Here is a 55,362-nt window from a genome sequence, read left to right on the forward strand (position 1 = left end):
ACGAGCCCGGAATATTCACACTCGCCCAGAAACGGACCTAATCCTCCGAACCATCCTCTGATAGCTGGTGGGTCTCATGGTCCTACGATTGCGATCCAGTACTGTCAAGCCACGTGTTTGCTTCGGCAGGACCAATCGGCCAATCGTGACCTCATTCCGAGGAGAGCGTGCCATGCCGCGACAGCTCGTTGTCGTCGATCCGGCCTTCGGGCCGCGCTTGAGGTCGCTACGCGAGGAGCGAGGCCTGTCGCTTCGCCGGCTCGGACATCTGGTCCACTGCTCGCACGGATACCTCTGGGATCTCGAGGCCGGCGGCAAGCGGCCCAGCGCGTCCGTGGTGGCGCTGCTCGACACGGCGCTCGGTGCCAACGGCGAGTTGTCCGCCCTGGTGAGGGAAGTGTCGGCTGACAGCGGCGAACTGGTCCCCGGTCCCGCTGAGCCGGGCCCCGACGCGGCGGTGGGATTAGACTTCCCGCAGGACTGGCGACACGGCGCGGAGGTCGCGGCAGAGCTGTGGCGGGGAGATATGCAACGGCGAGATCTCCTGATGGGTGCGGGATTCAACGCGGCGGCGTTCCTGACGCCGGCGCTCCGCTGGCTGACCGCTCGACTCGAAGAGGAGCCTGTCGGCCACGGTGACAGCCTCGTTGGTGAACCTCACGTCGAGACGATTCGGCATATCTCCGGCGTCTACCGGTCGCTCGACAACCGTTATGGTGGCGGCCACGTCCGTGACGGGTTGGTCCGGTTCCTTGATACCGAGGTGGCTCCGCTCCTGCGTGGTCGGTACGACGCCCGCACCGGTATCGCGCTGTACTCGGCGGCGGCCGAGGCCACCCAGCTCGCGGGCTGGGCCTCGTACGATGCTGGGCTGAACGGCTTGGCGCAGCGGTACATGGTCCAGGCGCTACGGCTCGCCACAGCCGCAGGCGATCGCCCGCTGGGCGCTGAGATCCTGGCGGCGATGAGTCACCAGGCGGCCTACTTGGGGGCGTCGGCAGAGGCGGTCGATTTGGCGCGTGCCGCAGGTCGCACGGCGGCCGAGTCCGGGATGGCTGCGATCCAGGCGGAATCCGCAGTGCTGGAGGCGCAGGGCCACGCCGTGGGCGGTGACGAGGCGGCGTGTACGGCAGCGCTCGACCGCGCTGAACGCGCCTTCGACCGCGCGGAGAACACGAGCAACCCACAGTGGATCGGCTACTTCGACGAAGCGTATCTCTCGGCCAAGTTCGGCCACTGCTTCGCCGCGCTCGGCCAAGGCAAGCTCGCGGCCCGGTTCGCGGTGCGGTCGTTGGAGATGGACGGCAGCGCCTATGCCCGCGGCAAGCAGTTCAACCTGGCATTGTTGGCGCTTGCGCACGTGCAGTCCGGTGAGCCGGAGCAAGCCGGCGCGGTGGGGGTGCAGGCAGCACAAGCCGCTGAGAGTCTGAGCTCCGAACGGGCGCACGCATACCTCGCCACTCTCGCGGACCGCCTCACGCCGTACGCCGGGCTGCCGATGGTGCAGGAGTTCTCCGCGCGCGTACGGCCGATACTCCAAGCTGCCTAGATTCGCCCTGTCGCTTTGGCCAGCAGCACGGCGAGCAGGCCGGCGACAGACCCCGCACCGACGATCTCCCCGGCGTGGATTCGTCGCTCTACTTCGGCCAGCGGGACCCAGCCGATTCGCGCGGTCTCGTTGATGTCAGGCACGGTGCCCGTGGGGTCGGCCCCTCGGGACAGGTAGATGATGTTCTGCTGGTCGATGGTGCCGACCATGGGCTGGAAGCCCAGCAGCGGCTCCATGGTCCTGGGCCGCCAGCCGGTCTCCTCCTCGACCTCCCGCGCCGCACAGACGACTGGGTCCTCGTCGTGGTCAAGGTAGCCGCCCGGCAGCTCCCAGACCCACCGGTCGATGATGAACCGGTGCCGCCACATCATCAGCACGCGGTCGGCCTCGTCCAGCACGATCACCATCGCGGCGGACGGCACCCTGAGTACGTACTGCTCGAACCGGACGCCGTCGGGTAGTTCGACATCGGCGACGCTCAGCACGGCACGCCTAGTGTCGTCGATGACCCGCTCGTCGTGGATGGTCCACTCACTTGCCTGCCGAGCACCGGTACTCATATGCCGCACCCTATCGCCGCTTCGCTGGCCCCCGCGCGCCATGGGTGCCCGGTGTCGGCTGACACCGGCTGACGGAGAACCACTTCAGCTGATCTATCGGCGCGACCAACCTGTTCATCGAGGGATGCGAACGGCGAGCCGTTGAGTCCCGGTGACGGCGACGGCAGGCGACGTCGATGGAAGCGACGCGCACGACGTGCCCGCCACACCACCCATTGAACAAATGACCTTGGAGGAACCGTGGCGACGTATCTCGGCGGCGGGCAGCTGGAGGAGGCGCAGGCCGTCCTGACGCAGCATGTGGTGTCGTGCGCCGATGGGAGGTGTCTGGCCTGCGGAACGCTCGGACCGTGCGCGGCGCACGAACGGGCGGCGTGGGTGTTCAGCCTGTCTGCACACCTGCCTCGGCGTACGCCTGGAGCGTCTCGTCCTGAGCTGTCCGGTGCCCGCACGGCTGGCTCGACGCGCTCGTGGTGGACCAAATGAGCGCCCCGTCTCTTGCCGCGCCGTCTGACAGATGGTCCGCCGATCAGCTGCACGCGTTTCTTCGGGACGAATCACCATCGGCGAACGTGCAATGGCGGCGGTGGTGCGCCGACCTGCTCCGCGCCGACCGCCTCGGCCCGGCGGAGCTGTCCGAGTGGTGGACGGTGATCACGCAGTTCGACCCAGCGCTCGCCAACTACGCCAGCCGGCCGGTCGACGTGCCCGAGGGCACTGTCGTCGTTGCCGGCAGCGGAAAGGAGCAGTACAAGACCTTCAACGTCAGCACTGCGGCCGGGATCCTCGCCGCCGCTGCCGGGACCCGCGTCGTCAAGGGAATCTCGCGATCGGTATCCGCAGTCTCCGGAGCCGCCGACGTCCTGGATCTCCTCGGCATAAGACCGGTCGGCCAGCCAACGGACATTCCTGAAGTGCTGGAGCGTTACGGCATCGCTTACGTCGGCTACCCGGTCTTTTGCCCGCGCTACGCAGATCGGTACGACGACGTCTTCGACACCCTGAATCCGGCAAGTTTCTTCATGCCAGTCGCCGCTCTCTGCGTCCGCGCGAGCAGCTACCTACTCGGCCTGGCGCACCGCGACGTCACGCTCGCGGCCGCAGCGCTACAGAGGATCAGGCCAGAGCTCGCCCTCGGCGTCGTCACCTGCACGGAGCTGTCCCCCGGCGAGACCGTCGACGAGTACGCCGGCGTCGGTCAGGCGCGGCTGGCCCGTCTCACCGACGGGCTCATCACCTGCGGCATCCACCAGGGCGCTGAGCCGACGTCCTCATGGCGTCAGGCCGTCGCGCACCAACCCACACACGCCGGGAACGCCGCGCTCGTCACCGCTGCGCTCGCCCCTGGAGACGACACGGCCGCGACCATGCTGGTCGAGCTGAACGCCGCGCTCGTCGTGGGAGCGAGCGGAGTCGACATCGACGAAGCGAGCGCCCGGGTTCGTCACGCTCGCCGCTCCGGCAACGCCATGCGGCTGCTGACCATGCTCACCGATCTCAGGTAGGAAACCAGACATGCCACCAGCGTCAATAGATTCGCGATCGGCCGAGGTCTTGGCCGAACAACTCGGACCAACCGCAGCCCGATTCGCCCACGCCGACAACGCGCTCACGGTCCTGGACCCCTACAAGCGCCAGTCGATGTCTGTCGTGACCGGCTTCGGCCCCACGAACGCACCGACCGCCGGCACCCTGTCGGTCATGCTCGGCATCATCGAGCTGCAACGCCGACTCGGCGCGCCGATGACAGTCGTCATCTCGGACCTCGGCGCATGGAACTCCCGCAACGTGCCATGGCAGACGCTGGTCCAGGTCAGGGATCAGATGTTCGCGTTCCTCGTCGCGATCGGCCTGAATCCGGACGCGGCCGAACTGCGGTCTCACCTCGACCACGCCAACCTGGTCCGCGCCGGGCGGGTGGCCCGCTACCTCTCTCGGGCCGACTTCCAGGAACACCGGGAAAGCCTGTTGGAGCTGTACGCCGACCACGGGCTGCTCGGCAGTGAGACTGGAGTGGTCGTCGACTCGCTGTACACGGTCGCCGACATTCTCGGCCCTTTCGAGGGCGGCGCAGGTGACGTCCTCATGGTCTCCGGCGTGGAGGAGTCCTACTTCACCGACCTGGCCCGGCTGGTGCTGCGCCGGCAGGCCGGCGCCGGCGATTTGAGTCTCGGTTGGCAGGGCCGGATCGGCGCCCTGTACTTCCGGGTCCTTGAAGGACTGGCCGGCTACCCGAAGATGTCGAAGAGCATCCCGGCGTCGAGCATCCATCTGAACATGACTCCGGCCGAGATCACCGACCGGGTGATGCGCGACGACGAGGCCAGCCAGGCGCCGCTGCTGTCGGCCATCGAGCTGAGCAGCGGCTGGGACGCTACGGACATCACCCGCGCCCGTGAGGCGTTCGCCGATCGGCTTCTCCGGCCAGGCCCCTGGCGCCAGGCACGCCGAGAGTACTGCCGCTCCTTCACCCAGTTCGCCGAGACCTGGCAGTGGTGCACTCGATGAGCCCACTCCTCGTCCTGCTCGGTGCGTCCGGACGCCTTGGTCGTGCCATTGCGCCGCTGGCCGTCGCAGCCGGTTTCACCGTCGTCGCCGTCGCGCGAAGCCGCCCAGCGGACCAGGCATCCGCCGACGCGCGAAGCCGCCCAGCGGACCAGGCATCCGCCGACGCGCATTGGATCATCGCGGATCTGACGGTTGCCGAGCACCGCGCCCGCGTTGCCGTCACGACGGCCATCCTTGCCGCCTCTCGTGGTCGGGTCTGCGTCGTAGACAGCGTTCTCGACCGCAGCGGGGTGCAGTCGATGCGACGCAGCGTGCACGGCGCGACCGAAACCGTGTTGCACCTGCGCGATCAACTTCTCGCCAGCGGTCGGGAGATCACGCTGATCGCCGCGAGCACGACGGCGGTGCTGGCACCTGGTCTGTACCAGACGCCGTACGGGCTCGCGAAACGCCGACAGGTCGTCAGATACGCCCGATCCGGCATCCCCGGCATGGCGTTGCTGCTACCACAACTGACGCCACAGCCGGTGGACGAACCGACGCCTCCACCGGTCTGGCCCTTCGACCAGGCAGCCCAAAAGATCGTCGCAGCAGCGGCGACGACACCGGTCCGACCTGACCTCGCCATGCTGGTGCCGGTCGTCCCAGACCCAGCGATCAATGCCGAAGCCAGCCTCATCTCCGTCGCTGGCTCGACGATCCTGGCCCATCTGCGCAGCCTTCTGCTGGACCGCGACTCGATGCAGGCCCACCGGGCTGCGGCCCGCGGCCGGCTGCGCCTCTGGCCCCGACGCATCCGACTCCGCGTCGACCACCATGTCGCACCGCGTGAGCTGGTACGCCGATTCGCCGACCGCCATCGCATCGCCGTCATCGATGAACGGTCCGAGGCAACTGCATCAAAGGGGAACGAGGCGGCGCGTGTCAGATGACACCCTTGACGCTCTCATCGTCGGATCAGGACTCTGCGGTCTGGCCATCGCCGCAACGGCGGCACGTCGTGGTCTGCGGGTGCGGTGCGTCGGCGACGGGCAGGCTGGGGCGTCGCTCGCAAACCTCGGACAGTTGCATTCGGGTGCCGTCTACGCCCCGGTGCTGCCCTCGCTCAGCGAGGCCTGCTGGCGGGAGCGGAGCCGCTGGTACGACCTGACCCGGCCCGTACGGATCGGAGCCGCCACCGGACTGGCACTGTTCCACTCGGCCGACGCCGTCGACCGGTATCTGAAGGCCTGGAACCGAATCGGCATCACCGCCTCGGAAGCGGCTCCCGTGGCCAGCGGCTCTCTTCCCCCACCGGCCGCAGCCTTCCGCATCCCGGATTACAGCGTGAACCTGCCCGCACTGCACACCAGCCTCGTCGCGTTGGCTCACACCGCAGGCGTACCGCCGGTACTGCGACGGGAGGTCACCCTACGTCGAGATCCGGCCAGTTGCCTCGTCTCCATCGCACAGAACGCACCGCGTGCCGCCCCACGGGCACGCATGCTGGTCCTGGCAGCCGGCGCCGGTACACCGCGACTGTTGGCCCGAGCCGGGATCCGGCACACGCTCCGCACCCGGCGTATCGCCTGGGGACGGCAGGCCGGCACCCGCGTACCGAGCTTGACCTACTGGCTGGACGGCGACCTCCTCGCCCTCAGTCCAGATCTCGGGGGCACCCGTGTTGGCCTGCCCGCAGTCGACGGCCAGTATGGACCGGCCGAGGAAGAACATGCCCGGCTACAGACCGCCCTCCACCTGCGCGGAGTTCAACGGCCCGACCGTGACCTCAGCCTGCTGTGGGGCACCGTGTGCGAGCCGGCCAGCCCGCAGGCCGACCCATCGAGCCTGGTCGTCGATCTCAGGAAACCACCAACCGGCTGGACCCCAGCGGCCAACCTGCTGGTCGCGCTGCCCGGCAAATGGACGACCACCTGGCACTGCGCCGATCAGGTAGTCGACGCACTCGTTTGACGGCGAGGCACGCTGTCAGCGCCTACCCGATGCCGACGGCGTCGCGCACCCGCTCCAGCAACGGTCGGGTCTGCTTACGTGCCTTGTCCGCGCCGTGCGCGAGGAGGTCGTCCAGTTCGCTGCCAGGTGCCATCAGCGCCTCGTAGCGCTCCCGCAGCGGCGCGAACTGGGCATTCAACGCGTCGGTGAGCTGGGCCTTCACCTCGCCCCAACCCATCCCACCGGCCATCAGCCGGGCTCGGGTCTCGGCAACGACGTCCGCCTCGCCGAACCGCTCCAGCAGCGTGAAGACCGCAGCCGAGTCGGGATCCTTCGGCTCCTCGAGCGGCACGCTGTCAGTCGGGATCCGCCGGATCATCTTGCGCAGACCGGCTTCGGACTCGAACAGCGGGATCGTGTTGCCGTAGGACTTGCTCATCTTCCGTCCGTCGACGCCGGGCAGGGTCTGCGCCGAGCCCTCATCCGGTATGACGGCAGCTGGGATCTTCAGCCTGAATCGATCGCCGTAGACGGCGTTGAAGGCACCGGCGATGTCAGCTGCGTACTCGACGTGCTGGACCTGGTCACGGCCAACCGGCACCACATCGGCGTCCATGATGAGAATGTCGACCGCCATCAGCATCGGGTAGTTGAACAGGCCCATGTTCACACCCGCGTCCAGATCCTCCTTGCCGGCCGCACGGTTACGGTCGCGCGCCGCCTTGTACGCGTGCGCCCGGTTCATCAGCCCCTTACCGGTCAGGCAGGACAGCACCCAGGTCAGCTCAGGGATCTCCCGGATGTCCGACTGGCGATAGAAGGTGGTGCGGTCCGGATCGAGTCCGGCCGCGAGCCACGTCGCGGCCACCGAACGGGTGTAGCGCCGCAACAGATCACGGTCACGGATCGTCGTCAGCGCGTGTAGGTCCGCGATGAAGTACAGAGACTCATAGTCATCGACCAACTTCAGTGCGGGAAGGATCGCGCCAATGTAGTTGCCCAGATGCGGTTCACCGGTCGGCTTGATACCAGTCAGCGAAACCTTACGCGCCGTCGACCCCATAGGTAGGACATTACCGCGCGGCCACGTCGATCTTCTGACCGCACCCGGCGCTCGGAACACATCTGGAATCGGTCAGCCGCCGGTCACCAGCCCAAGCAACGGCGGAAGGTCATCCATTTTGTGGAACACCTCGGTGGAGCCCGTCCGAGATCCGTCCGGGGCGTACCGCAGAACCTGCATCCCTGCAGCGAGGCCGGCTGCAACGCCGGCCTCGCTGTCCTCGACCACCACGCACCGTTCAGGCTGTACACCCATCCGGGACGCCGCCAGCAGAAACAGATCAGGGGCCGGCTTGCCTCGGGCGACCTGCGAGGCAGTAAAGATCCGCCCGTCGAAGTATCTCGCCAGGCCACTCGCACTCAGCGTCAAGTCGACCTTGGCTGGCCGGCCGTTCGACGCCACGCAGAACGGGACCCTGAGCCGTTCAAGCAGCTGAGCGACGCCCGGCACCGGCCGGACCTGGGCCCGCAACGCGGCATCAACCGCAGCGGTGAGCCCGTCGAACCAGCCCGTTGGCACCTCGCCATCGAGACGGTCCGCGATTCGCTGCGCCGCCACCTCCTGCGCCAGCCCCACGAACTCCCGAGCGCACTCCTCATCGGTGATCCGGACACCGAGGTCTCGCATCCACTCGGTGAGCACCCGGGCAACGATCGGCTCGCTGTCCACCAGCACCCCGTCGCAGTCGAAGATGACGAGCTCGGGCGATGCGGCGATTCCAGGGCTCACCTTCATCACTATCCCAGCCCGGCATCCGCCCGTTCGACGAGCCCGGCGGCGGGTCGGGATGGAACGTCCCGTCAATGCCGCTGCTGTCCCGCCAGCGGTCGACCGGTCCAACGGCTCCCGATCGCCCGGCGAGCACCGAGCCAGCGGTACGGTGTACGACAAAGGCCCCAACCGGGCGGGAAACGCCTGGTCGGGGCCTTGGTGTCTGGTACGCCGCGTAGGACTTGAACCTACAACCCGCGGATTAAGAGTCGGCTATCGGATGTGCCGGACGGTGCCGAGTGATCCCGGTCGTGACTGTTCTGGCTGCTCGTACGCGGGGTGCTGTGCCGGCCCGTACCGGCCTGAATGTGATCACTTCGGCGCGTCCGTGCTCACTTTGTGACCAGTCAGGGCCGCTACTCCCCCGGTTCGATCCCGGCCGCCCGGCAGATGCGGCGTACCTGCTCGCGGGTGTAGCCGGTCACCTTGACGATCTCGGCCTGGCGCGTGCCATCGCGGGCGGCCTCCACGATCGCGTCAGCCAATTCGGGCCGAGCTTTGTCGAGCGCGTCCTTTGCTCGGCGGTACGCCTTGGCGGCCTGCTCCAGTCTCGTCACGGGGCGATGGTCGCACACATGACGTTGCCAATCAACGTGGCCACCATGGTTGACGTACGCCACATACGTAGGCCACACTCAGTGGCGTAGTACCGGCATCAACAAGCCGGCCCCCGGCAGCGTTCGCAGCGCTAACCGAGGGCCTTGATCGCCCCAGGAGGCGACCCATGGCTATTTCAGCACACGCACCCGTACCGTCGGAGCGGCGTCTCCACGACGCCCCCACCGCCGACCTGACCGCCATCCCCCGGCCCCGCCCGGCTGACGCCCGGTTCCCGGTCCTCAACTCCGGCGGCACGCAGCTGCTCGACGGCACCGAGGACCGGGCCCTGTGGGCGGCCGTGCCCGCCGCCAACCTGCACGCCAACTGCCCGGCCTGGTGCCCGCGTGACTGCACGCCGCTCGTCACCGCGCTGCTCCCGGTAGGGGTCGACCCGAACACGCTGGACGCCGACGAGTACTTCGACCGGTGCCGGATGCACGAACGTTTCGTCGGCAAGACCGCCGCCGTTGACTACGAGCTCGGCGACAAGGCGATGCTCGCCGCGGTGGAGATGCAGCGCTTCGACGACCCCGATGGGAAGGTCATCGAGGTCGCGTCGGTGTCGTTGGCGGTGATGGCACAGAAGCCGACGTACGGCGACGTGCACACGCGGGTCCGGCTGACGCCGGAGCAGGCCGAGGAGCTCGGTAAGGCTCTGCTGTCGGCGGCTCTGCTGGCCCAGGCCGACCGCTGATGGCCGGCTTCATCAACCGCCTGGTGGCGCGCACCGTGCTGGTGTGCGCCGCCCTGGCGGCCCTCGCCGCCATGCAGAACCACCACAACGAGCCGTGCACCGGTGAGCAGGTCGGCGCGGCCGGCATGTGCGTGTCGACGACCTGGGCCGGGGGTGCCCGCTGATGGCCCGCTACTGCCCGCCGTGGTGCGTGCCCACCCACCACGACCACACCCTCAACGTGCACCAGTCCGCACCGGTCGAGATCTCCACCCCGGCCGAGCGGTTCTTCCTGCACTTGCAGGCGTCCGACGGGCGCCTGCCGGTGCTGCTGCTCACGCACTTCGCCGAGCCGATGGACGCCTCTGATGTGCCCACCTTCGACCCCGACAACCTGCTGCTGCTGCGGCTGCCGGTGGCCGCCGAGCTGGCCGTCGCGATCGTCGCCCTGATCGCCCGTGACCTGCCCGGAGGTGCCCAGTGAAGTACGTACTGCTGATCCTCGCCGGTGGCACCGGAACGCCCCTGGCCGCCCTCGCCGTCGCCCGCCGCCTGGTGGAGGGCCACGCCGACGCCACCGCCGCGACCATCCGCCGGCAGCACGCCCGGCCGGCCCCGACCGTCGACCGTCCGAGGGAGTTGACCCGGTGAGCGCCGCGCGGCTCAAGTTCGCCATCGACGACATGGCCGGCCGGTACGCCGAAGCGTGCGTGGTCCGCGCGCGCGTCCAGCCCGGTACCGACGCCCACGCGGCGGCGTGCCGCCGGACCCGCCGCCAGTACCGGGCGCTGATGCGCCTCACCAGCGCCCTCGCCGAGCTAGCCGTTGGAGGTACCCGATGACCGCCCCGACGATCAACAACGTGAAGTACCCGCAGCCCGTCGACGAGCTGCTGCCGGCCGCCCGCAAGCTGGCCGAAGACCTGGGCGAGGTGCCCAGCCGGAACCGGCTGATGCGGCAGTTCCGGATCGGTGCCCCGAAGGCCGAGGAACTGCGTTCGCTGCTGGCCCAGCAGGCCGATGCGCCGCCGGTCGAGCCGGTGACGGACCCGTGGCAGTACGCCCAGCCGATCGGCCCGGTGCCGGCCGGCAGCGACCCGGAGCCCGGTCCTGAGTCCGGCGACGACGCCCGGCCGGACCCGGGTACGGACGAGTCCGACGAGCAGCCGAAGCGGTCCCGGCGGTGGTTCCGCCGCCGCCAGCGGCCCGAACGGTCGCCGCAGGCCACCGATGCCGGTCACCCGGGTACGCCGATCCCGGCCGAGCCGGTCCCGACGGTCACCCCGGCGCGCGTCGAGCAGCCCCCGCCGGACCGGGCCGAGCTGCGCTCACTCAAGCGGGTGCGGTGGGCGGTGCGGGGCGTGCTCGCCCTCGGTGTGGCCGCATCCATCGCGGGCAACGTGCTCCACGCCCGAGACGAACTGATCTCGCAGATCATCTCCGCGTGGTCGCCGCTGGCGCTGCTGCTCACCATCGAACTGATCTCCCGGGTTCCGGTGCACACCCGTCACCTGGCGGTCGGTCGTTGGGCCGCTACGGCGCTGATCGCCGGCATCGCCGCGTGGGTCAGCTACTGGCACATGGCGGCGGTGGCGGCCCGGTACGGCGAGACGAACGGGTCGCAGTACCTGCTGCCGCTGTCCGTCGACGGCCTCGTGGTCGTCGCCTCCATCTGCCTCGTCGAGCTGGGCGGCCGGATTGCCGCAGCGAACAAGGAAGCGAAGGTGAGCTGACCCATGGGCCTGTTCAAGAAGAACCCCGCCGATGTGCCGCCAGCTGACGGGCACAAGATGCGCGGCGGCTGCTCGTCGTGTGACATGCGCGGTCCGAAGCGCGACACGTTCAACATGGCCAACAAGGACGCCGTCGACCACGCCAAGCGGATGCACGGCGGCAAGTTCGAGGGCGGCTACATCGAGGGCGTCGAGGGCGGCTACATCGAGGGCGTCGAGGGCTGATGGCCGAGACGGACTGCACCGTGTGCCCCGAGCTGCTCACGCGGCTCGGGGCTACGGCCGGTGGCCTTCACGCCCTGGCCGACCTCATCGACAACGAGATCGCCGCACCCACCCAGGCGTGGCGTGACCTGCTCCCGGCCCTCTCCCTGAGGGCCCGCAACCTGGCCGCACAGGCTGAGGGGAGGTACTGACCATGACCACGTTGCCCATGGAGTACGACGACGAACGGCACATCGTGCACGCCGAGCAGCTGGGCGGGCCCGTCGATCCGCCCGACCGCAAGGCCACGTTCGCCGATGTGGTGGCCCGGGACGAGCAGACCCGGCCGATCGTCCCGGCGGTGCTGCGGTCACCGGAGGGGCGTCGGGCGTTGGTCGCCTGGTCGGCCCGCTACGGCCGCAACCGGGCCCTGTATCACGCGACCCGCTCCCCGAAGTACGCCGTCAAGGTGGCCGCCTATGCGCCGCGTGGTGTGTGGCGTGCCGGGGCGGCGGTGACGTGGTGGGCGGTCGGCGGCCGGGACAACTTCCACCTGCGGCAGGCGGCGGCCAACAAGAACGACCCGCACACCTGGCAGGCCCTCAACCGCACCCGGGCGAAGGAATCCAACGCCCGCTGGTGGATCGTCGGCGTCGCCGCGGTGCTGCTGCTGGTGCTGCTCGTCGGCGTCGAGGTGGCTGGGATGCCGCCGGTCGGCTGGTACTGCGTCGTTGCCGCCCTAGTGCTGGTCGCCGCCCGGTACGGCCGGCCGGCCGACAAGCCGATCGTGGACCGGACCAGCACCGGGCAGAAGTTCACCAAGCTGACCGCCGAGATGGTCCGCCGTGCCGTCGTCGCCCTGGGCGTCGGCGTGAAGGAACCCGGGCAGGTCACGTTCCCGCCGCCGGGCATCCACAAGGACGGGCCGGGCTGGTTGGCGCGGTTCAACCTGCCCGGCGCGATCGTGGCCACGTCTTTGCTGGAGAAGCGCGACAACCTCGCCGCCGCCCTGCGTCTCCCGGTGGATCAGGTGTGGCCGGAGGTCGGCCCCGACCACCCGGGACAGGTGGACCTGTGGGTCGGGTATCAGCCGTCGAGCAAGATGGGCCAACCTCGGTGGGTGCTGTCCACCGACACCGCGCGGACCAGCATCTTCGAGCCGCAGCCGTTCGCTACCGACGCCCGGCAACGCCCCCTGTCGACGGTGCTGTTCGCCCGGAACTTCCTGATCGGCGGGCAGCCCGGCTCCGGCAAGTCGTACGCGGCCCGCACCCTGCTCACCATCGCCATGCTCGACCCGACCGTCGAGCTCAAGGTGGCAGAGTTCAAGGGCGTCGGTGACTTCCTCGACGTCGGGCCACTGTGCTCCGACTACGTCGTTGGTGTCGATGATGAGGCGTTCGAGGCCGGAAGCGACATCATCGGCTGGGCGCTGGCCGAGTGCGAGCGGCGCGGTAAGCGGATCCTGGAGGCCAAGAAGCGCGGCGAGGCACCCGAAGGGAAGATCACCCCGGAGTTGGCCGGTCGGAAGGGGTCCGGGCTGCACCCGGTGTTCATCCTGCTCGACGAGGTCCACGAACTGTTCGCGGCCGTGCCCGGCGCTGCCGCCGCGTGCGAGCGGGCCATCAAGCGCGGCCGAGCGCTCGGGATCACGTTCTGCCTGGCCACACAGATTCCCGACAAGGACAGCCTGCCGCCGAACATCACCCGCTGCATCAGCACCCGGTGGTGCCTGTCCGTGCTCGGCCAGGTCGAGAACGACATGATCCTCGGTACGGGGGCGTACAAGCGCGGGTTCACCGGCACCGTGTACCGGCCCGGGGTCGATGCCGGGTGGGGCGTCATGGTCGGTGTCGACAAGCCCGGTAGCGCCCGATCGTTCTTCCCCACCCCGGAGGTGACCGCGGCGATCGTGGCCCGTGCCGGGCAGCTGCGCGGCCGGACGGTCATCGGTGAGGGTGTCGAGCGGGTCGAGGCACGCGACATGCTCGCCGACGCGCGGGCCGTACTCCGGCCGGGTGAGTCGGGCCTGCCGTGGGCGGTGCTCGCGGAGCGGCTCGCCGGGCAGTGGCCGGAGATGTACGCCGGGATCACCGCCGAGATGGTCCGTGAGTCGCTGTCCCGGTACGGCGTCGACAGCCAGGACGTGAAGGTCGCCGGGAAGAACATCAAGGGCGCCCGACGCACCGCCCTGGACGCGGCCCAGCAGCGTCGGGAGATCGAAGCCGGATAGGTCGCGGGGCCGGTCGCGGCAGCCAGCCCAGTCGCGGATCCGCGACCGTCGCCGCGACCGGCCCCCACCAGCACAAACCCCTGATAGTCGCGGGTCGCGGCACCCCCGCCAGCAGCCCGAAAAACCCGCCAGGAGGCACCCTGTGAGAGGCACCCTCACCGCGACCGGCCTGATCCTCGCCGTGCTGGCCGTCTACGCCGGCTCGTGCATCCTGCGGCCCTTCCGGGACTGCGCGCTGTGCGACGGACGCGGCCACCACCGGGCCAAGTCCAACCGGAAACTGTCCCGGCCGTGCTGGTGGTGCAAGGGCACCGGCAAGCGGCTCCGCTACGGCCGCCGACTGTGGCGCCGCGCCCGCCGGGTACACCGCGCCGCCGGCCGTCCTGTCGCCTGAGTGACACCCCGCCGGCCCGGCCCGCCGGTACGGTGCCCCGATGACCCGACCCTCCCGCATCCTCGCCCTGGCCGCCGCCGGGATACTCGCGTTGACCAGCTGCGCCGACACGTCGACCGGCGTGACGCCCACCATCACCTACAGCCCTCCCGCCCTGCCCGCGTGTGCCGACGTGTTCCAACCCGGCGAGACCATCGACCAGGAGCAGGCCGCCGCCGGCTGTGTCGACCCGGACGGCGGGCAGCAGATGGTCGGTGCGCACCGCTGCGACGACGGCCGGCACCTGTGGCAGGTCGACGCCTCCACCGGCGCGAAAGCCGGATGGGGGTTCGGTGGCGGGAAGTACCGGGCGTCGAAGGACGCGGCCAACGATCCGGCGTACAGCAAGGCCTACGAGGACTGTGCCGGGTAGCGCTACGGCCCGCCAGGGGCGATCCTGGCGGGCCCGTACGTGGTGTGTCGGGTCATCCGTCGAGCAGCTTGACGATGCCGCCCGAGGTCATCTGCGCCTGATTCCGCAGCAGCAGAATAAGGTCCCGCCCCCGGACCCTGAACTCACCCGTCAACCGAAGACGCTGCTCCCCGGCCGGCGCCGCCTCGCCCGCGAGGGGCTGCACGGTGGCCCCCCGGCCGAGGTGCACCAACTCGGGTCCGGCCTCGCCGACGATCGCCATGCCGGAGCCGAGGATGTGACCGCCCGCGGCGAGCATCGGCAGGTTCGGGGTGTTCAGGGTGACCGACGGGATCCCGACGCCCATGACCGAACCGCCGCCGATCGTGAAGGACAGGTTGTTCCACCGGCCGATGATCCAGTTGATCGCGTTCTTGAAGCCGGACTTTAGTGGATCGAACATCGAGCGCAGCTTGCCGCGGATCCGGCCGGGCAGGGCAGTCATGTACGCGCTGAATGCGATCGCCTTGTCGATGATCCACTGTAGGGCGTCGCGGCCCAGGTTCCCGACCTTGCGCCACGTGCCGGAGAACAGCGACCACCACGCCTTGGCCCCGTCGACCAGCAGGCCAATCAGCCACGACCAGCCGCCCACGATCCAGTTGATCGCCCACTCGACGACGGCTTTCCCGGCCGTCCACACGGCAGACCAGACCGTCTGGAAGAACTGGGTCTGCGTGGCCAGGTAGATGATGCCGGCGACCAGGGCGAGCACCCCGACCACGATCCACGTGATCGGCGACGTCCACAGCGCCAGGTTCAGCACCGTCTGCACGACCGCCCACACCTTCATCACGCCGACGATCACCGCGATCGCGCCGGCGAGCACCCCGAGTCCGGTCGCCAGCGGACCCACCCAGCCACTGTTTTTCGACAGCCACCCGAACGTGGCTTCGATCATCGGGATCGCGTCGGCAAGCCGGGTCACCAACGCCATCTGGATCTGCCGGCCGAACTGCGACAGCTTCTGACTCGCCGAGCCGCCCAGGTCGTCGGCGGCCCCCTGGGCTGCCCCCGACACGTCACCCAGGCCGTCACCGACACCGTGCAGCGACTGGAGGAACGCGGGAATGTCGGCCTTGTTGAGGTCCTCCAGCGGCGTGCCGAACAGGTCGAGGGCCAGCTGCGCCTGCTTCGCCGGATCCTTCACCCCGAGCAGCGCGGCCACCGTCTTCTCGAACGCGCCGCGTGCCCGGTCGCCGCCGGCCAGAAGGTCGTTCTGCATGTTCCGGGCGTTCAGGCCGAGGGACTTCAGGGCGTCGGCGGGTGCCCCGTCCAGCTCGGTCGCCAGGATCGAGAATTCCTTGATGGCGTCGCCGGTCTTGTCCATGCCCCACGTGCCCTTGTCGGCCCCTTGGGCGAGCAGCGCGAACGCCTGTTCACCGGAGAAGCCGAGGGAGCGGAAGAACTGGCCGTACTCGGCGCCAACCTCCTGGATGTCGCCGACCATGGCGGTCGGCACCTTCCGGGACGCGGCGGTGAGCAGGTCCAGGGCGTGTGTGCCGTCGCGTGCGATCCCCGACTTAACCAGCGTGGAGGCGGTCGAGACGGCGCTGGCCACGTCGGTGCCCCACACGTCGGCGTACGCCTGCGCCTTGATGGTGAGGTCTTGCAGGGCGGCGGAATCACCGGACGGCACCAGGTTGGCTTGGGCGACCGCGCGGACGGCGTCCATGGCGGCGGCGGCGGACTCGCCGAAGCCCTGCCCGTACACCTGGCCGGCGACCTTGCCGAGCTGCGCGGCCAGGGCGGGGTCGCCGATCTGCGCGGACAGCTTCGCGCGGGCCTTGTCGAGGTCCATCGCTCCGGCGAGCCCGGCGCCGATGCCGGCGGCCATGGCGGCACCGATCACCGGCGCGTACTGGCGGGCCTTCTGCCCGGCCTGCCGGAGCTTCTGCTCGGCGGCCTTGACGCCCCGCTCCAGGTGGGTGTTGTCGGCTCGCAGGAAGGCGGTCAGTTCACCGAGCCGGAGCGCCATGGCGGGCACCGTCCTTCCCGTTCTGCCAGGCGGCCAGCTCGGCGGCGAGCGGGGTGTCGTGGGCCGGGCAGTCGGCCTTGTGCAGGGTCGGCATGTCGGCCTGGCCCTGCTCGGCGGCGGCGTCCTGTACCGCGGTCGGAGCGGGCCGACGGGCGCCGCACGGGCACCTGCCCAGGGCGGCGGTCACCCGGCGGCAGCGGAGGCCCTCACGGAACGCTGGGGAGGCGTCGGCGGGAATGACGGGCACCTCGACGGCGGCCGGGCGGCCGGCGACCGTGGTGACGAGTCGTTCCATGGCGAGCTGCCGCACCGGTCAGCCCTGCCCCGGGGCGGACCCGTCGAGCAGGGCGGAGAACCGGCCCGCCTGGTGGGCGTCGGCAATCTGCTCCGTGCTCATCGCCGCGACATGCTCGTTGCCGAGTTGCCCGGCGGCGGGCACACCAGCGCCGGGCGGCGGCGAGCCGGCCATCAGGGCGTGAAGGTTCCCGGCCTGGTGGGCGTCGGCAATCTGCTCCGGACTGGCGGTCTTCAACCAGTCGTCGCCGTACTGCACCGGGGCGAGCGTGGTCGGGGCGGCCTCAGGAGCAGCCCCAGGGCCGGCCGCCGGTGGCGGCAGGGTGACGCCCTCCTGGGCGGCCCACGCGGCACGCTGCGCGTACATCACCGGGTTGTCGACAACGGCCTGAACGGCGGCGGCGACACGCGGGTCGAGGGGGGTGGTCACTGGCCCCACGCTTCCTTCCGGGAAATCTCGATCAGCTCACCGGCGTCGATCTGCCGCTGATACGGGTTCTCGCCGTAGCTGGCGGCCTGGCCCTCGATGAGCGGCCCGCCGAGCTTCTTCCGGGCGGCGAGGGCCTGCTCGTCGAGGGCGATCACGCCGCCGCCGGTCTTGCTGCGGAAGAACCGCAGGCCCGGATCCGGTTCCGGCTCCAACTCGTCGAGCTTGCGGACCGTGTCGTACAGGCCCGTGGGTCGGGTCGGCCGGAAGTCCGGGAACTGGATCCGGTCGTTGTGTGCCGGGTCGGCGGCGAACTGGATCGAGTGGATCAGGTGCTGCACCCACCGTTTCGGGTTGACCGCTTCCAGGCTGCGGCGACGCACGATCACCTTCGAACCGCGGTAGCCGATGTGGGCCTGCGAGGCAGGCGGCACCAGCGGGTTGGTGTGCTCCAGGTTGCCGAGGGTGACCATCCTGCGGCGCCAGTCGGCCACCCGGGTGTTGTGGTCGTTGGCCATGGCAACGACGTCGGTGAGGGCCTGCTCGGCAACCTTCAGCTTCTCGGTGAGCCGGTCGGCGAGGCCCGGCGCGTACGCCTCCATCTCGGCGCGAATCTGCCCGCATTCGCGTAGCCAGGCGGCGTGCTGGGCCTTGGCGGCTTTCTTCGCGGTGTGCTGGGCGCGGAGCCGCGCGAACCGGCCGAGCTTGTCGGCCTGCTCGATCTGCTCGGCGGTGACCGTGTCGTCTCCGTCAACGACACGCCTCTCCAGGGCGTCGACGAGGGCGGCGGCTTCCTTGGCTTCCCGTTCGGCCAGGGTGACCGCGTCGGGGGCGACCGGTTCGACGGTGAGGGCCTCCTCCACGGTGGTGGGCCAGGCCGAGTTGGCGTCGTACGGCTTCACGCCGGGGTCGGTGGTGGTCATGGGCCCTCCGTGCGGTGGCGGTGGCGGTCGAGGCTCGGCCGGTCGATGAGCCAGGCCGGGCCGATCCGGCGGGCAATCACGACACCGGACCGGCACAGCCGGCGCACGTACTCGGCGGAGCAACCCATGAGGGTCGCGGCCTCGTGTGTGCTGATCTCCACCATCGGGGTTGTGGCCGTGGGGGTTCCGGGGCCGGAACTGGTGGTGTCGTGGCGGACGGCGGCCTCGTGGAGGGCCTGGAGGACGGCGACCGCCCGGCCGGACACGGCGAGGCCGTCGCGGCGGGCCCTGGCGGTGAGGTCGCGTACCGCGGCGGCGAGCAGTTCGCCGGCTACGTCGGCGGGCACGATCACGGACCCGTCGGGCAGCTCGACGGGTCCGGCAGGGTGGTGCAGGCCGCTCAACCGTGGCCAATCCAGCGGATTTGGTATCCGCTGAGCGGCACGTTTGCGCAGGTAGCGGGCAGGGTGGTCACGGCGTGGTCACCTCTCCGGACGGCATCCGCTCGCCGAGACGGGCCTTCAACGCGTCCAGTTGCGCCCTCATACGCGGCAACCGGCGAGCCACCTCAGCCGCCGCCCGCCGGCTCCTACCCGACGACTCACCGGCCGCCACCGTCGCTTGCCGCACCAGCTCGGCCACCGTCACCGCGATGTCCACACCGGCCTGCCGGGCAGCCGGGTCACTGTCACGGGCCAGCTTCGACAAGGCGGCACCCAACGCCCGGTTCGCGGCGAGCAGCTCGTCACGGTGCTCGTAGCCGGCACCACGACCAGACCGCCGGACAGGCACCGTGCCGTATGCATCCACGCCTGCGCCCGTGCGCGAGGAACCGGGGCCGGGGCCGCCGGTCATCGGGCGGAGGACGGTACGCAGCGGGCGCACACGCCGTACTGGTAGACCAGTGGACCGAGCTGCACCATGGCCGGGTGGATGCCGTCGCCGCCGGCCAGGTCGGCGCACTGGTGGCCGCAGGCGTCGCAGGTCCGTTCCTGTGCGGAACCGCGGGGCAGCGCGAACAGGCGTACGCACGGCAGGCAGGTGACCAGGCCGGGCTTCCACGCGGCGGCGAGCACCGGTTGGGGGCGGCTTGGGTCGGGGTTGTGGGCGCATGTGCGGCCAGCACCGGTTGCCCAGGTGGTGAGGGCGTCGAGGACGCTCACGCGTAGCCAGTCGGGCAGATCGGCCGGGTCGGTGGCGCGTGCGGGGCCAGCGTGCAGAATGCGGGCGCTGGCCGCCATGACGGTGGCAGCGTGGCCGGCGGCAGCGTCGACCTGGTCGATGAGGTCGACCGGGCTGAGGGCGCGGAGCTTCGCGGCCAGCTCGGGATAGCGCGGGTGCGTCATGAGGGCGTCGAGGGCCAGTGTGGGTGTCATCGGGTGGTCCCTTCGGTCTGGGCGCGTAGGGCGTGGCAGTCGGGGCAGTCGGGGTGTCGGGTCCGCTGCCGATCCACCAGTGGTGGGGGGTGGCCGGTGGCGCGGCGAGTTCGTCGACGAGTTCCCGGAGTGCTTCGTCACTGCGGGGCGCAGCACCGTGGACCGCACGGTGGGCCGCAGTGGGCCGCGAATCGGCCGATGTGGCACCCGCGTGTTTGCCCTGGCCAACCGGGGTGTGGTCCGCTTGGGCCGCGATGGACCTAGCTTTTTCCGATTCTTGGCTCAACCGGATACCTACGTAGGTCGGTTGGCGGCTGTCGCCATCACGGGGGCGGAAGCGACGCACACCGGGGACGACTGCCCGGAGGTTGCGGCCGAACGCCTGCTTGGTGCCGGGCTTGTCGCGGCCGTTCTCCTGGCCCCATTCCTTCCAGGCGTCCCAGAGCTCATCGACCGGGATCTCGTACATGGGGCCGGTCTCGCACACCTCGCGGACGAACGCGGACATGGGTGAGGCCTGGTCCATCATGGCCATGATCGCCTCGCGGGACGATTCCGGTTCGGTGATGCGGTTGGTGGCCCTGATGCGCTCCAGGCCGTCGAGAGCCCAGTTGAGGATGCCGGGCAGCTCGGCGTTGAGGTCGCGACCGAGGTTGACGTCTTCCGAGCCGAGCCACGAGTTGGCCAGCACGAGCGTGACGAACCGGGTAGCGATGGCACCGGATGAGTCGCCGAAGCTGGGCAGCTCGTTGGACAGGATCACCAGCCGGGTCGGTAGCTGGCCGGTCCACGCGTCGCGGTTCTTCCGGTCGACGGTGAGCGTGTCCTCACCGCTGATGGTCAGCAGCCGCTCGACCACCTGGTGACTGTCCTTCCCGGCCAGCCGGGCGTCAGAGATGATCGCCAGCGGCTTGCCGAGCAGCGGCGCGAGCCCGAAGTTCGTGTTTAGGCTCGCCAGGGTCGGCCCGGCCATGCTGCCCTTGCCGACCAGTGCGGTGAGGATCCGGGCGATGGTTCCCTTGCCGCCGCGAGGCGGGCCGACGACGAGCAGGATCTTGTGCAGGTCGGTCCGGCCGGACAGGACGTAGCCGAAGAACTCCTGTAGCGCCGACACCGAGTCGGGGTCATCGGGCCACAGCTCGGCGAGGAACTTCAGCCAGCGTTGCGGGGTCGGCGCATCCGGGTCGTAATCGAACGGCACCGACACGAGGTTGAAGAACTCCGGCGTGTGTGGACGCAGTTCGCGGGTGGCGATGTTCAGCAACCCGTTCGCGGTAGAGATGTAGTTTCCAGATTTACTAGGTCCAGTTAGGTCCAATGCGGTCCACGACCCGTTTGAGCTGGGAAAACTTGCGCCCAAGATCAACGTATCTTCGCGGCCCATCGCGGCCCTCTTCGCGGCCCACATCGGCGGCTGGACGGTGTCGGAGAGGTAAGTGGCCGCACTCAGTGCCGCGGTCACGTCGCTGATCCGCCGGGAGTTGGGACGCCACGGCTTCACCTTCGGCGGGTCCACGTTCACGTCGAGGTACGTCGCGTACTCCAGGTGACCCCACACCCAGGATCCGACCGCACCCTGCTCAGTCTCGGCCCACGCAGGGCCGAGCCACACCATCCATCCGCCACGCCACCGCCGGATCGTGAGGACCCCGTCGACCTGGCGGTCGATCAGGAGCCGCCGGGCTACCGGCAGCGGCTCGTACGGTGCCGGGTACAGCGTGGTGTCTTCGTCATCTGGCGGCGGCTCGTCTGCGGTGACGCCGACTTCCTCGGCCGCGTCGACCCAGCCGCCGGCTGCCTCGATCCGGTCGAGGAAGTCGTCGCCGGTCACATCGGTCACGCTGCTGCTCCGATCGGGCTGCTGTCGTCGGGGTATCGGTGCTTGTCGCCGGGCAGGCGCACGCAGTGGCACGGGGCCGGCTCGCCGATCCGCGCCAGGTAGTCCGGCACGGCGTCGATGACCTGCCCGGCACCGAGCCGCAACCCACCGCCGCCGGGTACGGCCACCGCCGGCCATTCGGAATCGTCGAAGCGCAGCGGCGCCGCCGGAGTGCGGCCGGGCAGGGAGGCCATGCGTTCGGCTACCTGCTGCTCGTAGGTCTTGCGGGCGAGCGGCTTCCATGTGGCTTCCGTCTCGGCCAGTTCGGCGCGTTCGTACGCCCGGCCCTGCGCGAAGGCCAGCAGGGCGGCGAGCTCGACCAGCTCGTCGACGCGGGCGGGGCAGCCGCCGGGCGGGCAGAAGCCGGCCGCCGGGAGCCGGGTCACCGCTTGCCGCCCTGGATGAGTCGCAGCTGCGGCTTGCGCCACTGCGGCGCGGGTGGGGCGATCAGGCGCAGCGCCAGGCCGAGCAGTTCCCCGACGGGTTGCGGGTCGGTGTCGCGGTGTTCGGCGCACCGGTCGTCGGGGGTGCATCCGCCCCACGCGCGGCATCCGTGTGCCCCGGGGCTTGCGGTGAGTCGTACGGTGTTCATGCCGGGATTCGTCCTCTCGGCGTTGTGGTGGCGGTGGCTCCGGTGTGCTGGCCGGGGCCTCGCTCATGTCAGTGGTCAGGCGGCGACCGGCTCGGCCGGCTTCGCCGTCATGGGGTCGAGGCCCAGGGATCGCAGGAGATCGGCGCGGGTCACCCGATAGGCGTTGCCGATCTTCAAGACACGGCATGGGAACTCGCCCCGCTTGGCCAGCTCGTATCCGAGGGTCCGACCGATGCCGTGGGCGCGGCACGCCGGCATCAGGTCGAAAGAGACGGGCAGGTCTACCAGTTCGTTGAGCGTCATCGCGCGTCGCATCTTTTGTTCCGCCATGGCGAATTCTGCCTCCTGTTTGCGGTGCGGCAGATCAAAGCATGGACCGACACGCGGCGGGTTGTCAACGCACAGCGCGGGACGATAACGTGCCGCTGTGGAACAAACAGAGGGATGGTCGCAGCGAGTAGCTGCACACGTCGGACGCCGTGTTGCCTACTACCGGGCGGGACGCGGTCCCGGCGGGCGGAAGCTCAGCACTCAGGCTCTAGCCGACCGCACCCGCGACCTCGGGCACCCGCTTGACCGCTCGGTGATCGCCAAACTCGAAGGCGGACAGCGGCAGTCGATCAGCGTTCCGGAGTTGGTCGTCCTCGCTCGGGCGCTCGAAGTGCCGCCGATCGAGCTGCTGTACCCGCTCGGCCAGGAACCGCAGGTGGAGGCTCTACCTGGTCGCAACGCCGCCACGGATGAGGCTCTGCTCTGGTTCGCTGGTCGACACGATCTCTTCCGGGAAGAGACGGCGACTCGATTCGGTCATGGGCGCCAGGACCCGGAGAGCGGACTCCACGAGTGGTACGAGACCAGCTATGACGACGCGGCGTACCCGGTGCACCGGTACAACGAGCACTATGACCTGGTGTGGGAATGGCAGCAGGCGGTTGCCAAGGCCCGCCAGCGAATGCCGGAGGCAGCGTCTCTGGACTCTCCCGCATTCCGCAACGAGGTCGCCCACCTCCGCGAGAACGTCGAGCGGGTGCTGCGGAGCATCCGTGACGACATGCGTCGACGTGGCGTGGCTGTCCTGCCCGACCTACCACCGGAACTGGAGCACTTGCGATGAAGGGCAGTGTCTACAAGCGGTGCCCGTGTGGCGTCACCGGCGGTGGCGGGAAGCGTTCACCAGCGTGCAAGAAGGATCACGGCACCTGGTACTACGTCGCCGACCTCGACCCCGGTGCGAACGGCCGGCGGCGCCAGGAACGCCGCGGCGGGTACCGCGACCGCAGCGAGGCGGAGCAGGCCCTCGCCGCCGTCCTGAAAGGTCTCGCGGACGGGACGTACGCCCACGACGAGCGCAAGACGGTCGGCGCGTTCCTCGATGAGTGGATCGCCGCCAAGGTGGCCGACGGACTGCGGGTCACCACCGCCCGCTCGTACCGGCAGCACATCGGCGACTACATCCGGCCCCACCTCGGGCACCTGCGGCTGCGTGACCTGCGCACCGGGCACGTCTCGGCGATGCTGCGGAAGGTCGCCGAGGGTCGGCCCGGTCCGGCGACGGTGCGGCGGGTGCACGCGACGCTGCGGTCGGCGTTGACCAGCGCGGTACGGCAGCAGCTCATCGCGTTCAACGTGGCCGTCAACGTCGACCTGCCGACCGCGCCACGGCCGAAGGTGCGTCCGTGGGAGCCGGCCGAGCTGGGCCGCTTCCTCGACCACGCCACCACCGACGCCCGGCTGGGCGCCCTGTTCGAGCTGGTCGCCGCGACCGGCCTGCGGCGAGGCGAGGCGGCCGGGCTGCGCTGGGATGACGTCGACCTGGCCGCCGGCGTGCTGACCGTTCGGCAGCAACTCGTCCAGATCAACCTGCCCGACGACCATCTGCCGGCCTGCCCGTACTGCCCGGAGCGGCACCGCGGCGTCATGTTCGGGCCGGTGAAGACGGCCAGCGGTGAGGATCGCCGGGTCGAGCTGGACATCATGACGCTCGGGGTGCTGCTCGCCCACCAGCTGCACCAGCAGACCGAGCGGGAGGAGTGGGGCATCGCGTACCTGGATCACGGCCTGGTGTTCGCCCGGGAGAACGGCACGCCGTTGGCGCTCGACGCGGTGACGAAGCGGTTCCGTGAGCTGGCGAAGGAGGCCGGCGTCCGGCGGGTACGGCTGCACGACCTTCGGCACGGTGCGGCGTCGCTGCGCCTGGCGTCCGGTGCCGACATCGCGGTGGTGTCGAAGGTGCTGGGGCACTCCTCGGTGTCGATCACGTCGGACACCTACTCGCACCTGTTGGAGGGAGTCGGCCGGGCGGCGGCGGAGAAGGCGTCCGCGCTGGTGCCCAGAAACCGACGTGACCAGTCGGTGACCAGGAACGCGAAAACCGCTGCTCCGGATCACTCCGAAACAGCGGTTTCAGCAGGTAATGGTGGTGCGCCGCCAGGGACTCGAACCCCGAACCCGCGGATTAAGAGTCCGCTGCTCTGCCAGTTGAGCTAGCGGCGCTCGTTGGCAACGGGGAGAACATTAGCACGCACTCCGAATGGGGCTCCAATCCGATCCTAGGGTCGTCCCTTCGGACGAGCTTTCCAGACATTTCGTGTGAACACCTCACAAGGCATGGGACGGGTTCATGCCGGACGGCCCTATACGGCACGATGTCCGCCAGGTGGGCAACGACAGGGGTGGGGATGGGCAGGTTCACGCGGGCCGGGGTGTTGGTGGGCACTCTGGGTCTGGTGGCGTCGCTGGCATTGTCGGGCTGTGGTGCGGATCCGGTGGCCGCCGAGTTCGTGCCCGGGGAGACGCCGGGGGCGACCGAAACGTCGACACCGGGTACACCTGGGACGCCGAGCGGGCCGCCGTTGGCGGTGAGTCCGGCCGACGGGTCGAAGAGTCGGCCGGTCAGCGTGGAGATTGCCGCGAAGCTGCCGGACGGCGGGGAGGTGACGCAGGTCAAGCTGACCACCGCGGACGGCGCGGAGGTCAAGGGAGCGCTGCGCAGGGATGGCTCCTCATGGGTGCCCTCGGCCCCGCTGAAGTGGTCCACCCGCTACGTCGCCACGGTCACCGCGAGCCAGCCTGACGGCACAGTCAGCGAGGGCGCTAGCACGTTCACCACGATGGCCAAGCCAGGCTCCATGATCAACTCCGGGCTCTACCTTTTTGACGACCGGACGTACGGGGTGGCGATGCCGGTGGTGGCGGAGTTCCACCCGGGCATCCCGGAGAAGGACCGCGCCAAGGTGCAGAAGCGGATGTTCGTGCAGACGGACCCGCCGCAGCCGGGTGCCTGGCACTGGGTGGGCAACGGCACGCAGGCGTACTACCGGGCGCCGGAGTACTGGAAGCCGGGCACCATGCTTTCTGTACGCATCGCGCTGGCCGGCATCCCGCTGAGCAACGGCCGGTACGGCAACGTCGACCGCACCACCACCGCCAAGATCGGGTCCGCCTTCGAGATGAAGGTGGCCAACTCCGACAAGCAGATGCGGGTGTACGAGAACGGGAAGCTGGTTCGCACCCTGCCGGTGAGCCTGGGCAAGAAGAAGACTCCCTCGTCCAGCGGCACTCTGGTGGTGATGGAGAAGAAGGAGTCGACCGTGTTCGACACTATGGACGACCCCGACCCGGATAACCGGTACGTCACCGACATCGACTTCGCTCAGCGGATCACGTGGGGCGGCGAGTACATCCACGCGGCACCCTGGTCGGAGCACGTCCAGGGGCGGCAGAATGTTTCCCACGGCTGTGTGAACGTCTCCATGGCGGACGCCCGCTGGCTCTTCCAACGCACGAAGATCGGTGATCCCATCACCATCACCGGCACCGAACGTAAGCTGGCTGCCGGTAACGGTTGGACGGCGTGGAACCTGAGCTGGTCGGATTTCGTCAAGGGCAGCGCGTTGCCAGTTCCGGAAGGTGGCGCTGGTCCGAGCCTCTGACCGGTCGGGTTTTGTCACTATCCGGACATCCCGCTCCACGTGTTTCGGTTCACCTTCCGCAACTGGTACGTGAACTGGTGCGTCTGTGATGTGGACGGGCAGCGGACCAGGACTGTGAGGACACCATGCGAGTTCGGGACCAGCGCAACGGGCTGCGGAAGGTACTCGCCGCGGGGATACTCGCCGCGGCGTTGGCGCTCACCTCCGCCTGCACGGGCGGCGAGGGTGGCGACGGCGGGCCAGGCTGGCAGGACGGTACCGACCAGCCGGCCGCGAAGGCTTCGGTCGGCATCAGCGAGCCGGCCGCCGACGCGAAGGACGTGCCTGCCTCCACGGCGATCGCCTTCGCCGCGAAGGAGGCCGAGGACACCAAGGTCGAGCTGACCGGCGCCGACGGCGAGACGGTCGAGGGGGACCTCACCGCCGACGGTAAGAGTTGGCTGCCGTCGAAGGCGTTAACGTATGGCGGGACATACACCGCGACTGTCACCGCGACCGGCGACGACGGACTTCCGGTAACCGCCACCAGCGCCTTCACGGTGATGAAGCAGCCGGACAATCAGGTGCGCGTCAGCAGCTTCCTAGGCGACGACCAGACCGTCGGGGTGGCCATGCCGCTGATCGTGAAGTTCGGCCGGGCCATTCCGGAGCAGTACCGGGCCGACCTGCAACGCCGGATGACGGTGACCTCGACGCCGGCCCAGGAGGGCATCTGGCACTGGGTCAGCCCCACCGAGGTCCGCTACCGACCGAAGGAGTACTGGCAGGCCGGCAGCGAAGTGTCGTACCGGGTGCAGGCCGGCGGGTTGCCGCTCGGCGACGGCTGGTACGGCCGGGCCGACCTGACTGTCGACATCGAGATCGGTCCGAAGCTGGTCATGACCGTGGACAACAAGACCAAGCGGATGACCGTCGTCAAGAACGGCGAGACGATCAAGACGATCCCGGTGAGTCTGGGCAAGAAGAGCACCCCGTCCTCCAGCGGCACCATGGTGGTGATGGAGAAGCTGCGCAAGACGGTCTTCGACACGTTCGACGAATTGGGCCCCGACGACGGCTACCGGACGAAGATCGACTATGCCCAGAGGTTGACCTGGGGCGGCGAGTTCATCCACGCCGCACCCTGGTCGGAGGGGCAGCAGGGCACCACCAACGTCTCACACGGCTGCGTGAACGTCTCGATGACCAACGGAGCCTGGTTGTACAAGAACACCACGGTCGGTGATCCGATCGTGGTCAAGGGCACCGAACGCAAGCTTCAGCTCGGCAACGGCTGGACTGACTGGAACGTCAACTGGGACGAGTACGTCAAGGGCAGCGCCCTCCCCCACCAGCCAGCCTGACCCCCACCCCCACCCCCACCCACCGCCCAACCACCCTCGCCGATCTAGGGCACATCGTCGCTCCTGGAGATCGACTAGCGACGTTCTTCCCTAGATCGGCGGGGGACAAGCGGTGGGTGGCGCGCGGGGGTCAGGGGGGTGGGAATGGGTCAGGCCCCGTCTGGAGACGGGGCCTGAGGTGGGGTGACTGATGGGAATTGAACCCACGACAACCGGGACCACAACCCGGTGCTCTGCCAACTGAGCTACAGCCACCATGCCACCGAACCCGGTCATACCCCCGGGGCGGGTGCGGGGAAATCATACCCCCACCACGGCCAGCCCCGTCCAGCGGGTTGCGCGCATCGCCGACCGGCGGCCGGGAGCCGGCGCTCAGAGCTCGGCGGCGATGGCCTTGGCGCTCTCCACGTCCGGCCCGGGCAGCGGGACGAAGATGGTGCGCCGGTAGTACTGCAATTCCCGGATGCTCTCCCGGATGTCGGCCAGTGCCCGGTGGGCCAAGCCCTTCTGCGGCTGACCGAAGTACACCCTGGGGTACCAACGGCGGCAGAGTTCCTTGATCGAGGAGACGTCGATCATGCGGTAGTGCAGGTGGGCGTCGAGACGCGGCATGTCGCGGGTGATGAACCCCCGATCGGTGGCGATCGAGTTGCCGCAGAGCGGGGCGGTACGCGGCTCTTTCACATGACGGGTCACGAAGTCGAGCACCCGTTCCTCGGCCTCGGCCAGGGTGACCGTTGAGCGGCGCACCTCGTCGGTCAGCCCGGACTTGGCGTGCATCGTGCGGACGATCTCCGGCATCGCGGCCAGCGCCGCGTCGTCGGCGTGGACCACCACGTCCACGCCGTCGCCGAGCACGTTGAGATCAGGGTCGGTGACCAGTGCCGCCACCTCGATCAGCTTGTCGCCACCGAGGTCGAGCCCGGTCATCTCACAGTCGATCCAGACGAGAAGATCAGCCACTCGGACAGCCTACGCGCAGCCCAAGACCCGTGGCTGCGCGCCGTGGGCCGCGCTGACCGCTAGGGTCTTTCCCGTGCCCGCCGAACCCGCCACAGCGTCCAGCGTCGACCTCGACGACCCTGGTGGCCGGATGGCACGCCGGGTCGTGGGCGTGCTGGCGATGGCGTCGGTGATTCCGGTGCTCTACCTGCCCGGGACCATCCACAACTTCTTCGACCTGAAGATCTACATGTCGGCGATGGACTGGTGGGCCGCCGGCAACCCGCTCTACGACTACGCGCAACCCGACCGGGTGCAGGGCGAATTGTTCTTCACCTATCCGCCGTTCGCCGCGTTGCTGCTGCTGCCGTTCGCCGCGTTGAAGCTGGGCGCCACCGTGGTGGTCTTCACCGGGCTGACCCTGCTCGGGGTGGTGGTCACCACGAAGTGGCTGCTCGACCCGGTGATCCGCCGGCATCGCCTGCCGCACCTGTACACCCTGGCGGTGGGCGTGCTGGTCGTGCTCGGGGTGGAGAGTACCCGGGAGACGATCACCTTCGGGCAGATCAACATGCTGCTGGTGGTGCTGATCCTGGCCGACCTGCTGTTCGCCGTACCCCGTGGCAGCCGCTGGGCCGGGGTGGGCATCGGGTTGGCCGCGGCGCTGAAGCTGTTTCCAACGATCTTCGTCGTCTACCTGGTGCTCAGCCGGCGCTGGCGGGCGGCGGTGGTGGCCGGCGCGACCGCCGCCGGGGCGACCCTGCTCGCCGCGGCGGTCGCGCCCGGCGACTCGTGGCGCTTCTGGACCCACGAGCTGTGGGCCACCGACCGGGTCGGCCGCACCGACTACACCGGCAATCAGTCGCTGTTCGGGCTGTTGAGTCGGCTCACCGCGCCGGAGGAGCCGAGCCGCCTGGTCTGGCTGGTGCTGGTCGCGGTCGTCGCCGGGTACGGGCTGTGGCGGGCGGTGCGGGCGGCGCAGGCCGGGGACGCGCTCACCGGCCTGACGCTGACCGGCCTGGTCGCGGCACTGATCAGCCCGATCACCTGGACTCACCACATCTACTGGTTCATCCCGGCGGTGGTGATCCTGGTCGACGCGACGCTGCGCACCGACCCGCGCACCGCCACCGGGGCACGCCGACGCCGCCGGCTGGGTGCCCTTTCCCTCGGCACCGCGGCGATCATCGTGTACGGCGTGGTCTCCTTCTACGATTTCGGCATCGCTCCGGCGCCCACCAGCACCCCCTGGGAGTTCCTGCTCCGCAACGGCTACGTGCTGCTCTGCCTCGCCCTGCTGCTCGCCTTGCCAATCCGCCCCACGCTGGCGCGAACAAGCATCCAGACCCCCAAACCACCCTCGATCCCCCAGACACCCACCCCCCACTGACCCCGCCGCCCCTCCCCCGCCGCGCGCCCTTCGCCGGTCCTGCAGCCCCGGTTTGCCGATACGGCCCTTCAACCGCTTAGGTCAGAGTGCCATCGGCAAGAGTTAGTGGGGTGGGGCTGGGGGGCGCAGGGATGGGAGTGGGAGTGGAAGGGTGGGAAGGTCGGCGAGGGTTTCCGGGCGGGGGACGGGGCCGATCGCTGGCCGGGGAGCGAGGGGCACGGTGGCAGCCACCGAGACGAGTTGGCGTTCGGGCAGCCGGCGGGGGCCAGGTTGGGTCGGCGCGCCGAGGCCGGTGAGCGAGGTGAGACCGAGGCGACCGGCCAGCACCGGCACCTGGTCGGGCTCGACCACGAAGATCACCTCGCGGGGGCGAAGCGGGCGCAGCAACAGCAGCGCGGCGAGGACCACCAGCAGTATGCCGCCGGCCAGTGAGCCCCAGGTGGCCGGCACAATCCACCCTGCCCGCAGTTCGGCCCGCAGATCCAGTGTCACCCCGGGCCCACCGTCGGGTCGCATCAGCACCAGACTCAGCCGCTGACCGGCCAGGTCGGCGGGGCTAAATTCGAGTGCACCGCTCCCGGCGCGTACCCAGAACGTCTGCGCGCCAGGTCCGGCCGGGACGGTCGGTGGCACGCCGACCGCCGCAGTGACCTGCTCCAGCCGGACCGGTAGCGGCCCCCGGGCCAGCGCCATCCGCCCGACCACGGCGTGTGGCGCTCCGGCCAACCAGCGCTGCGCCTCGTCTGCCGGTGCCAGCCCGACGAAGGCCGGCCCGTCGGGGGTGCGGGCCTCCAGCCGCAGTCGGGCCTGACCGCCCCGGGCGAACGGCGCCTCCTGCCGGATCAGCGCGTCGAGGTCCGTCACCACCACCGCATGCCCCGGAGTCTGCACCGTCTCGAACCGGGCGGTGAACGCCCCGCCCGGGTCGGCACGGCCGGTCAGCAGGCCGAGCGCGGCGGCGCTCAGCAGCGCGGCGGTGCCGATGGTCAGCAGCAGCATCCCGGTCAGCGCCCACACGAAACGCATCCGCCCTGTCCCCCTCCGTAGCCAGATACCCGGCCGACCTTACCCATGCCGACCGGCTGATCAGCGGATATCCACGGCACGGTCGTCGAAAGCGGGCGGGCCCGCCGGGTGATCCGGCGGGCCCGTGGACGGTACGGGTCAGGACGCCGGTGCCGCCTGGTCACCCTGGACCGGGTCGCGCTCGCGCCGGCCCCGCGCGAAGGCCAGCCCGCCGAGCACCAGCCCACCGAGCCCGGCGACCAGGCCGGCGACACCGAGCCCGACGGCCAGCCCGTCACCGGAGTCGCCCCCGGTCGAGTCGTCTGCGGCGGCGGGTGCCTCCGCGGCCCCGGTCGGCGACGGTGCGACCCCGGCGGCGGTCAGGGTCAGCACCGCCGCCGGGGTCGCCGGGTCCTCGCCGCCGGGCTCGGGCTCGTCGATCCAGCGCACCACCGCGCCGTCGGAGTAGGTTTGCAACGCCTTGAAAACCATCTGGTCGGTCTCCGGCAACGGGCCCAGCAGGACCGGGAACTCCTGAAAGGTGCCCGGGCCGATCGCCGTGCCGGCCCCGGCCGTCCAGCTGACCTTCGCGACCACCTCGGAGATCTCGGCGCCGTGCACCAGGACCGGCGGGTCGACGGTGCGCTTCTCCACGACCACCGTCCAGCCCGGCACCGGCGTGGTGGACACCGAGCCGATCGCCGCGTCCTCTGGCAGGAAGACCTCGACCTTGGTGGTCGACGCCTCGTCGCTCTCGTTCGGCACCCGGAACGCGAAGCGGCCGTACCCGCCCTGCTCGGCGACGTCCGGATTGATCGTGACGTGGGCCGACGCGGGCGCCGCGAAGCCGAACACGGCCGTGACGACGGCGCCGAGCGCCAGGGCGGCAGCGGTGCCTACCGTACGCCGTTGACGGATCATCGATGGAACCTTCCTATTTGATGGGCACGGTGGCGGTCACCGTGGCCTGGTCGATCTCGGTGGTACGGGCGGTGACCCGCAGCTCCCAGTCCCCCGCAGAAGGCAGGCTGATCTCCCCGGTGGCGTGGTTGTCGGTGAGCGGCAGCAGCGGAACCTGGATCGCTTCGATCCCGGCCGACGGCAGCGCGACGGTGGCCCGCCACTCGATCACCGGCAACGGCTGATTGTCCAGTGTGTACGCGTAGAAGTGCACCGAGTTGTTGCCCCGCTCGGCGGGTGACATCTCGATCTGCAACGAGTAGAGCGAGCTGTTCACCGTGGTACTGAAGTAGCCGCTGTCGGCAGCCACGTCCGTCGACACGCTACGGGCCGGGGTGGTCTGCACCAGGGTGGCCGAGACCCCGAGCACGATCGCGGTGATCGCCAACTCCACCCACACCGCCCGGCGTACCGGCACGGGTCGGCTAGCGGCGGCCCGGGTACGCACCAACTGCCGGGAGTACGCGGCCACCGCGATGACCACCACGAAGAGCCCGATCTTGGCCAGCACCAGCCGCCCATAAGGGGTGTTCACCAGCGCCGCGGGGGTGGCCACCTCGATCAGCGCCTGGACGAGGCCGGCGAGTAGCAGCGCGGAGACGGCCAGCGCGGCCCAGCGCGACCAGATCGGCAGGATCGCACCCAGTTCCCGCTCGTCGGCGCGGGGCAGCAGGAACCCGGCGAGCATCACCAGGCCGCCCAGCCAGACGGCCATGCCACCCAGGTGCACCGCGTCGACGACCACCGACACCGCGGGTGCGGGCGAGGCCGCCGGATGTCCGGCCATCGGCCAGGTGAGCAGCGCCGCACCGGCGAGCACGCCGAGGATCATCAGGTCGGTACGGCCTACCGGGCCGGTCAGCAGCGGTCGGAGCAGGAACGCCGTCGCCGCCAGCAGACCGAGGCGGACCAGGTGGGCGGCCCCGAAGGCGCTGCCGAGCACCAGGCTCAACCCGTCGCCGGTGATCTCGAACAGCCCGCCTCCGTTGGTGTACGGCACCTGTAGCAGGATCGCCGCGACCGTGGACAGCGCCACCAGCCCGAGGCCGACCCAGGCCAGCCGGGCCGGTCCGGCGCGGGACAGCCGACGCGGCCAGAGCAGGGCGAGTACCAGCGCCGGCCCGACGACCAGCAGCAGGCCCGCGTACCCGAGGAACTTGGCGACCTTGACCGCGTTGGCGACCACCGCGTTCTCCCGGCCGCCGTCACCGGTGTCCACCGGCGGCTCGGACGGGGCACCCACGGAGTAGGTGAACGCCCCGGAGACCGGATGGCTGTCGGCGGAGATCACCCGGTAGGTGACGAGATAGGTGCCGTTGCCGCCGGCCGCGTCCACGGGGATGTTGACCACACCGCCGGTGAAGGAGGGCTCGCCCCGGTCCGCTCGGGACCCGTCCGGCGCGATGACCCGGATCCGGTCCGGCACCTTGCGGACCGCCTCGCTGAACGTGAGTACCACCTCGGCCGGCGCGGTGGGCACCACGGTCGAGGCGGCCGGGCTGCTGCTGTTCAACACGGCGTGGGCGCTGGCCGGGCCGGCGGGGGCGAGCAGCAGGGCGACAACGGTGACGAACAGGCCGGCGGCGGCGGCCAACCGGGCGAATCGGCGGCGATGGACGGCAGTCATGCCCGTCATGCTCGCTGACGGCATCCCATCTCGGCGACCCACCCCGGTCGCCGGCACCGCACCGCCACCCCGGCGCGACACACGCGCGGGTCCGGGGGCGCTGGTCATGAGCGGTTAGTCGGTAGGAACACGGGAAAAGTTCCCGAAGTGGTCCAGGCCATCGAGGGGCCGAAGGACCCTGCCGCCCACCGCACCGCCGCGTAACCTGGTTTGTCGTGATCCCTGTCCCGCGCGGCGTCCGCGCCGCCGCCGAGCACGTCGCGGCCGACGCCCGTGCGGCGGAGCCGACCAGCGCAGACTCGACCACCGGCTGGGCGCTCGCCGCCCGCGGCGGTGACCCGGTCGCCCAGGCCGCCTTCGTCCGGGCCACCCAGGCCGAGGTGTGGCGATTCGCGGCGGCGCTGGTCGATCCGGACAGCGCCGACGATCTGACCCAGGAGACGTACCTCCGTGCGTTCCGCGCGCTGCCCGCCTTCCAGGGGCGGTCCAGTGCCCGTACCTGGCTGCTCGGCATTGCCCGGCGGGCCTGCGCCGACCACCTGCGCACGGTGGTCCGGCGGCGGCGGCTCGACCAGCGGCTCACCGCCCATGCCCACACCGACGTGCCGCACCCTGACCCGGCCGGGCAGTTCGGCGCGGCCGACCTGGTCCGCCGGCTGGCCACCGAGCGGCGGGGGGCGTTCGTGCTGACCCAACTGCTGGGCCTGTCGTACGCCGAGGCCGCCGCGGTGGAGGGGGTGCCGGTGGGCACGATCCGGTCCCGGGTGGCCCGGGCCCGCGCCGAACTTGTCGACGCGGTCGGTGAGGCGCTGGCCGGGTGAACGTGAAGCTGCGCAGCTGGCGTCCCTGGCTCGGGCTCGCCGTCCGACTCGGCCTGGCGGCCGTCTGGCTGTACGCGGGCTGGTCGAAGGTGGGTGACCTGGCCGCCTCGGGCCGTGCGGTGCACGCCTACCAGATCCTGCCGTACGAGGTGGCGATGGTGGTCGGCGCGGCGCTGCCGCTGGTCGAGTTGGCGCTGGGCGCGCTGCTGCTGGTCGGGCTGGCCACTCGGCTGGTCGCCGGGGTTTCCGTGGCGCTGCTGCTGGTCTTCGTGGCGGGCATCGTCTCGGCCTGGTCGCGTGGGCTGGCCATCGACTGCGGCTGCTTCGGGGTGGGCGGCGCACTGCCAGCCGGCCAGCGCCCCAGCTACCTCCCGGAGATCCTCCGGGACCTGGGCTTCCTGGCGCTGGCCGGGTTCCTGCTGATCTGGCCCCGCACCGCCGTCTCGGCTGACGGCGCGCTGACGGGCGAACCGGTGGAGGACGATGATGAGTAATCGCAAGGGGCGCAAGGACGCGGCCCGGGTGGTCCGGGAACAGCTGGCCCGGGAGCGACGCCGCAAGCGGACGCTGTGGATCTCGCTCGGTGCGGTGGTGGTGCTGGTGATCGCCGGCCTGATCGGGTGGAGCGTCTGGTCGGGCCAGCAGTCCGACGAGTACGCCGCGCCACCGGGCGCCAACGACGCCGGCACCGGTGTGGTGGTCGGCTCCGGGCCGGTGACCCTCGACATCTACGAGGACTACCTCTGCCCGGCCTGCAAGCAGTTCGAGCAGAGCAGTGGCGCCACCGTCGAACAGCTGATCAGCGACGGCAAGGTTCGGGTGGTGTACCACCCGGTGGCGTACCTGAACCGCTACTCCAGCACCGAATACTCGACCCGGTCGTCGGCCGCGGCCGGTTGCGCCGCCGAGGGCGGGCGGTTCACCGAGTTCTCCAAGGCACTGTTCGAGCGGCAACCGCCGGAGGGCGGCGCCGGCCTGAGCAACGACGAGCTGATCGACATCGGTGCCGAGGTCGGGCTGGACCGGGACGCCTTCGGCAGCTGCGTCCGGGACGGCAGGTACCGGTCGTGGACCGCGCACGTCACCGCCGAGGCGAGCCGCGCCGACGTCACCGGCACACCGACCATCCTGGTCGACGGGGAGCCGGTGCGGGAGTGGACGCCGGAGAACATCATTGCCGCGGTGGAGGCGGCCGGCAGGTGATTCCGGCTCCACCGACCCGGTCCCTACTGAGTCGGGCCGGGCTGCTGCTCGCCGGGGCGGTCACCGCGCTCGTCGCGGCCGCCACCCCAGCGCTCGCGCACGGCGCGGACGCCCCCGACGGCACCGACTACCGGGTCGAGGTCACCGGCGTGACCCCGGCCCGGCCGGAGCTTCGGGTACGGGTGATCGAGGCGGGCGCCCGCCTGGAGCTGACCAACGCCGGCAGCGAGCCGGTCGAGGTGATCGGCTACTCGGGCGAGCCGTACCTGCGGGTGGGGCCCGACGGTGTATTCGAGAACATTCGTTCCCCCGCGACCTACCTGAACCGCACCATCGTCGGGGACACCGTGCTGCCCACCGAGGTGGATCCGGCGGTCGCCCCGCAGTGGCGGCGCGTCGACGGTGGGCGCACCGCCCGCTGGCACGACCAGCGCGCCTTGTGGCGCGGGGCGGGACCGCCCGCGCAGGTCCGCGCCGCCCCCGAACGTGAGCACCGGGTACGCGACTGGGTCGTGCCGCTGCGCGACGCCGACGGGCCGGTGGAGCTGCGCGGCACCCTGGACTGGGTGCCGCCGCCGGACGCCTACGCCTGGTGGGTGGCCGTCACGCTCGGCATGCTGGCGGTGGGCGCCCTCGGGCTGCTGCCGGCGGCCTCGGCCCCGGGCCGGCGAGTGCTGGTCGCCCTCGGCGGGCTGCTGGTCGTCGGCGGGGTGGCGGCCGTCGTGCTCGCCGTCGGGCGGGTGCTCGACGCCGGAGCCGAGGGGGTCGGCGGCATGCTCGTCGGGCTGCTGACCGGCCCGGTGTGGGCCCTGCTGACCGGGCTCGGCGCGATCGCCACCGCGGGCTGGGCGACGGCTCGTGCCGGCGCGCACGCCGACTTCGTGGTGGCGCTGACCGGAGCATGTCTGGCCCTGTTCGCCGGCGTCACCAACGCCGCAGTGCTGGCCCGTGCCGTCGTCCCGATGCCGTGGCCGGCCACCGCCGCCCGGCTGCTGGTCGTTCTCGTCCTCGTCGCCGGTGCCGGCGCGTTGGCCGCCGCCGTGCTGCGCCTGCACGCCACCGGCCGCCGCGCGGCGGCTACTACTCCCTGACCGGCGTGGTTCCTCGGGTGGGACGGAAGAGGTAGGGCAGTTCGAGGCGGTGCCGGGCCAGCAACTCCTCGTCGCCGAGGAGTTCGGCGGTCGGCCCGTCGGCCACGATCCGCCCTGCGTCGAGGATGACGGAGCGGTCGCAGAGCTCGAAGGCGTACGGCAGGTCGTGGGTGACCATCAGCAGCGTGACCGGCAGGTCGCGCAGGATGCCGGCGAGTTCCCGCCGGGCCGCCGGGTCGAGGTTGGACGAGGGCTCGTCGAGCACCAGGATCTCGGGACGCATGGCGAGAACGGTGGCCACCGCCACCCGGCGGCGCTGGCCGAAGGAAAGGTGGTGCGGGGTCCGGTCGCGGTGCTCGGACATGCCGACCGCCGCCAGCGCCTCGTCCACCCGCGACGCCAGCTCCGCCCCGCGCAGCCCGAGGTTCGCCGGTCCGAATGCCACGTCCTCGGCGACGGTGGGCAGGAAAAGCTGGTCGTCCGGATCCTGGAAGACGATGCCCACCCGCCGACGGATCTCCACCAGCCTCGCCCTCTCCGAGCTGACCGCCAGGCCGCCGACCACGATGTGGCCCTCGGTCGGGGTGAGGATGCCGTTGAGGTGCAGCACCAGTGTGGTTTTGCCGGCACCGTTGGGGCCGAGCAGGGCGACCCGCTCACCCCGGGCCACCGTCAGGTCGACGCCGTGCAGGGCTAGGTGACCGTCCGGGTACGCGTACCGGACGCCACGGATCTCCAGGCTGGGTGCGGTGGGCTGCACCGCCCGATCATGTCAGTACGGCGGCGGTGACGGCGACAGCGCCCGCCAGGACCGGCACGGTGGCCGCGACAAGCCACTGCCCGGTCGTGGCGACGCCTGCGCCCTGCCAGACCGCCGGCATCCGGCCGGTGTAGCCGCGAGACACCATCGCCAGGTAGACCCGCTCGCCCCGCTCGAAGGCGCGCAGAAACAGCGCCCCGACGCCGGCGGCGAAGCCGCGCAGCTGCCACACGAAACGTGGGTCGTCGCCACGGGAGATCCGGGCGACCCGCATCCGGCGGGCCTCGCCGACCAGCACGTCCAGGTAGCGCAACATGAAAGTGGCGATCTGGGTGAGAATCTGCGGGCAACGCAGCCGGTCCAGCCCGACGATCAGGTCGCGGGTGGTGGTGGTCGCCGCCAGCAGCAGCGACGCCCACACGCCCAGGGTGCCCTTGGCGACGATGTTCCAGGCTCCGTAGAGGCCGTCGACGGAGAGGTTCAGCCCGACCACGTCCATTCGTTCACCGGCGCCGAGGAACGGCAGGGCCACGGCGAAGAACACGAACGGCAGCTCGATCGTCGAGCGGAGCAGCAGCCACCGGGCCTCCACCCGGGCCAACACCGCTACGGCCACGATCAGCAGGGCGTACGCGCCGAAGGCCCAGAGGGCCTCCCGGGCGGTGGCGACCACGGCGATGGTGAACGTCACCATCGCCGCGATCTTGACCTCCGGCGGAAGCCGGTGCACCGACGAGTCGACCTCGCGGTACAGCACGTGGGCGTGCCCGGCGGCCACTTCCGCTATGCCTTGTTGGTAGCCGTCGGATCGGTGGCGGCCCGGTCCGACCGGCCGGCCTCCGGCGAGCCGGCGACGTGGTCCGGCGCCTGCTCCGGCTCGCGCCGGCGGACCAGCCAGAAGGCGCCACCGGCCACGGCGAAGGTCAGCAGCACCCCCAGCCCGCCGGAGAGCCCGGTGGAGAGAAGATCGTTGTCGAGGCCTGAGATGCCGTAGTCGGCCAACGGCCCGCCGATCTCGTGCTCCTGCTCCTCCTGGGCGGGGCAGCTGCCGCCGGTGATCTTGTCGTCGGCGTCGAAGGTGCAGCCGTCGCGTAGCGACGAGTCCAGCCCGTCCGGGTGCGACGAGGCGAAGCTGCTGACAACTCCGGCCAGTAGCAGCGCGACGAGCAGGCCACCGAAGATGAACCCCAGGGACCGCTTCACTGAACACCTCCGAGCGCCGGGGCGGGTGCCGGCGTGGTCGACGTGGCCGGCTTCAGGGCGCGCAACGCATACACCAGGTCGGGCCGTACCTTCGCCACGGTGACCACGGTGGTGGCCGTGATCAGGCCCTCGCCGATGCCGATGAACAGGTGGGACACGGCCATCGTCCCGGCCAGTCCGGACAGGTTGCCGCCGAGGTCGGTGGTGCCGCCGAGCTGGTACTGCATCACGAAGCCCATCGCCGCGACGACCACGCTGACCAGCGCGGAGACGAAGGCGGTGATGGTCAGTCCGGTCATTGTCCGGGGCAGCACCCGCAGTAGCAACGCGATCACCAGGTAGGCCACCGCGATGCCGATGACCGCCATGTTGGTGATGTTGAGTCCGAGCATGGCGACCCCACCGTCGCCGAAGATGAGGGCCTGCACCACGAGCACCACCGCGACGCAGAGCGCGCCGACCCAGGGGCCGACCAGCATGGCGGCGAGCGCGCCGCCGAGCAGATGGCCACTGACCCCGGCGGTGAAGATCGGGAAGTTGAGCATCTGGACGGCGAAGATGAAGGCGGCGACTAGGCCGGCCATCGGGGCCAGCCGGTCGTCCAGGTCCTGCCGGCCGCGGAGGACGCAGAACGCCATCGCCGCCAGCGCGATCACCGCGAAGGCGGCAGCGACGGGACCGTTGATGATCCCGTTGGAGATGTGCATCGCCAGGGTTTCCACATGACCTCCCACGCGCCGGCGGACCCGCGCCCGCCGGCAGGGCCGAGCCTATTTCCCATACGATGCTGTTGCCAATAGCTGGCAAGAACGCCGTCTTTCATCACACGGTGGGCGGCTGCCCCGGGAATCGACGCCGGGCGGCGGTAGTGTCGTGCCATGACCGCACCCGCCCGCCTCTCCCCCGGCGACCCGGCGCCCGAATTCACCCTGCCCACCGACGCCGGTGAACAGCTCACCCTGGCCGCCCTGCGCGGTCGCAAGGTCGTCCTGTACGCCTACCCGGCCGCGATGACCCCCGGCTGCGCCAAGCAGGCGTGCGACTTCCGCGACTCGTTGGCCTCGCTCAAGGCCGCCGGTTACGAGGTGGTCGGCATCTCGCCGGACAAGCCGGAGAAGCTCGCCGAGTTCCGCGAGCGCGATTCGATCACCTTCCCGCTCGTCGCTGACACCGACAAGGCGGTGCTGACCTCGTACGGCGCGTACGGCGAGAAGCAGATGTACGGCCGCAGCGTGACCGGCGTGATCCGCTCGACCTTCGTCATCGACGAGGACGGAAAAATCGAACGGGCGCTCTACAACGTGAAGGCCACCGGCCACGTCGCGAAGCTCCGCCGCGACCTCGGCCTGGACTGAGTCACTCCGACTCCCCGCCCCGGCACGTACCGGGGGGTGAGGTCTCGACAGCGGTCCGGCCCGACGTTCTAGACTCTCTCAGGCCGGCGGGAGTGGCGTAATGGCAGCCGCGGTAGGTTTAGGTCCTATTGTCCGAAAGGACGTGGGGGTTCGAATCCCCCCTCCCGCACCACAGCGTCCCTGTCGAGAGCATCACGATCCCGGGCGGACCAGGCCACGACAGGCCAGGATGTCCGACATGAGCCTGCGTTTCGTCCACGATCCCGTGCTGGCCCCAGCTCTGCGAACCCGGATCGTCGAACTCTGGGTCGAGGTGACCAACGCCGGTGGCGCGGTCGGCTTCGTGGCACCGGTCACCGCCGACGAGGTACGCACGATCGCCGACCCCACACTGGCGGGCATCGCGGACGGCCCGGACCGGTTGCTGCTCGGGTACGACAAGGATCGGCTCGTCGCCATGGCGATCCTCACCGATCCACGGTTCCACCTGAAGACGCACCTTCGGGTGCTCACCCGGGTGATGGTCCATCCCGACACCCAGGGCCGTGGGTTCGGCGAGGCGCTGCTGCGCGAGGCCGAGCGGACCGCCCGGGACATCGGCCTCGCCGGGTTGCAGGTGACCGTGCGCGGCGGGCTGGGCCTCGACCGGTTCTACCGGCGGCTCGGGTACCGCGAGGTGGGTCGGTGGCCCGGGGCGCTGCGGGTCGCCCCCGGCGATGACCGGGACGAGATTCTGATGTGGCTCGGACTGAATCGGGACCGGCACGAACGCTCCGAGGCCGCCTGAGGCGACTGTCCCCGGCCGACCGGGTGGTCCGTCGGCCGGCGCAGCCCGGCGACGCGGCGAGCGGCGCGGGTGCCGCATCCGTGGTCGGTACGGCCGGGCCGCCGTGCCGGCCGTCGTCGGCGCCGGAGCCCAGTGCGCGGCTCAGCCCGAGGACCAAGGCGAGTGCGGCGACGGCCCCGTCGGCCAGCCAACGTCCCAGCCGGGAACGCTGGGCCTTGGTCCGGTCGGCGGGGCCGTCGGTTCCGTCGGTCACGTGCACCCATGCTGCCGGAGCGGCGCTGGGCCGGACAAGCGAGCTAAGGGAAAGCTAAGACAGATCCGAGGTGGCCTGTGTTGATCTCGCTCGGCCGCACCCGGCTACCATGCCACGCCGATACCGTCCCCCGGGTACCAGTGCTTCGCCGGGGTTTCCCGGTAGGCTAGGAACCGCCGGCCGGTGCGCTCGGCGTGGTCGGCCAGCACATTGGTGTGGGTGACATTGTCGGTGAGCAGTATCGCCCCCGGGGACAGCTTAGGCTCGACGGCGGCGAACTCCCGCTTCTCGTAGACCCGGCTGTGATCACTGTCGTGCAGGAACAGGTCCACCGGCCGGTCCAGCGCGGTGATCGACTCGACCGAGTCGCCGATCACCAGGTCGATCACCTGCGACCAGGGCTCGCTGCGGGCTAGGTAGCCGGCCTCCGGATTGATGTCGATGGAGCTGACCCGACCCGAGTGCCCCTCGGCCGCGTTACGCAACAGCGCGGCAGCCAGCACGCAACTGCCCAACCCCTTGTCGACGCCGGTCTCGACGATGTGCTTCGGCCGACGGGCACGGACGATCGCGTACCAGCCGATCCGGCGGGCGTACCGGACCTGCTTGTCGGCCAGGCCGCGACGCGCGGCGCTGGCGACCGAGGAGGTGATGTGTTGCCGCAGCGCGTCATCTGCCTCGATCTCGGCGAGATACCCGCGGACCTGTTTGACCGGCACATCGCAGACCACGCTCACGAACCAGGCGAGGTGACTGCGGCTGAGTTTGGTCAACTCGTAGGTGTAGTTGTGGTGCTCCCGCGAGCCGACCAGCCAGCGGGCCGAGGTGCGCAGCACCCTGGCGTCGTGGCGGGCGACCGCGACAAGTCGTTTCGGAAACGCGGCGACAGGGGCGAGGCGGGTACGGGCGATCGCCCGACGCAGCTTGACGGCATCCACCGCTGCGTTCTACCAGACCGAGGGAAACACCCGGGTAACAATGGGTCATTCGATGCCCGGCAGGGGTCTGCACCGGAAACCTGAGATCAGTAGCATCTCTGCCATGTCAAGTGGCGAGCAGGCGGGGACCATAACCACGGAGGAGAACCTGCCGGTGGAGGGCACCGACGGGAAGGCTTCCGCGACGTACGCGGCGTCACGGAGGCCGCGTCGCCGATGGCTCCGAATCACGCTGATCAGCCTGCTGGTGCTGGCGCTGATAGGCGTTGGTGGGGTGGTTGCCGGCGGCTTCTATCTCAAGTCGGTCGAGTCGGACATCGAGCGGGTCGACGCCTTCGACGACGTACCCGAGGAGACTCGGCCCGAGGTGGTGGTCCGAGGTGCGTTGAATCTGCTGATCCTCGGCAGCGACTCGCGCGACCCGGAGAGCACCGGCGGCTCACGCGCGGACACCATCATCCTGGCGCACGTGCCGAAGGACCGTTCAGGAGCGCAACTCGTCTCGATCCCCAGAGACACCTGGGTCGCCGTGCCCCGCTCGAAGGAGGGCCGCGGAGGTCGCGACGCGAAGATCAACGCCGCGTACGCCTGGGGTGGTCTGCCACTGATGGTGCAGACAGTCGAAATGTACACAAAGGTGCGAATTGACCACGTGCTGGTGGTGGACTTCGCCGGATTCAAGGAGATCATCGATGCGCTTGGTGGTATCGAGGTGGATTCGGAGAAGCAGTTCACCTCGATCCACCCCCCGTTTCGCAGCTTCGAGCGGGGCAGACAGCGGATGGACGGTTCCACCGCGCTGGACTTCTCCAGGCAGCGCAAGCAGTTCGCCGACGGCGACTTCACCCGCATCAAGCATCAGCAACAGGTGATCAAGGCGATTCTGGACAAAGCCGCCTCCGGCGGCATCCTGGCGAATCCAGCCACACTCAATTCGTTCGTCCGTGCCACGTCGAGCGCCGTCTCGGTGGACAAGGACATGTCCCTGGTGGACATGGCGATGGACCTGCGGGGGCTACGTGGCAGCGACCTGACCTTCATGACGAATCCAACAAAGGGGACCGGGCGGGTCGGCAGCGAAAGCGTCGTCTTCGACGACCCCGAAATGGCTTCGACGTTCTACGATGCCGTCCGCCGGGACGCGATCGAAGAGATCCTCCGCTCCGGCACGTAGGCAGCAACTGCCCTGGCGGCGGTGGCGGCTACCGGGCGGTCGTATCCTGCGATCCTCCTATGGCATTCCTCAGACGCCAGCGGTGTCGCTTCACGGGGGAGGAACTGCACATGTCGCGGCAACCTGTGGTGAGCTGCCCGGCCGAGAGCGCGTCCGACGAAGCCGGGTCGCCACCACCGCAGGGGCAGGCCCGAAACCCAGAGTCCGATGAAGACGGTCGGACCCAGCGTCCGACCTCGCCGAAAGGGTCGAGCCCCAGCCCTTTGACAGACAGCACCGACGTACGACCGGGTCTCGACGTGACAGCGGTGCTGCCGTATGCCGCTTCGCGTACCTCGATCCGTACCCGCGCGCTGCGCGCCTGGATGCTGACGGCACCGGTCGACGCTGCCGCGCTGCTGTCCCCACTCGTGGTCACCCAGCAGCACTGGCCCGGCAGCCTCGCCATGACCGTGTTGACCGTGGTCGCCTTCGCCACCGGCGGGCTCTACCGGGCCCGCCGTCACGTGAGCATCCTCGACGAGTTGCCGAGCCTCTGCGGCCGGCTGCTGGCCGCCGCCGCCGTGGTCGCCGTGGTCGCCGCTCTGCGCCACGACTCCCCGGCGTACCTCGCCGATTTCATCCGGGGGGTGACGGTCGCCGCCGTACTGGTGATCGTCGGCCGGCTGGTGACCCGGGAGATCGCCACCCTCGCTCGCAGACGCCGCTGGGTGGAGCACAACGCGATCATCGTCGGCAGCGGCCCGACGGCCGTGGAACTCGCCCGACTACTACGCCGCCACCCCCGGTACGGCCTACGGTTCGTCGGGCATGTCAACAGCCCCTCGCCGGCAACCTCCTCGCCAGTGCCCGTGATCGGCACCCTCGACCAACTCGAACAGCTAGTCCGGCTGGCCGAGTGCCACGTGCTGATCATCGCCGACCCGGACTGCCCGGAGCCGGTGCTGATGGAACTTCTCTGCCTACCGGGGGTCACCCGGTGCGACCTCTGGGCCGTACCCCGGCTGTGGGGATCGAGGTCGCACGGCGACCACATAGGAGCGATTCCGATCGTCAAGATAGGTCACCTGGCCCTTTCGGGCCCGCGCTGGGCGATGAAACGTTTCTCGGACCTGGTCATTGCGGGGTCGGCAGTGCTCGTGCTCAGTCCGATCCTGCTGCTCTGCACCATCCTCGCGTTCCTCGACGGTGGTCGTGGCATCTTCTTCCAGCAGGAACGGATCGGGCGGCACGGCCAGCCTTTCAACATCATCAAATTTCGCACCATGCGGCCGGTCAACGAGCACGAATCCCGGACCACCTGGTCAATCGCCAACGACCGGCGGGTCTCGCCGGTGGGGCGCTTTCTACGCCGGACCTCCCTGGACGAACTGCCGCAGCTGTGGAACATCATCAAGGGCGACATGAGTGTGGTCGGTCCCCGGCCCGAGCGTCCGCACTTCGTCGAGAAGTTCTCCGCCGAGTACCCGAGTTACGCGATGCGCCATCGGGTTCCGGTAGGTCTCACCGGCCTTGCCCAGGTCAGCGGTCTTCGCGGCGACACCCCGATCTCCGACCGGGCCCGGTTCGACAACTACTACATCGAAAACTGGTCGCTGTGGCTGGACGCCAAGTTGCTCCTGCGTACCGTGGCTGAGGTGTTCCGTGGTGGTGGTCGCTGAGCAACTGTCATAGCCCGCACCGCCGGCCCGGGTCGGACAGGCCCCGGCCCGAATCGCGACGACCTCACCGATGTGCCCCGTACGCTCGCCCACTCGGCCAACGGGACACTCAGCCGAACTGCTTGGAGAATCCGATGCCGGATGTTTCGGTGATCATCCCAACCACGGGCAGGCCCAGCCTCGCGGAGGCCGTCGCCACCGTCCGCGCTCAGCAGGGCGTGTCCGTTCACCTGGTGGTCGTCTGCGACCTGGCCGAGGCGCCGCCCAGCGTGGTGGAACTGCGCGACCAGATCGACGAACTCGTCTGTACCGGCGGTGGGCGGCGGGGTTCCTTCGCCCGGAACCTCGGTGTCCAGCACGCCGCCCCAAACACTCACCTGGCCTTCCTCGACGACGACGACGCCTGGCTGCCCGGCAAGCTCACCGCACAACTGCCCGTTCTGGAACGGCTGGCCGCTGACGGCGCACTTCCGGTGGTGTCCTCGCGGACGCTGCAGCGCAAAGCCGGTAGCAGCCCGCTTCCGTCGGCCGTGCCGGCTACCCTGATCGCCGACGGCCAACTCCCCGAGGACTATCTCTTCCGGCAGCGAAGGCTGGGCGTCACGCGCCAGTCGCTGCCCACCTCCACCCTGCTGACCACTGTGGACCTGGCTCTGCGGTGCCCGTGGGACGAGTCACTGCCCAGGCACCAGGACTGGGACTGGCTGGTTCGAGCAGCCCGGATCCCGGGGGCGAAGGTCGTGCAGATCAAGGAGGCAACCGCCGTCTACACGGTGGGTAGCCCGGGATCGATCTCGGCCGACGCCGATTGGCGCACCTCCTGGGACTGGGCGCGGCGCTGGGAGGGGGTTTGGGCGCCGAAGACCTTCTCCGACTTCATCGCGGCTCAAACCCTCCGGTACGCCCTACAGGCACGCGACCGCGAGGGCATCCGGGAAATGGTGCGGGCCATCCGGCGCAACGCCACCCCGTCAGCCCGCAATTTCGTCCTTGCGACACTCGGGCTCGTGCCCCGGTCGGCGCTTGAGCGTGTCGCGATGCGCAGGTCCCGGGGCGCCCGCGACGCCACGGCGCTGCCGACGGGTGGGTTTCGCTGATGCGTCTGCACCTCGTGCTCCCCCAACTGGAGCCGTTGTACGGCATGGAACTCGCCGCAGCGCTGCTCATGCGGGGCCTACAGGATCAGGGCGTGGAGGTGTCAGCGACCGTCCTGTCGCGGGCAATTCCCTCCACTCTGGACGATCTGACCGTCGACTCCCTCGGGCTGGGCACCCGGATCACTCGCCTCGTGGAGGCGGTCCCTCTGCTGCGACGCCGACTGCGATCACTTCCGGCGGACGTACACATCGTGGCGAGCGGGCTGTGGGGAAGTGTTCCGGTCGGCGCTGCCCTGAGCGGTACCGGCCGCGAATACGTTGCCTGGGAGCATTCGCTGCTTCGGGAGCGGATGCGCCTCGATTCTCGGGTACGCACCCTTGCCAGGATCACCCGGCTCAGGGGCCTGCGACCCCGCCTCGTCATCGCCGTCTCCGAGGGCGTCGCGCGAGTCGTGCGGCAGACCACCCACGGGCGGCCGGTGGTGACGATCGCCAATCCGATGCCCCTCCGCCCGTTCGTCGCTCCCCGCGAGGTGGCGGACCAGAAGCGGGTAAGCCTTCTCACCACTGCCGCTTTCCGCCCGTACAAGAACCATTCCTGCGCACTCCGAGCGCTGTCGCTGCTGCCGTCGAACTATCACCTGACCCTCGCCGGGGACGGCGCGGAACGCGACCTGCTGCACGGCATGGCAGACGAGTTGGAGCTGGGCGACCGGGTGACCTTCCTCGGCCGGGTACCGGGAGTGGAACGACTCCTCGCTGAGGCGGACGCGCTGGTGCACCCGTCCCGTGCCGAGACGTTCGGCTTCAGCCTCGTGGAGGCCGCCGAGGCCGGGCTGCCGGTAGTCGCCCTTCCGGTGCCGGCCCTGGACGAGATGATCCCTACGTTCGTGCCGGGCGTGCTCGCGGCGGACACCTCGCCGTCTGCCCTCGCCGAGGCGATCGTCCGGCTGACCGGCGACGGGCGCCCCACCGGCGCGGACTTCGAGATGGCCTGGCACGCGCGGCGCGGCGCGCTGAGTCCAGCCGAAGTGAGCCGCCGGTGGGTGGAGGCGTTGGCGTGAGGACCGCTGCGGGCAACACCAATCAACCGACCAGCGCGCAGCGCCACGCAGACCGGCGGCCATGGTCGGCCCTGGTCGGACGTCGGGACGGCTTCCTGCACCGGTCCGGCAAGTTCTTCACCGGGACACTGCTGCGCACCCTGGCGCAGGGCGCCCTCTTCGTGCTGCTGGCGCGGGAGATGCCGATCAGCACCTACGGAGTGTTCGTGGGCGTCACAGCACTCATCGCGTTGGTGTCACCCTTCGCGTCCGCCGGCGCACCGAGCCTGATCATCCAGAGCTACGCCGACTCGCCGTCCGACTGGCCCCGCCACCTCTCCCGTGGCCTGTTCCTGTCCACCGCCTTCGGATCCGCCGCCACGGTACTGGTGGCGGCGGCGGGGCTCGCCATCTGGGGCGCCGGCGTCGGCCTCGTCGACCTGCTCTGCCTCGCCTTCGCCGACCTGGTCGCCTGGCGGCTCATCGAGGCCGTGGCAGCGTCGATCCAGGTCCGTGGCCGAATTCTGCTCGCCGCGATCGTTCCCGCCCTGCTACACCTCGCTCGGCTGGCCGGGGCCGTGGCACTGGCCACCGAGGAAGGGCCGATCACCCTCCATGGCTGGGCGATGACATCCTTTCTGCTCTCGGTCGCGGTAGGTCTGCCCGTGATTCTGGGTGGCCTGCGCGGCGCCGACCGCGACGCCACGAGCTTGCAGGGCTCCTTCGATCAGGCCCGGGTTGGAATGCTCTTCGCCATCGGGCTCTCGGCCCAGTCGGTCTACAACGACGTCGACAAGGTCATGCTGTCCCGGCTGAGCACTCCGGAGAGCGCCGCAATCTACGCCGCCGCCTACCGCGTAGTCGACCTCGCGTACACGCCGGCTCGGTCTATGAGCGCGATCGCCTACCCCGGGTTCTTCGAAGCGGGGCGCGACGGCCCACGAGAGACGCTGCGGATGGCACGTGGGCTGCTGCCACGATTCCTGGCGTTCGGCGTGCCGGTGAGCCTGCTGCTGGTCACGTTCGCCTGGATGATGCCACTGGTATTCGGGTCCGACTTCGAGGCGGCCACCCCGGCGCTGCAGGGACTGAGTGCCCTACTGGTACTCAAGGGGCTGCACTATCTTGCCGCGGATGCGCTGTCGGGGGCTCGACTGCAGGGGCGCCGGACCTTTTGCCAGATGGGAGTCGGGGTGCTCAACGTACTGCTGAACCTGTGGCTCATCCCGGCCTACGGTTGGCAGGGCGCTATCGTCTCCAGCCTGGTCTGCGACGCGCTGCTCGCCGTACTCCTCTGGGGATGCCTCGTCACGGCCGTCCGCCGCGACCCGGCCGGCAAACTCGCTACGCCACGTCCGATGGAAAGGCTCTGAGGTGACCACACTCTTCGGTGTCCTGCTCAGCGCGGGTGGTCTCGCGTCGGCCGCTTGGCTGATCCACGAGCGGGGAGCCGTCGCCACCGCCTTCACCGGCGGCAGGACTGCCATCGCGGTCATCGGATTCGGGGTTCTCGCGAACGCCGCGCCAGTGATCGCCGGTAGCCGGTCCTCGGCGTTCATCGGCCTGCTGGTGCTCACACTGGTCGCCTGGCTACTCGTCACGCGCCGAGGGCGGCTGGCGGGCCCGCCCGAGGTCTGGCGTCAGGTCTGTCTGGGGCTGGGTGGCGCGCTGCTCCTCTGGTGCGTGAGCGTGGATGTCCTCACCGGTGACGGCGTGTACGGGGCGCGGATTCCGGCGTACATCGCTGCGGGGCTGTTGCTGCTCGCGCTGTGGCTGCTGGGGGCAGGTGCCACGGTGAGCCTCGGAGCCATGGCGTACACCGGACTGGCTGTGCTGTCGGTGCTGACGATCCCGACGGCCGGGTACGAACAGGCATGGCGAGCCTGCACCGTCGGGCATCTGGAGAAATGCTCGCTGGCGGGCGGATTGTTCAGGAGCTTCTACGACTCCGAGAACTACATCGCTCTGATCACCTCGTTCACCCTGGTCGCTGCCGTATGCGCGCTGCGAGGGGTGGAGCGGGTGGCGGTGCTGGCGTTCTGCCTGCTGGTCATCGTCGCGACCGGATCCCGGACCAGCTATATGGCCCTCGCCGCAGTGGTTGTGTGGGTCTTCGGCGCCTTTCTCCTCGAACGGCGGCGACCGTACCCGCGAATCAACGTCGCCCTCTGCGCAGCTCTCGTGGTCGGGGCCGCGGCAACGGCCATCTACCTGACCTGGAGCGCGTCCAGGAGCACCTTGAGCAACCGCGGCAACATCTGGATTCACGTCCGCGAGTACATCTCCGGTGCGGAGGGCATCGGTGTCGGCGTATCCAAGTGGTACTACCTCCGGGACGTCGGCGACGCACCGCACCACTTCTTCCACTCGGGCTACGTGCTGGCGATCTTCTCGGGTGGTTTCGTCGCGTTGACCCTGTGGGGCCTCCTGCTGGTCACCCTGCTGCGCGCGCCGGTGATCGACGACCGGGCGTTCTCCGCCAAGGCGCCAGTGGCGCTGTTCGTGATCTACTCATTCACCGAGGTGGTCTGGAACCCACTCTCGGTCGACGGGCTGACCTGGATCTTCGCCCTGATGGTGCTGACCACTTGCGTGTCAGGATCGACGAATCCCGTTGGGGCCCGAGGGCCGGCGGCGGCCGAGCATCGTCCGGGGCCGCTGGCTACGGTCCGCCGGCTGGCTGGCCGGCCGTCTATCGGCCGAGCCAAGACCGATGCCCGAGACTGACCGGGCTCAGGCTCCCGAAAGCGGCTTCCGGCCGGACATCCAGGGGCTACGCGCCGTCGCGGTCGTGGTGGTGATCCTGGAACACGTCTTCCGCTGGCCGGCCGGCGGGTTCGTCGGTGTCGACGTCTTCTTCGTGATCTCCGGCTTTCTGATCACAGGGCTGCTGCTCACCGAGCACGACCGTACGGGACGGATCTCCTTCGCGGACTTCTACCGCCGGCGGGTTCGGCGGATCCTGCCGTTGGCGATGCTGGTCCTGGTGAGCACGCTCCTCGCGTCGTCGCTGCTGTTCCTGGGCGAGCGGGTCAGATCGGCGGCCTGGGACGCCCTCTGGGCCGGGCTCTTCGCGGCCAACTGGCGCTTCGCCGCCACCGACACGGACTACTGGCAGACCGACGGACCGGTCTCGCCGCTACAGCACTACTGGTCCCTTGCCGTGGAGGAGCAGTTCTACCTGGTCTGGCCGGTGCTGCTGGTGACGGTGCTGGGATTGGCCGCCCGGCGGTGGCGGGACCCGAACCGGTCGCGGTGGGCGCTGGGTACCGTCCTGGGGGCGATCGTCCTCGGCTCCATCGTGTTCGCCCTCCGGGAGGTCGACCATCGCCCTACGGCCGCCTACTTCTCGACCTTCTCCCGGGCCTGGGAACTGGGAATCGGCGCGCTGCTGGCCGTGGCGGCACCGCTGCTTGCCCGCATACCGGCACCGGTCCGCCCGGCCTATCAGTGGCTGGGGCTGACCGGCCTGGTCGTCTCGGTGCTGAGCATCGCGGCGCAGACCCCCATGCCGGTGCCGGGTGCGCTCCTGACGGTGATCTCCACGGCCTTGGTCATCGTCGGAGGCGTCGGCGGGCAGCGGCTCATGTTCCCGTTGACAAACCCAGTCGTACGCTACGTCGGGAACATCTCCTACTCGCTCTACCTTTGGCACTTCCCGCTGCTTGTCCTCATCGGAGCCGCGCTGCCCGCCAATGGCTCTGCCACGCAGTTGCTCACGCTCGCCGGCACAGGTCTGCTGTCTGTGCTCTCCTACCACCTGGTGGAGGACCCGGTGCGCCGGTCGTCGTGGTTGGCGCGGCGACAGCCGACAACGCCGCCTCAGCGAGGCGTACCGGCACTGGTTCTGCGGGTCGCGATCCTGGTGACGCTGGCCGCCGGGGTAGCCGCGGTCGCCGCGGTCGCAATCCCGCCACCAGCGCCGCAGGGTGCGAGAGAAGCGGCTGTCGTTACCTCGCAGTACGAGTTGACCGGACAGATCCGCGCGGCGCTGGGCACCACCGACTGGCCGGTGCTGACACCTCCTCCGGAACAACTGAGCAGCCAGGGCTTTACCCGCGGCGAAGGACAGGGTTGCCGGCCAGCCATCCCGGACGGCAATGACTGTGCCGTCACGACACCCCGTCCTCGTAGGCTGGCCGTGGTTGTCGGGGACTCCATCGCGACCGCCTGGCTGCCGCTGGTGCGGGGTGTGCTGGAACCCGCCGACTGGGTGGTCCAGGACCTGACCTACGCCGGTTGCCCGTTCCTCGCCTCGGAAACAACCTCCCCCGTCGAGAGCATCACCCGAGCCTGTCCCGGGCATCGGCAGATAGTGCGGACATTCGTCGACAACCGGCGGCCCGATCTGGTGTTCGTGAGCAACGCCTACCGCCAACGGTTCACCCTGACTGGCGGCAACCCGTCACTGCCCGAATGGGAACGAGCCACACGTACCGCCAAGGAAGCGTGGCTCGCGACGGCAGGAAGGGTCGTTGCCCTGCAGCCGCCGCCTCCCGGCCTGGACCCGAGAACATGCGTCACTCGGTTGTCGGCCCCCGGCGACTGCGTTTCGACGCTCTCGGACGAGTACCGGTCCTACGCGGAGGCCGACCGACGGATCTGGCACGGGAAGGGGTCCTGGCACATAGCCACCACGGATTGGTTCTGCAGAGCGGGGCGCTGCCCAATCTTCGTGGGTGGCGTCGTCGTCCGACGCGACGGAAACCACATCACCACCGAGTACGCCCGCAAGCTGACACCGCTGCTCGATTTGATCCTGGCCCCGGTGCTGACCAGCTCCACGGATTGACCTACGACGCCGCCCGTGGGTTCTACGGCGCCAGCCCGGATCGACCTGAGTCACGGCGCCGTCTCCCTTTACCACTCCTCGCTGAGCTGGGACAGCACCTCGCGCGAGATCATCTACGTGTGTGAGTTCGCGGTCAACCACAGCAGGGCGCCGGCTAGCGCTGACGCATTCGCAAGCGCGACCAGGCCAGCGTACCGATCCCACCTACGAGGGCGGCAGCGGCGGCGACGAGCAGCGGCACCACCCAGCCAGGGCGGGACGGTTCATCGCCGCCGGCCGCGACCGCGGCCTCCCGGTACATCTGCGCCAGTACGTTGGTGGGCGAACGTTCCACAACCTCCGTGAGCTGTGGAGCGGCCCCGGTTTCGTCGCCGGCGAAGTACGCGTCGAGAGCGCTGCGGTAGAGCCGGTCAGGCTCGGCGAGGCTGTTCTCGACGCCCGCGGCGCTGAGCAGTTCACTCATCCTCGACACCGGCACCACCAGGCGGTTCGGGCGGTTGGGCTGCAGCAGATCGTTGTCGAGCATGCCGACCACCCGGCCCTGCGGGTCGATCGCTATCCCACCGCGGGAATAGGCGCCGACATCTTCGCTGATCTGGTACGCCGACGACTCGATGTCCACTTCGGTCACCCGGACCGGTGCGGACAGAACCGTGTAGGTGGCGGATCGGTAGGCGGTGTCGGCGGTGCCGTAACCCAGCACCTGCAGCGAAGTACCCGAGGCGATTGTGGCCGAGTTGTTCAGTTCGGCGGCGGGGAGTTCACCTTGGTCAAGCTTGACCAGGGCAAGGTTGCCCTCGGCGAGGCTGAGAGCCTGGATGACGCTGCCAGGAATTGCGGGATTCTCGGTCAGGTCGCCCACGGCGACGTTCAGCTGCGCGAAGAGCCTGCTATCGGGTTCGGTGCCGGGTTCGGGCCCGGTGAACGCGGTGCTGGCGAGCCGGGTCCGGACGTAGCGTTGGACGTCGTCCGCCTTCAACGTGCCGTCAGCGACGAGGGCTTTGGCCAAGGCGTCGAGCGCATGCTCGCGCAGGATGTCCGAAGTGGGCTGTACGCACTGGCCGTTGGTGAGTACGTGCCCATCGTGGTTGACTACGACCCCGCTACAACGCCGACTGAAGGTGAACGGCTCGGGATGCAGCAGGGTGTCGTCCTGTCCGCCGCGGACGTACCCGGTGAGGATGGCCTCCAGGAAGACCATCGAGGGTGCCACGGTGGCGAGTGCGTGCTCCTCGGCACTCCGAGGCGCGGCTGCCGCCCAGGGTTTGAGTCCGGGTGGAGGCGGAGTCGCGGTCGGTGCGCCGACTGTCGGCGCGGTGTCCGGCTCGCCCGCAGCGACCGCCCAGATACCGGCTCCGCCACCGACGGCGGCCACCAGGAACAGCACCGACACCGCGATCCAGAGGCCGGTCTGCCGCTTGGGCGGGGCAGAAGGCTTGATCCGGCGGACCTGCGCGGCGAACGGGTCATCGAAGGACGGGCCACGATCGGGCGAGGTCGGCGCGCCCGAGACCGGGTCCGGGTAGACCGGCTGAGGCGAGATCAGGCTCGCCGCCTGCGGGGCGCCCGACACCGGTTGTGGCGGACCCGATATCGGCTGCGGGACAACTGTGGGCACGGGCTGGTAGTCGACTTCGAGGGCGCGGAAGAGCTTCTCTGCCGCCGGCCCGCTCTCGGCGGAGTAGGCGACCCAGGGCGCGGCGGCCGAGAAGTCCGCGTACGTGAAGGGGGCGCCACCGGTGGTCTGGGCGAGGTTGTTGGCCATCCCGGCGAAGGCTTCGCGCCAGCCCGCAGTGGCGGCGACCGTGGCGTCCAGGACGGCCACCGTGACCAGGCGGCCCTGCCCGTCGATGGCGGCCCACGCCTTGCCGACCGGCGACCCGCCCAGCAGGTGGGTGTACCGGTACGGGCCCTCCGGCTGCATGGCAACTCCTCTGCTCGACCGCCGTGCGGATCCTATCGACTCGTCGTACCTCACCCTGACCACCGGTCACCGCACTCCGGGTGATCACGCCGAATCCGCAGCTCAGCATTGGTCCACAGTAGATCGCACAGGACAGCTTGCCTGGTGAAAGTTTTCATGCATAGAGTCATGGAATGAATGAGGGAGCTGCCATCGCGCCGACCGAACGGGTCGTCGGCCTGTTCGACGGGGTCCGGCTGACTCCGACGCAACGGCGCATCGCGCACTGCCTGGTGCAGCACGCTCCCGCCGTCGGCTACCTCTCCGCCGCCGAGGTCGCCGAACTGGCCGGGGTCAGCCAGCCGTCGGTCACCCGGTTCGCGGTGGCGCTGGGCCACGACGGTTATCCCGCGCTGCGCCGCCGGCTGCGCGAGCTGACCGCCGCCGCGCCCGGTCCGGCCGCCGCCGGCAACGAGCTCCAGCAGGCGGTACGCGCCGAAGTCGGCAACCTGGACCGGCTGGCCGGACAGCTCGCCGACCGGGAGCGGATCGCCGGGACCGGGCGGCTGCTCGCCGCCAGCCGACCGCTGCCGGTGCTCGGTCTGCGGGCCGCCGCGCCGCTCGCCGCCTACTTCGCCTACTTCGCGGCCAAGGTACATCCGGACGTCCGGGTGCTCGACCACGGCGGCAGCCTGCTCGCCGACCGGGTGGAGCAGGCCGCCGAGGCCGGGGCGACCGCCATGCTGGCCTTCGTGCTGCCCCGCTACCCCCGGGAGACCCTGGACGCGCTGCGCGAGGCCCGCGAGGCGGGGCTGACGGTGGTCGCGATCACCGACTCGCCGGTGAGCCCGGCCGCCGAGTACGCCGACCTGGTGTTGCCCGCGGCGGTCGGCGCGCAGCTCGTCTTCGACCTGCACACCGCCCCGATGACCCTGGCCATGGTGCTGCTCCAGGCGATCTGCGACGCCGCGCCGGCCGAGACCCAGCGGCGGCTGGAGGTGTTCGAAGCCTCGGCCACCCGTCGACAGTTGTTCCTCGGTTAGGAGGAGTCCCGCGATGACGCAACCCACCCGGGGCACGCCCGGCAGCGCAATCAGACAGGGCACGCCCGGCAGCGCACCCATCCGTGCCGCGCGCGGCAGCGAGCGCAGCGCCCGAGGCTGGCCGCAGGAGGCGGCGCTGCGGATGCTGATGAACAACCTCGACCCGGAGGTGGCCGAGCGCCCCGACGACCTGGTCGTCTACGGCGGCACCGGGAAGGCTGCCAGGGACTGGCCGTCGTACCACGCCCTGGTGCGAACGCTGACCGACCTGCGCGACGACGAGACGATGCTGGTGCAGTCGGGCCGGCCGGTCGGCGTCATGCGTACCCACGAGTGGGCGCCGCGGGTGCTGCTGGCCAACTCCAACCTGGTCGGCGACTGGGCCACCTGGCCGGAGTTCCGCCGCCTGGAGCAGCTCGGCCTGACCATGTACGGCCAGATGACCGCCGGGTCGTGGATCTACATCGGCACCCAGGGCATCCTGCAGGGCACCTACGAGACGTTCGCCGCTGTCGCCGCCAAGCGCTTCGACAACACCCTGGCAGGCACGCTGACGCTGACCGCCGGGTGCGGCGGGATGGGCGGGGCGCAGCCCCTCGCGGTCACCCTGAACGGCGGCGCCTGCCTGATCGTGGACGTGGACCGCGGCCGGCTGGAGCGGCGCAGGCACGACCGCTATCTCGACGAGATCGCCGACGGCCTGGACGACGCGGTCGAGCGGGTCCTCGCGGCGAAGCGGGATCGGCGTCCGCTCGGCGTGGGGGTGGTCGGCAACGCCGCCACGGTCTTCCCGGAGGTGCTGCGCCGGGGTGTGCCGGTCGACGTCGTCACCGACCAGACCAGCGCGCACGACCCGCTGTCGTACCTGCCGGAGGGGGTGGAGCCGGCCGACGCCGAGGA

At 70.0% G+C, this 55,362-nt stretch carries 58 protein-coding genes, 3 tRNA genes and 1 pseudogene (1 of these 62 only partly in view); 37 read left to right on the forward strand and 25 right to left on the reverse strand.

Annotated features, from left to right (window positions below; genetic code table 11):
* Positions 1-172: 172 nt before the first annotated feature.
* A complete protein-coding gene (locus ACFHWY_RS17335; protein WP_416581347.1) occupies positions 173-1,549 on the forward strand; it encodes a helix-turn-helix domain-containing protein in 1,377 nt (458 codons plus the stop codon).
* Here ACFHWY_RS17335 and ACFHWY_RS17340 read toward each other — a convergent pair.
* Positions 1,546-2,109, reverse strand: coding sequence for an NUDIX hydrolase (locus tag ACFHWY_RS17340; protein ID WP_416581234.1), 564 nt, complete (start codon positions 2,107-2,109; stop codon positions 1,546-1,548). The genes ACFHWY_RS17335 and ACFHWY_RS17340 overlap by 4 nt on opposite strands.
* 572 nt (positions 2,110-2,681) lie before the next feature.
* Between ACFHWY_RS17340 and ACFHWY_RS17345 the strand changes: the two genes are divergently transcribed.
* From ACFHWY_RS17345 to ACFHWY_RS17360, 4 genes are all read left to right on the forward strand, one after another.
* The gene (locus tag ACFHWY_RS17345) at positions 2,682-3,614 is read left to right on the forward strand and encodes a hypothetical protein (protein WP_416581235.1); all 933 of its coding nucleotides are present in this window, start codon (positions 2,682-2,684) and stop codon (positions 3,612-3,614) included.
* A gap of 136 nt (positions 3,615-3,750) precedes the next feature.
* Positions 3,751-4,617 carry a hypothetical protein gene (locus tag ACFHWY_RS17350; protein ID WP_416581236.1) on the forward strand — a complete coding sequence of 289 codons (867 nt, stop codon included), beginning with the start codon at positions 3,751-3,753 and terminating at the stop codon, positions 4,615-4,617.
* The gene (locus tag ACFHWY_RS17355) at positions 4,614-5,549 is read left to right on the forward strand and encodes a hypothetical protein (RefSeq protein WP_416581237.1); all 936 of its coding nucleotides are present in this window, start codon (positions 4,614-4,616) and stop codon (positions 5,547-5,549) included. The genes ACFHWY_RS17350 and ACFHWY_RS17355 overlap by 4 nt, the downstream gene beginning before the upstream one ends.
* Complete coding sequence (locus tag ACFHWY_RS17360; RefSeq protein ID WP_416581238.1) at positions 5,539-6,570, forward strand: FAD-dependent oxidoreductase; 1,032 nt, start codon at positions 5,539-5,541, stop codon at positions 6,568-6,570. The genes ACFHWY_RS17355 and ACFHWY_RS17360 overlap by 11 nt, the downstream gene beginning before the upstream one ends.
* 22 nt (positions 6,571-6,592) lie before the next feature.
* On the opposite strand, the gene ACFHWY_RS17365 is transcribed toward ACFHWY_RS17360, so the two are convergent.
* From ACFHWY_RS17365 to ACFHWY_RS17375, 3 genes are all read right to left on the reverse strand, one after another.
* Complete coding sequence (locus tag ACFHWY_RS17365; protein ID WP_416581239.1) at positions 6,593-7,612, reverse strand: tryptophan--tRNA ligase; 1,020 nt, start codon at positions 7,610-7,612, stop codon at positions 6,593-6,595.
* A gap of 72 nt (positions 7,613-7,684) precedes the next feature.
* Entirely contained in the window at positions 7,685-8,341 is a 657-nt protein-coding gene (locus ACFHWY_RS17370; RefSeq protein WP_416581240.1) for an HAD family hydrolase, read from the reverse strand.
* A gap of 398 nt (positions 8,342-8,739) precedes the next feature.
* Positions 8,740-8,940, reverse strand: coding sequence for a hypothetical protein (locus ACFHWY_RS17375; protein ID WP_416581241.1), 201 nt, complete (start codon positions 8,938-8,940; stop codon positions 8,740-8,742).
* A gap of 167 nt (positions 8,941-9,107) precedes the next feature.
* Between ACFHWY_RS17375 and ACFHWY_RS17380 the strand changes: the two genes are divergently transcribed.
* The 11 genes from ACFHWY_RS17380 to ACFHWY_RS17430 all read left to right on the forward strand — a co-directional run bounded on the left by ACFHWY_RS17380 (position 9,108) and on the right by ACFHWY_RS17430 (position 14,631).
* Positions 9,108-9,677, forward strand: a complete 570-nt coding sequence (locus ACFHWY_RS17380; protein ID WP_416581242.1) for a hypothetical protein — start codon at positions 9,108-9,110, stop codon at positions 9,675-9,677.
* The gene (locus ACFHWY_RS17385; RefSeq protein WP_416581243.1) at positions 9,677-9,841 is read left to right on the forward strand and encodes a hypothetical protein; all 165 of its coding nucleotides are present in this window, start codon (positions 9,677-9,679) and stop codon (positions 9,839-9,841) included. The genes ACFHWY_RS17380 and ACFHWY_RS17385 overlap by 1 nt, the downstream gene beginning before the upstream one ends.
* Positions 9,841-10,140 carry a hypothetical protein gene (locus ACFHWY_RS17390; protein WP_416581244.1) on the forward strand — a complete coding sequence of 100 codons (300 nt, stop codon included), beginning with the start codon at positions 9,841-9,843 and terminating at the stop codon, positions 10,138-10,140. The genes ACFHWY_RS17385 and ACFHWY_RS17390 overlap by 1 nt, the downstream gene beginning before the upstream one ends.
* On the forward strand, positions 10,137-10,307 hold the full coding sequence (locus tag ACFHWY_RS17395) for a hypothetical protein (RefSeq protein WP_416581245.1): 171 nt from the start codon (positions 10,137-10,139) through the stop codon (positions 10,305-10,307). Before ACFHWY_RS17390 ends, ACFHWY_RS17395 begins: the two co-directional genes overlap by 4 nt.
* Positions 10,304-10,498, forward strand: coding sequence for a hypothetical protein (locus ACFHWY_RS17400; protein WP_416581246.1), 195 nt, complete (start codon positions 10,304-10,306; stop codon positions 10,496-10,498). Before ACFHWY_RS17395 ends, ACFHWY_RS17400 begins: the two co-directional genes overlap by 4 nt.
* Positions 10,495-11,388, forward strand: coding sequence for a DUF2637 domain-containing protein (locus ACFHWY_RS17405; RefSeq protein ID WP_416581247.1), 894 nt, complete (start codon positions 10,495-10,497; stop codon positions 11,386-11,388). Before ACFHWY_RS17400 ends, ACFHWY_RS17405 begins: the two co-directional genes overlap by 4 nt.
* Positions 11,389-11,391: 3 nt before the next feature.
* The gene (locus tag ACFHWY_RS17410) at positions 11,392-11,613 is read left to right on the forward strand and encodes a hypothetical protein (RefSeq protein ID WP_416581248.1); all 222 of its coding nucleotides are present in this window, start codon (positions 11,392-11,394) and stop codon (positions 11,611-11,613) included.
* Positions 11,613-11,804 (forward strand): hypothetical protein, encoded by a 192-nt coding sequence (locus ACFHWY_RS17415; RefSeq protein ID WP_416581249.1) that lies wholly within the window; start codon positions 11,613-11,615, stop codon positions 11,802-11,804. The genes ACFHWY_RS17410 and ACFHWY_RS17415 overlap by 1 nt, the downstream gene beginning before the upstream one ends.
* A 2-nt stretch (positions 11,805-11,806) precedes the next feature.
* Complete coding sequence (locus ACFHWY_RS17420; protein WP_416581250.1) at positions 11,807-13,825, forward strand: cell division protein FtsK; 2,019 nt, start codon at positions 11,807-11,809, stop codon at positions 13,823-13,825.
* Positions 13,826-13,967: 142 nt separating this feature from the next.
* Positions 13,968-14,219 carry a hypothetical protein gene (locus ACFHWY_RS17425; RefSeq protein WP_416581251.1) on the forward strand — a complete coding sequence of 84 codons (252 nt, stop codon included), beginning with the start codon at positions 13,968-13,970 and terminating at the stop codon, positions 14,217-14,219.
* Between the two features lie 40 nt (positions 14,220-14,259).
* Positions 14,260-14,631 (forward strand): hypothetical protein, encoded by a 372-nt coding sequence (locus ACFHWY_RS17430; RefSeq protein WP_416581252.1) that lies wholly within the window; start codon positions 14,260-14,262, stop codon positions 14,629-14,631.
* Positions 14,632-14,683: 52 nt separating this feature from the next.
* Here ACFHWY_RS17430 and ACFHWY_RS17435 read toward each other — a convergent pair whose 3' ends face one another.
* The 9 genes from ACFHWY_RS17435 to ACFHWY_RS17475 form a co-directional block, all read right to left on the reverse strand.
* The gene (locus ACFHWY_RS17435; RefSeq protein WP_416581253.1) at positions 14,684-16,648 is read right to left on the reverse strand and encodes a phage tail tape measure protein; all 1,965 of its coding nucleotides are present in this window, start codon (positions 16,646-16,648) and stop codon (positions 14,684-14,686) included.
* Positions 16,629-16,958 carry a hypothetical protein gene (locus ACFHWY_RS17440; protein ID WP_416581254.1) on the reverse strand — a complete coding sequence of 110 codons (330 nt, stop codon included), beginning with the start codon at positions 16,956-16,958 and terminating at the stop codon, positions 16,629-16,631. Before ACFHWY_RS17440 ends, ACFHWY_RS17435 begins: the two co-directional genes overlap by 20 nt.
* 3 nt (positions 16,959-16,961) lie before the next feature.
* Complete coding sequence (locus ACFHWY_RS17445) at positions 16,962-17,372, reverse strand: hypothetical protein (RefSeq protein WP_416581255.1); 411 nt, start codon at positions 17,370-17,372, stop codon at positions 16,962-16,964.
* Positions 17,369-18,292, reverse strand: coding sequence for a hypothetical protein (locus ACFHWY_RS17450; protein ID WP_416581256.1), 924 nt, complete (start codon positions 18,290-18,292; stop codon positions 17,369-17,371). Before ACFHWY_RS17450 ends, ACFHWY_RS17445 begins: the two co-directional genes overlap by 4 nt.
* Positions 18,289-18,696 (reverse strand): helix-turn-helix domain-containing protein, encoded by a 408-nt coding sequence (locus tag ACFHWY_RS17455; protein ID WP_416581257.1) that lies wholly within the window; start codon positions 18,694-18,696, stop codon positions 18,289-18,291. Before ACFHWY_RS17455 ends, ACFHWY_RS17450 begins: the two co-directional genes overlap by 4 nt.
* A 67-nt stretch (positions 18,697-18,763) precedes the next feature.
* The gene (locus ACFHWY_RS17460; RefSeq protein WP_416581258.1) at positions 18,764-21,508 is read right to left on the reverse strand and encodes a phage/plasmid primase, P4 family; all 2,745 of its coding nucleotides are present in this window, start codon (positions 21,506-21,508) and stop codon (positions 18,764-18,766) included.
* Positions 21,505-21,933 carry a hypothetical protein gene (locus ACFHWY_RS17465; protein WP_416581259.1) on the reverse strand — a complete coding sequence of 143 codons (429 nt, stop codon included), beginning with the start codon at positions 21,931-21,933 and terminating at the stop codon, positions 21,505-21,507. The genes ACFHWY_RS17460 and ACFHWY_RS17465 overlap by 4 nt, the downstream gene beginning before the upstream one ends.
* Positions 21,930-22,139, reverse strand: a complete 210-nt coding sequence (locus ACFHWY_RS17470) for a hypothetical protein (RefSeq protein ID WP_416581260.1) — start codon at positions 22,137-22,139, stop codon at positions 21,930-21,932. Before ACFHWY_RS17470 ends, ACFHWY_RS17465 begins: the two co-directional genes overlap by 4 nt.
* 75 nt (positions 22,140-22,214) lie before the next feature.
* A complete protein-coding gene (locus ACFHWY_RS17475; RefSeq protein ID WP_416581261.1) occupies positions 22,215-22,469 on the reverse strand; it encodes a hypothetical protein in 255 nt (84 codons plus the stop codon).
* 253 nt (positions 22,470-22,722) lie between these two features.
* Here ACFHWY_RS17475 and ACFHWY_RS17480 point away from each other — a divergent pair, with 253 nt between their 5' ends.
* Together ACFHWY_RS17480 and ACFHWY_RS17485 are read left to right on the forward strand one after the other, a co-directional pair.
* A complete protein-coding gene (locus tag ACFHWY_RS17480) occupies positions 22,723-23,253 on the forward strand; it encodes a hypothetical protein (RefSeq protein ID WP_416581262.1) in 531 nt (176 codons plus the stop codon).
* Positions 23,250-24,362 (forward strand): annotated as a pseudogene (locus ACFHWY_RS17485) (tyrosine-type recombinase/integrase); the annotation flags it as partial. The gene ACFHWY_RS17480 and the pseudogene ACFHWY_RS17485, both read left to right, overlap by 4 nt.
* 194 nt (positions 24,363-24,556) lie before the next feature.
* Here ACFHWY_RS17485 and ACFHWY_RS17490 read toward each other — a convergent pair.
* Positions 24,557-24,632: transfer RNA gene (locus ACFHWY_RS17490), tRNA-Lys, on the reverse strand.
* A gap of 185 nt (positions 24,633-24,817) precedes the next feature.
* Here ACFHWY_RS17490 and ACFHWY_RS17495 point away from each other — a divergent pair.
* Both ACFHWY_RS17495 and ACFHWY_RS17500 read left to right on the forward strand, forming a co-directional pair.
* The gene (locus ACFHWY_RS17495) at positions 24,818-26,071 is read left to right on the forward strand and encodes an Ig-like domain-containing protein (RefSeq protein WP_416581263.1); all 1,254 of its coding nucleotides are present in this window, start codon (positions 24,818-24,820) and stop codon (positions 26,069-26,071) included.
* Between the two features lie 125 nt (positions 26,072-26,196).
* Entirely contained in the window at positions 26,197-27,414 is a 1,218-nt protein-coding gene (locus tag ACFHWY_RS17500; RefSeq protein WP_416581264.1) for an Ig-like domain-containing protein, read from the forward strand.
* Between the two features lie 179 nt (positions 27,415-27,593).
* On the opposite strand, the gene ACFHWY_RS17505 is transcribed toward ACFHWY_RS17500, so the two are convergent.
* Positions 27,594-27,669, reverse strand: a tRNA-His gene (locus tag ACFHWY_RS17505).
* A gap of 117 nt (positions 27,670-27,786) precedes the next feature.
* Positions 27,787-28,377, reverse strand: a complete 591-nt coding sequence (gene orn / locus ACFHWY_RS17510; protein WP_416581265.1) for an oligoribonuclease — start codon at positions 28,375-28,377, stop codon at positions 27,787-27,789.
* Positions 28,378-28,450: 73 nt separating this feature from the next.
* Here orn and ACFHWY_RS17515 point away from each other — a divergent pair, with 73 nt between their 5' ends.
* Positions 28,451-29,746: a glycosyltransferase family 87 protein gene (locus tag ACFHWY_RS17515; protein WP_416581266.1), complete on the forward strand. Its 1,296-nt coding sequence runs from the start codon at positions 28,451-28,453 to the stop codon at positions 29,744-29,746.
* Between the two features lie 102 nt (positions 29,747-29,848).
* Here the strand turns inward: ACFHWY_RS17515 and ACFHWY_RS17520 are convergent, their stop codons facing one another.
* The 3 genes from ACFHWY_RS17520 to ACFHWY_RS17530 form a co-directional block, all read right to left on the reverse strand.
* A complete protein-coding gene (locus tag ACFHWY_RS17520) occupies positions 29,849-30,772 on the reverse strand; it encodes a hypothetical protein (RefSeq protein WP_416581267.1) in 924 nt (307 codons plus the stop codon).
* Between the two features lie 138 nt (positions 30,773-30,910).
* Complete coding sequence (locus ACFHWY_RS17525; protein ID WP_416581268.1) at positions 30,911-31,672, reverse strand: YcnI family protein; 762 nt, start codon at positions 31,670-31,672, stop codon at positions 30,911-30,913.
* A gap of 13 nt (positions 31,673-31,685) precedes the next feature.
* Entirely contained in the window at positions 31,686-33,347 is a 1,662-nt protein-coding gene (locus ACFHWY_RS17530) for a copper resistance CopC/CopD family protein (protein ID WP_416581269.1), read from the reverse strand.
* 206 nt (positions 33,348-33,553) lie between these two features.
* Between ACFHWY_RS17530 and ACFHWY_RS17535 the strand changes: the two genes are divergently transcribed.
* From ACFHWY_RS17535 to ACFHWY_RS17550, 4 genes are read left to right on the forward strand one after another with little or no spacing between them, the layout of a single operon-like run.
* A complete protein-coding gene (locus ACFHWY_RS17535; protein ID WP_416581270.1) occupies positions 33,554-34,159 on the forward strand; it encodes a sigma-70 family RNA polymerase sigma factor in 606 nt (201 codons plus the stop codon).
* The gene (locus ACFHWY_RS17540) at positions 34,156-34,653 is read left to right on the forward strand and encodes a MauE/DoxX family redox-associated membrane protein (RefSeq protein WP_416581271.1); all 498 of its coding nucleotides are present in this window, start codon (positions 34,156-34,158) and stop codon (positions 34,651-34,653) included. Before ACFHWY_RS17535 ends, ACFHWY_RS17540 begins: the two co-directional genes overlap by 4 nt.
* The gene (locus ACFHWY_RS17545; protein WP_416581272.1) at positions 34,646-35,362 is read left to right on the forward strand and encodes a thioredoxin domain-containing protein; all 717 of its coding nucleotides are present in this window, start codon (positions 34,646-34,648) and stop codon (positions 35,360-35,362) included. Before ACFHWY_RS17540 ends, ACFHWY_RS17545 begins: the two co-directional genes overlap by 8 nt.
* Positions 35,359-36,453 carry a hypothetical protein gene (locus tag ACFHWY_RS17550; protein WP_416581273.1) on the forward strand — a complete coding sequence of 365 codons (1,095 nt, stop codon included), beginning with the start codon at positions 35,359-35,361 and terminating at the stop codon, positions 36,451-36,453. Before ACFHWY_RS17545 ends, ACFHWY_RS17550 begins: the two co-directional genes overlap by 4 nt.
* Here the strand turns inward: ACFHWY_RS17550 and ACFHWY_RS17555 are convergent.
* Genes ACFHWY_RS17555 through ACFHWY_RS17570 form a run of 4 tightly spaced genes read right to left on the reverse strand, consistent with a single transcriptional unit; the run spans position 36,443 to position 39,138 of the window.
* On the reverse strand, positions 36,443-37,213 hold the full coding sequence (locus tag ACFHWY_RS17555) for an energy-coupling factor ABC transporter ATP-binding protein (RefSeq protein WP_416581274.1): 771 nt from the start codon (positions 37,211-37,213) through the stop codon (positions 36,443-36,445). The genes ACFHWY_RS17550 and ACFHWY_RS17555 overlap by 11 nt on opposite strands.
* A gap of 7 nt (positions 37,214-37,220) precedes the next feature.
* Positions 37,221-37,991 carry a cobalt ECF transporter T component CbiQ gene (gene cbiQ / locus ACFHWY_RS17560; RefSeq protein ID WP_416581275.1) on the reverse strand — a complete coding sequence of 257 codons (771 nt, stop codon included), beginning with the start codon at positions 37,989-37,991 and terminating at the stop codon, positions 37,221-37,223.
* 5 nt (positions 37,992-37,996) lie between these two features.
* Positions 37,997-38,416 (reverse strand): PDGLE domain-containing protein, encoded by a 420-nt coding sequence (locus tag ACFHWY_RS17565; protein WP_416581276.1) that lies wholly within the window; start codon positions 38,414-38,416, stop codon positions 37,997-37,999.
* Positions 38,413-39,138 carry an energy-coupling factor ABC transporter permease gene (locus ACFHWY_RS17570; RefSeq protein WP_416581277.1) on the reverse strand — a complete coding sequence of 242 codons (726 nt, stop codon included), beginning with the start codon at positions 39,136-39,138 and terminating at the stop codon, positions 38,413-38,415. The genes ACFHWY_RS17565 and ACFHWY_RS17570 overlap by 4 nt, the downstream gene beginning before the upstream one ends.
* Before the next feature lie 156 nt (positions 39,139-39,294).
* Here ACFHWY_RS17570 and bcp point away from each other — a divergent pair, with 156 nt between their 5' ends.
* The 3 genes from bcp (at position 39,295) to ACFHWY_RS17585 (ending at position 40,558) form a co-directional block, all read left to right on the forward strand.
* Positions 39,295-39,771, forward strand: coding sequence for a thioredoxin-dependent thiol peroxidase (gene bcp, locus ACFHWY_RS17575; protein WP_416581278.1), 477 nt, complete (start codon positions 39,295-39,297; stop codon positions 39,769-39,771).
* Between the two features lie 86 nt (positions 39,772-39,857).
* Positions 39,858-39,943, forward strand: a tRNA-Leu gene (locus ACFHWY_RS17580).
* 66 nt (positions 39,944-40,009) lie between these two features.
* The gene (locus tag ACFHWY_RS17585; RefSeq protein WP_416581279.1) at positions 40,010-40,558 is read left to right on the forward strand and encodes a GNAT family N-acetyltransferase; all 549 of its coding nucleotides are present in this window, start codon (positions 40,010-40,012) and stop codon (positions 40,556-40,558) included.
* Positions 40,559-40,915: 357 nt separating this feature from the next.
* On the opposite strand, the gene ACFHWY_RS17590 is transcribed toward ACFHWY_RS17585, so the two are convergent.
* The gene (locus tag ACFHWY_RS17590; protein ID WP_416581280.1) at positions 40,916-41,749 is read right to left on the reverse strand and encodes an O-methyltransferase; all 834 of its coding nucleotides are present in this window, start codon (positions 41,747-41,749) and stop codon (positions 40,916-40,918) included.
* Between the two features lie 103 nt (positions 41,750-41,852).
* Here ACFHWY_RS17590 and ACFHWY_RS17595 point away from each other — a divergent pair, with 103 nt between their 5' ends.
* From ACFHWY_RS17595 to ACFHWY_RS17625, 7 genes are all read left to right on the forward strand, one after another.
* Positions 41,853-42,923 carry an LCP family protein gene (locus ACFHWY_RS17595; protein WP_416581281.1) on the forward strand — a complete coding sequence of 357 codons (1,071 nt, stop codon included), beginning with the start codon at positions 41,853-41,855 and terminating at the stop codon, positions 42,921-42,923.
* Positions 42,924-43,288: 365 nt separating this feature from the next.
* Positions 43,289-44,584: a sugar transferase gene (locus ACFHWY_RS17600; RefSeq protein WP_416581348.1), complete on the forward strand. Its 1,296-nt coding sequence runs from the start codon at positions 43,289-43,291 to the stop codon at positions 44,582-44,584.
* Positions 44,585-44,718: 134 nt separating this feature from the next.
* Complete coding sequence (locus ACFHWY_RS17605) at positions 44,719-45,681, forward strand: glycosyltransferase family 2 protein (RefSeq protein WP_416581282.1); 963 nt, start codon at positions 44,719-44,721, stop codon at positions 45,679-45,681.
* The gene (locus ACFHWY_RS17610) at positions 45,681-46,745 is read left to right on the forward strand and encodes a glycosyltransferase family 4 protein (protein WP_416581283.1); all 1,065 of its coding nucleotides are present in this window, start codon (positions 45,681-45,683) and stop codon (positions 46,743-46,745) included. The genes ACFHWY_RS17605 and ACFHWY_RS17610 overlap by 1 nt, the downstream gene beginning before the upstream one ends.
* Complete coding sequence (locus ACFHWY_RS17615) at positions 46,742-48,097, forward strand: lipopolysaccharide biosynthesis protein (RefSeq protein WP_416581284.1); 1,356 nt, start codon at positions 46,742-46,744, stop codon at positions 48,095-48,097. Before ACFHWY_RS17610 ends, ACFHWY_RS17615 begins: the two co-directional genes overlap by 4 nt.
* 1 nt (position 48,098) lies before the next feature.
* Entirely contained in the window at positions 48,099-49,451 is a 1,353-nt protein-coding gene (locus ACFHWY_RS17620; RefSeq protein WP_416581285.1) for an O-antigen ligase family protein, read from the forward strand.
* On the forward strand, positions 49,438-51,516 hold the full coding sequence (locus tag ACFHWY_RS17625; protein ID WP_416581286.1) for an acyltransferase family protein: 2,079 nt from the start codon (positions 49,438-49,440) through the stop codon (positions 51,514-51,516). Before ACFHWY_RS17620 ends, ACFHWY_RS17625 begins: the two co-directional genes overlap by 14 nt.
* 154 nt (positions 51,517-51,670) lie before the next feature.
* Here ACFHWY_RS17625 and ACFHWY_RS17630 read toward each other — a convergent pair whose 3' ends face one another.
* Positions 51,671-53,440, reverse strand: coding sequence for a trypsin-like peptidase domain-containing protein (locus ACFHWY_RS17630; protein ID WP_416581287.1), 1,770 nt, complete (start codon positions 53,438-53,440; stop codon positions 51,671-51,673).
* A gap of 173 nt (positions 53,441-53,613) precedes the next feature.
* Here ACFHWY_RS17630 and ACFHWY_RS17635 point away from each other — a divergent pair, with 173 nt between their 5' ends.
* Entirely contained in the window at positions 53,614-54,462 is an 849-nt protein-coding gene (locus tag ACFHWY_RS17635) for a MurR/RpiR family transcriptional regulator (protein ID WP_416581288.1), read from the forward strand.
* 13 nt (positions 54,463-54,475) lie between these two features.
* On the forward strand, positions 54,476-55,362 hold the 5' portion of the coding sequence (gene hutU / locus ACFHWY_RS17640; protein WP_416581289.1) for a urocanate hydratase. Its footprint extends 799 nt past the window's final position; 887 of the gene's 1,686 nt are visible here — the first part of the coding sequence; its start codon is at positions 54,476-54,478; the stop codon falls past the right edge of the window.

This window comes from Micromonospora sp. LOL_024, assembly GCF_048060415.1.
Taxonomy (GTDB): Bacteria; Actinomycetota; Actinomycetes; order Mycobacteriales; family Micromonosporaceae; genus Micromonospora.

What these genes read in the sequence shown, in the direction of transcription:
- ACFHWY_RS17335 (WP_416581347.1), top strand. Translation starts at nt 173, where the DNA reads ATGCCGCGACAGCTCGTTGTCGTCGATCCGGCCTTCGGGCCGCGCTTG.
- ACFHWY_RS17340 (WP_416581234.1), bottom strand. Translation starts at nt 2,109, where the DNA reads ATGAGTACCGGTGCTCGGCAGGCAAGTGAGTGGACCATCCACGACGAG.
- ACFHWY_RS17350 (WP_416581236.1), top strand. Translation starts at nt 3,751, where the DNA reads ATGTCTGTCGTGACCGGCTTCGGCCCCACGAACGCACCGACCGCCGGC.
- ACFHWY_RS17355 (WP_416581237.1), top strand. Translation starts at nt 4,614, where the DNA reads ATGAGCCCACTCCTCGTCCTGCTCGGTGCGTCCGGACGCCTTGGTCGT.
- ACFHWY_RS17365 (WP_416581239.1), bottom strand. Translation starts at nt 7,612, where the DNA reads ATGGGGTCGACGGCGCGTAAGGTTTCGCTGACTGGTATCAAGCCGACC.
- ACFHWY_RS17380 (WP_416581242.1), top strand. Translation starts at nt 9,108, where the DNA reads ATGGCTATTTCAGCACACGCACCCGTACCGTCGGAGCGGCGTCTCCAC.
- ACFHWY_RS17385 (WP_416581243.1), top strand. Translation starts at nt 9,677, where the DNA reads ATGGCCGGCTTCATCAACCGCCTGGTGGCGCGCACCGTGCTGGTGTGC.
- ACFHWY_RS17390 (WP_416581244.1), top strand. Translation starts at nt 9,841, where the DNA reads ATGGCCCGCTACTGCCCGCCGTGGTGCGTGCCCACCCACCACGACCAC.
- ACFHWY_RS17405 (WP_416581247.1), top strand. Translation starts at nt 10,495, where the DNA reads ATGACCGCCCCGACGATCAACAACGTGAAGTACCCGCAGCCCGTCGAC.
- ACFHWY_RS17410 (WP_416581248.1), top strand. Translation starts at nt 11,392, where the DNA reads ATGGGCCTGTTCAAGAAGAACCCCGCCGATGTGCCGCCAGCTGACGGG.
- ACFHWY_RS17415 (WP_416581249.1), top strand. Translation starts at nt 11,613, where the DNA reads ATGGCCGAGACGGACTGCACCGTGTGCCCCGAGCTGCTCACGCGGCTC.
- ACFHWY_RS17420 (WP_416581250.1), top strand. Translation starts at nt 11,807, where the DNA reads ATGACCACGTTGCCCATGGAGTACGACGACGAACGGCACATCGTGCAC.
- ACFHWY_RS17430 (WP_416581252.1), top strand. Translation starts at nt 14,260, where the DNA reads ATGACCCGACCCTCCCGCATCCTCGCCCTGGCCGCCGCCGGGATACTC.
- ACFHWY_RS17435 (WP_416581253.1), bottom strand. Translation starts at nt 16,648, where the DNA reads ATGGCGCTCCGGCTCGGTGAACTGACCGCCTTCCTGCGAGCCGACAAC.
- ACFHWY_RS17450 (WP_416581256.1), bottom strand. Translation starts at nt 18,292, where the DNA reads ATGACCACCACCGACCCCGGCGTGAAGCCGTACGACGCCAACTCGGCC.
- ACFHWY_RS17470 (WP_416581260.1), bottom strand. Translation starts at nt 22,139, where the DNA reads ATGAACACCGTACGACTCACCGCAAGCCCCGGGGCACACGGATGCCGC.
- ACFHWY_RS17475 (WP_416581261.1), bottom strand. Translation starts at nt 22,469, where the DNA reads ATGGCGGAACAAAAGATGCGACGCGCGATGACGCTCAACGAACTGGTA.
- ACFHWY_RS17495 (WP_416581263.1), top strand. Translation starts at nt 24,818, where the DNA reads ATGGGCAGGTTCACGCGGGCCGGGGTGTTGGTGGGCACTCTGGGTCTG.
- ACFHWY_RS17500 (WP_416581264.1), top strand. Translation starts at nt 26,197, where the DNA reads ATGCGAGTTCGGGACCAGCGCAACGGGCTGCGGAAGGTACTCGCCGCG.
- ACFHWY_RS17520 (WP_416581267.1), bottom strand. Translation starts at nt 30,772, where the DNA reads ATGCGTTTCGTGTGGGCGCTGACCGGGATGCTGCTGCTGACCATCGGC.
- ACFHWY_RS17525 (WP_416581268.1), bottom strand. Translation starts at nt 31,672, where the DNA reads ATGATCCGTCAACGGCGTACGGTAGGCACCGCTGCCGCCCTGGCGCTC.
- ACFHWY_RS17530 (WP_416581269.1), bottom strand. Translation starts at nt 33,347, where the DNA reads ATGACGGGCATGACTGCCGTCCATCGCCGCCGATTCGCCCGGTTGGCC.
- ACFHWY_RS17545 (WP_416581272.1), top strand. Translation starts at nt 34,646, where the DNA reads ATGAGTAATCGCAAGGGGCGCAAGGACGCGGCCCGGGTGGTCCGGGAA.
- bcp (WP_416581278.1), top strand. Translation starts at nt 39,295, where the DNA reads ATGACCGCACCCGCCCGCCTCTCCCCCGGCGACCCGGCGCCCGAATTC.
- ACFHWY_RS17585 (WP_416581279.1), top strand. Translation starts at nt 40,010, where the DNA reads ATGAGCCTGCGTTTCGTCCACGATCCCGTGCTGGCCCCAGCTCTGCGA.
- ACFHWY_RS17595 (WP_416581281.1), top strand. Translation starts at nt 41,853, where the DNA reads ATGTCAAGTGGCGAGCAGGCGGGGACCATAACCACGGAGGAGAACCTG.
- ACFHWY_RS17600 (WP_416581348.1), top strand. Translation starts at nt 43,289, where the DNA reads ATGCTGACGGCACCGGTCGACGCTGCCGCGCTGCTGTCCCCACTCGTG.
- ACFHWY_RS17605 (WP_416581282.1), top strand. Translation starts at nt 44,719, where the DNA reads ATGCCGGATGTTTCGGTGATCATCCCAACCACGGGCAGGCCCAGCCTC.
- ACFHWY_RS17610 (WP_416581283.1), top strand. Translation starts at nt 45,681, where the DNA reads ATGCGTCTGCACCTCGTGCTCCCCCAACTGGAGCCGTTGTACGGCATG.
- ACFHWY_RS17625 (WP_416581286.1), top strand. Translation starts at nt 49,438, where the DNA reads ATGCCCGAGACTGACCGGGCTCAGGCTCCCGAAAGCGGCTTCCGGCCG.
- ACFHWY_RS17630 (WP_416581287.1), bottom strand. Translation starts at nt 53,440, where the DNA reads ATGCAGCCGGAGGGCCCGTACCGGTACACCCACCTGCTGGGCGGGTCG.
- ACFHWY_RS17635 (WP_416581288.1), top strand. Translation starts at nt 53,614, where the DNA reads ATGAATGAGGGAGCTGCCATCGCGCCGACCGAACGGGTCGTCGGCCTG.